This window comes from Larkinella harenae (genome assembly GCF_054780515.1).
On the sequence record NZ_BAAGWE010000002.1, the window covers coordinates 173,014 to 230,684 of the forward strand.

A 57,671-nucleotide genomic window follows, 5' to 3' on the forward strand; every position below is an offset into this window, starting at 1 on the left:
ATAGTCATACTTTTTTGCCCGTGTCGTTAACGACTCCCCCATCCCGTCCTGTCAAACTACCGACACTGCTGCTGTGTCTGCTCGCGGCTGCCGTTATCTGGTTGCTGAACGCCCTCAACAAAAATAGTTATACGGTCAGCGTTCAATACCCAATTGAGTTTGTGTATAACCAGGACTTGTTCGTTCCTACCTCACCCCTGCCCAAAACCATTTCGGTTAATATTACCGGCAATGGCTGGAAACTATTCCGACAATCGTGGCTGCCGTTCCGGTCATCCCCCATCCGTTATCCGGTCAACAAGCCTTTACAAACCAAATTTATCAATACGGCTTCCCTGGCCGAATCGCTAACCGATCATGCCAAAGACGTGCGGATAAACTTTGTAGCAGGCGATACACTGGCTCTGAATTTTGACCGGTTGGCTGCTCAGGAGGTTCCGGTAGTAGTTGATAGTGCCAATATTGATCTGGCCGATCGCATGGTAGTTTCCAGTCTGATCAATGTTTCGCCCCGAACGATCCGTTTCGAGGGACCAGCGCGTCTGCTGCGGGCCGTTCCTGATACCATCAAAGTAAAAATTCCCGCCCGTCGACTGGCGCTTAGCTACGATGAGGAACTGAAATTGCCCATTCCCCGGCATCCGCTCATTCGGGCCAGTGCTGATCAGGTTGCGGTTAGTTTTGAAGTAGCCGAACTCTTGCAACCGTTGCCCCCTCCGCCCGCTCCCGAGCCAGCCAAACCGATTAAAACCGCCAAGCCCAAAAACCGATCAAGTCGTAAAAAATGAGCCTCAACGCAAAAAAACCGTTGCTGATTGGTGTTACGGGTGGAATCGGAGCCGGAAAAAGCACGGTTTGTCGCATTTTTGAAGCCTTTGGCATTCCCATTTACTCGGCAGACGATCGGGCCAAATGGCTCGTCGACCACGACGCGATTCTGAAGGCGGATGTAACCCGTTTGTTAGGCTCCGAGGCTTACAACGAAGCCGGACACTATAACCGACCGTGGGTAGCGGCCCAGGTATTTGGCAAGCCCGATCTGTTGCAGGAACTCAACGCTCTCATTCACCCCCGGGTTTTCGCGGATACGCAGCGTTGGACCCACGAACACGCGGGACGGCCCTACGTTATCAAAGAAGCCGCTTTGCTGCGGGCGGCTGGCGAAGACGGCAACAATCTCGATAAGCTCATCGTAGTGCAGTCTCCACTGGAACTCCGCATTCAGCGCATTCACAAACGGGATCCGCACCGTACGGAGCAGGAAATCAAAAACATCATCAGCCGCCAGATGAGCGACGAAGAGCGGCTGCAGTTTGCCGATTACGTCATCTACAATAACGATACCCAGCTGCTTATTCCGCAGGTCGTCTCACTGCACGAGCACTTCCTGCGAATGGCATTGTAATTCCCCACTTTTTGCGTATTTATGATGTATTTTCAAACCTGACAGGCTTTCAAAAACCTGTTAGGGCTACTCTTTTCTTCATCAAACCGTATGAAAAAACGTTTAGTGCTGGGGTGTTGTGCCCTTAGCTTTCTGACCGGCGCTTTTGTTTCCAGTGACGATCCGGCCCAACCGTTAACCACCGATATCGTGGAGGCTGCTTCCAAAGTTTTTGGTCTCGAGTTTGCAGTCAGTGAACGGGATTCTATGCTGGGAAACCTAACCAATTACCGCGCGAATTACGAAGCCCTGCGAAAAATTGAACTGACCAACGATGTGGCCCCCGCGTTGTATTTTAACCCACTGCCCCAGGGTTTTAGGCTGCCACAGGGACCTGCCTCGTTCAAAGCCAGCCCAGTGGGTAAGGTGTCGTTACCCGCCAATCGCCAAGATCTGGCTTATTATTCGGTAGCCCAGTTGGGCGAGCTTTTGCGGACCAAACAAACCACCTCCGTCGAGCTAACCCGTTTTTTTCTGGAGCGACTGAAAACCTACAACGAAAAACTTCTGTGCGTCGTCACCCTGACGGATGAATTGGCCATGAAACAGGCTCGCCAGGCCGACGTAGAAATCAAGGCGGGCAAATACCGGGGGGCGCTGCACGGTATTCCGTACGGTGCCAAAGATTTGTTTGCCCGCAAAGGCTACAAAACCACCTGGGGATCTGTTCCTTACAAAGATCAGGTACTGGATTACGATGCCACCATCATCCAGCGACTGGAAAAAGCCGGTGCGGTTTTGTGCGCCAAACTTACCCTGGGCGAGCTGGCGATGGGCGACGTCTGGTTTGGCGGCAAAACCCGTAATCCCTGGGAACCATCCACCGGCTCCAGCGGCTCTTCGGCCGGCTCGGGAGCGAGTGTTTCGGCGGGTCTACTCCCTTTTGCCATCGGTACCGAAACGCTGGGGTCCATTGTCTCACCCGCCACCATCAACGGCGTAACGGGGTTGCGCCCTACCTACGGTCGTGTTAGTCGCTACGGCGCGATGGCCCTGAGCTGGTCGATGGACAAAATTGGTCCGATGTGCCGCTCGGCAGAAGATTGCGCGCTCGTTTTCAACGCCATTTACGGCCCGGATGGTCACGACCCCACGGTTTTTGCCGCGCCATTCCGCTATGCGCCGTTAGCTTCTCTGAAAGGGGTAAGAATCGGGTATTTGAAAAAAGCATTCGACGAAGACCGACCGACTAAAGCCAACGACGAGGCTACGCTCGCAACGCTCCGGAAACTGGGAGCGACGCTGATTCCGTTCGATTTGCCGGATATTCCGGTGGGTAAAATGAACATGATCCTGAGCGCCGAAGCGGCTGCCGCTTTTGACGAACTGACGCGCTCGGGAAAAGATGACCAATTAGTGCGGCAGGTAAAAGCAGCCTGGCCCAATGCGTTCCGTTCGGCACGGTTCATTCCGGCGGTCGAATACATTCAGGCCAACCGCATCCGAACGAAACTGATCAACGAAATGGCAAAAACCATGACCAGTTTCGACGTATACATTACACCAACTTTTGGTAACGCCAACCTAATGCTCACCAACCTCACCGGCCACCCGTGTGTTGCTCTTCCGAACGGTTTTTCTCCGAAAGGACTGCCCACCAGCATCACGCTTATGGGACACCTGTTTGACGAGGGTCGCTTGCTGGCCGTTGCCAAAGCCTATCAGGATGCTACGGATTTTCATCACAAACGCCCAACGCTTTAACCGGTAGCGGTTTATCACAAACCCAGTATGGCACGGCTACGTTTCTTTTTTCGTTACCTTTAAAAGCACTTCACCAAATTAGTACGTTGATTGTATGTCTTGCAAACGCTTTTATTTCGGCTTACTTCTCCTCTTTTTTACATCATTTTCAGCTTTTCCGCAGCAAAAACAGCGGTTTCAAAGTTTACAGCAGGCCCTGACGGCTACCGGCCAATTAGCGGGTTCGCAGGGGCCCGCCAGCGTTAACTGGATCGACGGCGGCTCCCGGTTTTCGTTCACCGAGCGGGGCGTTATCAAATCCTATTCTCCCAAAGATGGACGGGAAGATGTGGTTTTTAACGGCAGTGCGTTGACGTTTCCGGGAACCGATAAACCGTTTGCCTACGAGTCATTCCAATGGTCGAAGGATTCGAAAAACCTGTTGTTTCAAACCAATTTCCGGCCCGTCTGGCGTCGGTCGGGCATTTCGGATTATTACGTGTACTCGGTGGCTGCGAAAAATCTGAAGCTGGTGGCAAAAGATGCCCAAACCGCCGAATTGTCGCCCGACGGTTCGAAAATTGGGTATGAGCGCGACGGAAATCTGTTCGTGTTTGATTTTGCTACCCAGAAAGAAACCCAGCTGACTAAGGATGCAGCCCCTTATTTTTACAACGGACGGTTTGGCTGGGCTTACGAAGAAGAGTTTGGCCTGGCCCAGGCTTGGGAATGGTCACCCGACAGTAAATTTCTGGCTTACTGGCAAATCGACGAACGCCAGGTTCCGCTGTATGCCATGACCGACTACAAGGGGTTTGATGAAGATTTCACGAAACTGCCCTACCCGCGCGTTGGTGACAAAAACCCGACCGCCCGCATCGGGGTCGTTGAAATTGCGAACAACAACCAGCAATGGATGAACGTCGAACTGGGCGACGGCTATATTCCCCGAATTTACTGGACGTCGCAGGAAGGGCAGCTGGCACTGGTCCACCTGAACCGCAAGCAAAACGAAATGAAGTTGTTTCTGGCCAATGTCCGCACCGGAGCCGCAAAACAGATCATGGAGGAAAAGTCGAAGTCGTGGATCGATGTGTTCGACTTCTTCGCCGGAATCATGCACTACTTTTATTTCCCCGAGAATTCGCAGGAGTTTTTCTGGGTCTCCGAACGCGACGGCTGGGCGCATCTCTACCGCTACGACTACACCGGCAAATTGCTGAATCAGGTGACAACCGGACCCTGGGAAGTGGTTTTTGTGCACAACATTGACGCGAAAAACAAGAAAATCTACTACACCTCCACGGAGCAATCGCCCCTGGATCGGCAATTGTACGCCATTGGCTTTGACGGGAAAAACAAACAAAAACTAACGCAGGCAGCCGGTCGCCACAAAATTGACTTTTCGCCCAACAGCCAGTTTTACATCGATCGGTTTTCGAACGTCACCACTCCGCTGCGCGTGGATCTGTGTGATACAAAAGGCAAAACGCTCAAAACACTCGAAGCCAACACCAACACGACCCAGTTTCTGGCCAATTACGCGTATGTCCCGAAAGAGCTGAGCCGCTTTACGACGTCCGACGGACAGAAGATTGACATTTCAATCATCAAGCCCTTCCCATTCGACGCCAATAAAAAATATCCGGTTGTACTCGACATTTACGGCGGTCCGGGTGCCCAATCGGTTTACAACGAATTCAGTTTCTCCGGCTGGCATCAGTACCTGGCCCAGCAAGGTTACGTGGTAGTCAGCGCCAACAACCGGGGCAGCGGTGGCTATGGGTCGGGTTTCGAAAAAATAGTTTACGAAAAATTAGGGCTGTACGAAAGCCGTGATTTTGTTGAGACGGCCAAGTACCTGGCTACCTTGCCCTGGGTTGACGCGGGCCGTATTGCCATCAAAGGGCACAGCTACGGCGGTTACATGAGCAGTTACACCATGCTGGCCCATCCCGGTGTTTTCAAGGTTTCGCTGGTGGGCGCCCCCGTCACCGACTGGCGGTTGTATGATAGCATTTACACGGAGCGTTACATGGGCTTGTTACCCGAAAATGAAGCTAAGTATCAGAAAAGTGCGGTTTCGCCCAACGCCAAAAATTTGCAGGGAAAAATGTTCATTGCCCACTCGACGATGGACGAAAACGTCCACGTTCGAAATACCATGCAACTGATCAATGCGCTGGCCGACGCCGGTAAAGACGCCGACCTGCGCATTTATCCGCCAGGTGCCCACGGTGTGGCCTACAACAGTACAACCTCGCTCCTGCTGCATCAACAGTATACCGACTACCTGGAAAAGTACCTGAAGAATACGGCCGTGAACTGATTAGTCATCAATTCGCAGGAAGTTGCCATTCTGATCAAAATCCAGATCCAGCCCGTTTGACAATTCAATGCTGTAACGCTCGCGGCTGTGCTGATCTTTCTCCCAACTGACTACGGTTTGTTGGGAGAAATTATCCCGAACATACGTCCGGATTTTTTCCGGATTGATCACCTCGTCCGGGATGGCTGTGCTGTTGCCGTCAACTTGTGTGCATTCGCCCGATTTGGTAAAATCCAGGTCAAAACCATTGCTCAGAATCACATCGAAGCTGGTGTTCAGTCCGTCGCGATCCCGCACCACCCGTACAATGGTTTCCTGCGGGAAATGCGTTTGGATAAAGGTTTGAGCGTTTTGCGGCAGTGCTTCTTCAGCGACCACTTTTTCCTGATCACAGGCCGAGGTACCCCAAATCAAGAGGCAGGCCATCGCGACGACTCGTTTTTTCATGCGGATAGGGAGTTAATTTCTGCGTGTATTTGATGTAATAACACATAACTTCCCCCTTTCCCCTACGCGGCCCCCAATTATTTTCAAAAGTGTTTGTTTCGGATCAAACTGATGCTCCGTCGGTTTTCAGCACGCGGCCCACATCCTTCTGATGAAGTCGGCCGATCGGCAGATCCTGCCCGGCAATTTCAACATGGCTGGGCGACCAGGCTGAGATTTTGTTGATGGCAACGATGAACGAGCGGTGAATGCGGAGGAAATCCCGGCCCGGCAACATGGCCCCCACCGAGCTGATGGCCTGCTTGACCACCAGCGGTTTTGCCGTTTGGGTGATGATTTTAACGTAATCTTTCAGGCTTTCGATGTACAGAATATCTTTCGTGTATACTTTCACCATCTTCCGGTCGGCCCGGAAATAAAGAAAAGCATCGCGTTCAGACGGAACCAGCTCTTTTTCAACCAGCTGTGGCTCCGGTTCAGGCAACACCGGGGCAATTGATGTTTCGAGTCGCATGACTTTGGAAACCGCCCGCAAAAACCGTTCGAAGGGAATGGGTTTCAGTAAATAATCCACTACGTCAAGCTCAAAACCGTCCAGCGCGTATTCGCGGTAAGCGGTTGTAAAAATCACTTTCGGTGGATTTCGCAAACTGCGCAGAAAATCGGTCCCGGTCAGCTTCGGCATTTTAATATCCAGAAACAGCAAATCGACCGGCGTTGCCTGAAGCATGCTAAAGGCTTGAACAGCATTATGGCATTTACCGACGATCTCCAGGCCGTCAACCATTTCGATGTATGATTCGACGATTTCCACCGCGTGGGGTTCATCATCGACCAGCAGACAACGTAATTTCATAGTTCGTATTTGTTGTTGGTATGTAAACTTAAGCAGTCACCTCAGCCACCGGCGCCTGGCGCAACTGCTGGATCGTAGCCTCATTGGGAAGCCACAAGGATAAATTCACCAGGTACGTTTCCTCTTCCGGCTGAATCTGCAATTCGTACCGATTGGGATAGAGTAATTCCAGCCGTTTCCGGACATTCTGCAAACCGATTCCACCCACGTTTTTTTGCGTTACGGTTTCTGTCTCAGCATCGCGGCTGTTGACAAGTTTGAACGTCAGCACGTTCTTGTCCACCGACAAATCCAGAAAAATCCAGGCCTGTTCGAGTTGCTGGCTCGTTCCGTGTTTGAATGCGTTTTCCAGAAACGGAATCAGCAGCAGCGGTGCAATCTGTTTTTGCTGTAGATCGCCGTGAAAATTTATGGAAATGTCCAGCCGTGAGCCGTAGCGCAACTGTTCCAGACCCATATAATTTTTCATGAATGCAATCTCTTTCTCGAGCGGCACTTCCGACGCATTGCAATCGTACAGCATGTAACTGAGCAACTGCGAGAGCTTCAAAACAACCGCCGGTGATTGTTCCGACCTGCGCAAGGTCAGGGCGTAGAGGTTATTCAATGTATTGAACAGAAAGTGCGGGTGAATCTGCGATTTCAACAGCTGTAACTCCGCCTGAAATTTCTCTTTTTCGATCTGCCGAAAAGCCTGCTCTTTCAGGTACCAGATTTTCACCAGCTTGATGGCAGCCACAAAACCGGCTACGGTGATGCCACCGCGCAAACCCGCCATCAGCAGGTAATTAAGGCCCCCTCCCCGCACCCGTCCAGTGCCCAGCCAGGAATGAATGGGCGTAACAATACCCACCGAAATAGCCGCTGAAGTACAGGCGCTCAGGAAGGAAAGCAAAATCACCCCGATCACCATTTTCCAGTACGCGCCTTTGTCCAGGTAACGCGGAAACAGGATGTAAATAATTCCGTAAGCCAGCACCATGTGTGCGGGCATAAAAAGGATCGAACTAGTGCCCGATGTCAGAAAACCCAGCAAAACCGCCAGCACTTTTCCGTAACCACGGTGCAGAAAATCCTGAATCGGAAAAACCCCGTACAAAACCGTAAAGTACAGCCACACCACGCCCCAGAAGAGACCATGACGCGCCAGCCGATGCCGGGGCTTGTTGGAAAAGATGAAGTTACTGTCAGCCAGTTGCATACAAATACCGGTTTGCCGGTCTAATATAGATAAATGACACCGCTACAGCCACGAAACCGTCGATTTGTAGACGAACGGTCAGGAATCGTCGCCAAATGGCTCATTTTGGTTTACCGGCTCCGTTTGTCGTTTATTCAACGCTGTATCGGCCAAAACTCGTCGCGTTAGGCGAAAAGATGCGTACGTTTTTTTGACCAATGTTTACTTTTAGCCCGTCAATAACGACACGAACAACAACTACTCATGAACCGCTCCGGCGGTATATTACGATGAAGCTCTATTCACACATCCGACTGGCAATTGTTGCCACCAGCCTTTTTCTCACGTTGCCTGCAATGACTTTCGGGCAGGCCTATGACCACCAATCAGCGCCACGTACCGGTTTCTGGGTGGTCGAATCGCAGCCGAAGCAAAAATGCGTTGTCCACTTTTACAATGACAACAATCAACTCATTTACCGGGAAGAGATGGCTAGAAAACGGCTCAATATCAAACGAGTTGCTATCCGAAAAAGTCTAAATACCGTACTGGACCAGGCACTGCGACAATGGGCCCAGAACCCGCAGTCCGACACGCCACTGCCAGCTAACCAGCAGTGGCTGGCAGCCGAGTTCAAAAAATGAGAATAAACAAGTGAGAATCGATTAAAGATGAAGCAACACCGTTGAAACTTCGCCCAGTTTGACATGTTCCTTTATCCTGATTCTCTGGTCTGAGCATTAATTTGGTTAAATTGGTTTGAGTCCCCAGGACTGGGCTGTTTTGCACCGGACCTGGGGCTTTTGTCTAATTATTAGTCTTCGGCTGGTTGAATTGGTGCGGTAATCAGTATTTTCGGTCTTCATCCATTCATCCGGCTCCGCATGACAACTGCGCCTTCTGCCGCCATCCGCACAGAAATTCTGGCAGGCGTTTCTACCTTTCTGGCAACGATGTACATCATCGTGGTTAATCCGGCGATTCTGAGCCAGGCCGGGCTACCGTTCAGTGGTGTATTGACCGCAACGGTTCTGCTGTCGTTTGGGTGCAGCCTGCTGATGGGACTTTACGCCCGCAATCCGATGGTGGTGGCACCAGGGATGGGCCTCAACGCTTTCTTTACGTTTACAGCCGTCAAGGGGCTAGGCATCCGGCCTGAAGTAGCCTTGGGTGCTGTTTTTTGGGCGGGAGTTCTGTTCCTATTGCTGTCAGTTTTCAACATTCGCTCGGCCATCGTCAAGATTATACCAAAACCGCTGCGGTACGCGGTTTCGGCGGGTATTGGTTTGTTTATTACGCTGATCGGTTTTGAAAACGCCCGTTTTATCGTAGCCGATCCGGCAACATTAGTTAGTGTTGCCAGCCTGAAAGATCCGATCATCCTGACTTTTGTTCTGGGGTTGTTTTTAACCGCCGTGCTCGTCATCCGAAATGTACCGGGAGCCATTATCATTGGCATTGTGCTGACGACCCTGGCCGCTGTCCCCATCGGCCGCTGGTGGGGCGATGCTTCGGTAATTCAGCTCGGGCACAAAACCCTGGTCAACTTCCAGGGTATTTTTGCCCCGCCGGACTTCAGCTTAATCGGCAAACTGGATCTGATCAATTCGCTGCAATGGTCGCTTTGGCCCATCATTTTCGCTTTTGTTTTTACCGACCTCTTCGATAGCCTATCCACGTTTGTGGGCGTAGCCGAAGCTGCCAACCTGTACGACGAAGACGGCAACCCTCGCCATCTGAAGCAGTCGCTCACCGTCGATGCCGTTGCCACTACCCTGGCCGGACTCCTGGGTACCAGCCCCGGAACCGCCTACGTTGAATCGGCGGTTGGCATTGCCCAGGGCGGACGCACCGGCCTGACGGCGATTGTTGCCGGGTCGTTGTTTCTGCCCTTTTTGTTTTTATCACCCTTGCTTTCGGTGATTCCCGCCATTGCAACTGCCCCTGCGCTGGTGCTGGTGGGGGCTTTTATGATGCAACCCATTACCAAAATCAACTGGGGACAACTGGACGATGCCGTACCAGCTTTTCTGGCCCTGGTACTTATTCCGTTCAGCTATTCCATTACGCAAGGAATCATCTGGGGATTTTTGATGTGGACCGTTGTGAAACTGGCCGTCGGCAAAGCAAACGAAGTTCCTGCAGGCTTACTTTTGGTCGATTTGTTCTGCGTTCTGGCCCTTTTTTCGGGTCATTAAAACGGGTTCAGTGCCGTTCTCCCTTTGTAATCGAAGGTGCGATCGCTCTGTTTCCAGGCTAATAAAATGCGATTTAAGGGTTTTCTAAGGGACTTTTTTTTGATAGTAAAACCGCATAACTAATTTGGTAACTTTAAAAGCTTTCCCATCGAAGCAACCATTCCGCTTTAACCCCTTCGTCCGTGCGTAAATTCTTTATTGGCTTTCTGTTGCTTATTGGTGCCGTACTTTTGCTCGGGGCCGGCTACGGTTACTACAATAGCCGCGACCGCCATCCCGGTTATTCCCTTCGCCTGAACGTTCCACCGTCAGATCCGCAACCGCTCACGGTTGGCTTTGCGGCTTTGAAAATTACACCTTACCTCCCCGATCGATGGACCGATCAAAACGGAGATGCCGCGTACAATCCGGGCGATGGAGATACGTATTCCGATGACAATCATAACGGGAAGTTTGACGCCTACTGGATGGCTGGCTTTAGCCAGAAGCGGGCAGCCAGCGGGGTTCATGATGATTTATGGGCGCGCGCAATGGTGATCGACGATGGGCAAACGCGTTTGGCTTTTGTGGCCGTCGACCTGCTCGGTTTTACGCATAAAAATGTCATCAATGTGCGTAAAGCATTGCCCGTCAGCGCCGGCATTACCTATTCCATTGTGTGCAGCACGCACACGCATGAAGCACCTGATTTTCTGGGTATGTGGGGAAACAGCGTCCTGAAAAGCGGGGTCAATAAAACGTACGAGCATTTTGTCGAGCAACAGGTGACACGAGCTATGCTGGAGGCTATAAAGAATTTACGTCCCGCCCGGCTCCGTTTTGCTCAGGACCTGACCGGCGCCGATTCGCTGTTAATGGATACGCGCAAACCTATTGTGAAAGATACCGGTTTATACACCATGCAGGTGCTTGACAGCGAGAAAGATAGCACGCTTGGCACCCTGGTTGTATGGGGTAATCATCCCGAAACGCTATGGAGCAAAAATACGCTTCTGACTTCCGACTTTCCGCATTATGTCCGGCAATACCTCGAAAAGGGAATTATGAATGGTGATTCAGTAATCCAAAAAGGGTTAGGTGGTACGGTGGTTTATGCCTCCGGTTGCGTGGGCGGCCTGATGACAACTTCCCCCAAAGTGACGATTCAGGACCCATTGACGGGGGAACGGTTTCAGGAACCGACTTTTGAAAAAGCCGATGCACAGGGCAAACATCTGGCCATGCTGATTCATCAGTCACTGCAGCAGGACACAAGCACGGTTCGGACCGCCAACCTCCGGATCAAGGCGCAAACTGTCGAAATTCCATTGTCAAACAAATTGTTTCAGTTGGCCATTGGGCTGGGAATTTTAGATGCCGGTTATAGTACTTGGGGAAATTTCCGGAGCGAAATTGCAGCTTTTCGGTTGGGCGATGCTTCCTTTCTGTGCGTACCGGGCGAGCTTTATCCCGAAATTGCCAACGGCGGGGTCGAAAATCCACCGGGTGCTGACTTCAGAATTAAACCAGTTGAAACACCCCCGTTGCGTAGTTTGATGCCGGGAAACTATAAATTTGTGATTGGTTTAGCCAACGATGAATTAGGATATATTATTCCGAAAAGTGAATGGGATACCGAAGCTCCGTACAACTACAATTCAAAGGATCGTCCTTACGGAGAAATTAATTCGACTGGTCCCGAAACAGCGCCGATCTTATACCGCGCTATGGCAGAATTGCTGCGAGATTTATAATTATCTTAACCGTTTGTTATGCAAATATTAATTGTTGAAGATGAGCACGAAGTTGCTTCATTTATAAAAAGTGGATTGGAAGATTACGGCTTTGAAGCCGATGTCGCAAATGATGCGTTACAGGCTCAAATGTTGCTGGCCTCACATGAATATACTACCGTCATTCTCGATGTTAATCTGCCCGTTATTAACGGTTTTGAACTTAGCAAACTGATCCGTAGCCGATATGAAGACATCTCCATTTTGATGCTGACGGCTTTGGGAAGCACGGAAAGTAAACTAAGTGGTTTTGAAGCGGGTGCTGACGACTATCTGATAAAACCGTTCGAATTTCGCGAATTAGTGGCTCGTTTACGGGCGCTAAACCGTAGGCGGTCGGCCAATCCGTCGGATTCGATGATATTAAAAATTGCGGATCTGGAATTAAATCTGCAAAGTAAAACCGTTAAACGGGGATCACAGCGAATTACGTTGACCGCCCGTGAATTGGCATTGCTGGAATTTTTTATGAAAAATCAGAATAAGGCACTGTCTCGCAACGAAATTACCGAAAAAGTATGGGATGTTAACTTCGATACAGGCACCAATGTAGTCGATGTGTATGTCAATTATTTGCGTAAAAAGATTGACAAAGATTTTTCACCGAAATTAATTCATACCATAACCGGCATTGGGTACATCATGCAGGAATCTGAGGATTGATGAATGAAAATAAGAGCCCGTATTTCCATCACGTTTCTGATCATTGTTGCCGCGAATTTGATCCTTTTCTCGCTGGCTATTTATTTTATTTCGGAATATTTCAGGCAACGGGATTTTTATTACCGGCTGTCGGACAAAGCCCGGACAACGGCTCGTTTGCTCATTGAAGAAGAAGAAATTGACCCCGCTATTCTTCGGCTAATCGAACGCAATAACCTTACCTCCTTGCCGGAAGAACACATCGTGATTTACGACCCAGCCGGCAAACAGATTTATGCCAGTGCTGACACGACTCTCGAAATTGTGGGACGCCAGGATTTGCTGGAGCGGGTTCGGAAGCAAAAACAACTGTACCTGCGTCGCAATGCCAAAGAAATAGTCGGATTTACGTACAAACGCAGAAACCAGGAATACGTGATCATTGCCTCTGCTTATGATGAATCCGGCTTAACAGAATTGCACCATTTGCGGAATATTCTCGGTTTTGGGCTCGTTTTTAGCCTATCGCTGGTCGGTATTTCGGGCTGGATGTTTGCGGGTCGTTTCCTTCAGCCCATTTCCAACGTGGTACGGCAGGTCGACCAGATTACCGCGTCAAATCTGAATCTGCGGGTCGACGCCAGCGAAAACAGCGATGAAATCGCGCAACTGGCCCATACCTTTAACTCCATGCTTGACCGGGTTCAGGAAGCTTTTGAGGTGCAGCGCAACTTTGTAGCCAATGCCTCCCACGAACTTCGTACACCCCTTACCATCATTACCGGACAGATCGAAGTTACGCTGATCAAAAAACGTACGGTTGAAGAGCACGAAGCGAAATGGAAAGCGGTTCTGGATGTAATCAAACGCCTGAACCTGCTGGCCAACAACCTTCTGGAACTGGCTCAGGTGAGCCTCGACGATGCTCCCATCAAATTTCAGGAAGTTGCCCTGGACGAAGCCATTTATCAGGCAACGAAAATTCTGACAACCCGCCGACCCGATTACCATGTCGTTTTTTCGTTTGAAAGCGAAACAGCGTCCATGCAGTCGTCATTGACAGTTCAGGGCAGTATGGCGCTGCTGATTTCGGCCTTTCAGAATCTAATGGAGAACGGCTGTAAATTCTCCCCTAAAAACCAGGTCGATGTCATCCTGGGTGCTAACGAGCGCTGGGCTACCATCCAGTTTAAAGATGAAGGAATCGGCATTGACCCCAACGATATCAAACACATTTACGAGCCTTTTTTCCGGGCCGAAAACGCCAAACGCATTCACGGATACGGCATTGGCCTTCCGCTGACATACCGCATCATCCAGCTTCACCGGGCCCAGATATCGGTTTCATCGGAAATTAACAAAGGCACCACCTTCACTTTGAAATTCCCCAAAACGCTCTAATCGTTTTCTAATCACTTTATAACCACATTCTCATCATTTTATAACCAGACTCTCATTGACTTCTAATTGACACTTAATTAATAGGCGTCCATCTTGATGTAACTTTGTAGTATCCATACTATCACACATTAAACGTTACATCAAGATGTTCAATCACAGCAAGTTAGGCCGAAAAACCAGTGACTTTGTCAATTGGGGGACAGTTTGGGGGCTCATTTTTGCCGCCATCGCGCTTGATATCTACATCAATTACCGAGAGCATACACAAGATAAGGAAAAATACCGCACCCAATATGAGGCCAAAGCATCGGAAGCGGACTCGTTGCGGGCTGTAAAAAATGAATTGGAACGGCAGCTACTGAAGGTAACTCAATCTCCATCAACGAGCTCCATAGAAAAGCTCCCGGCCGGATCACCAGCGGTTGCCGCGGCTGATAATGCCAATCAATAGGACTTCTACCGGTTTATTCAGGTCTAGTTGAAATCACGCATCCTATCCAATCCATTCAAAAATTAAAATGAATACAACACAGCAAAACTTTCGGTTCGTTGATTTCAGCAACGCGGAGGGAGACATCAAAGGAGGTGTTGTTTCATTTCTGGTAGCCGTCCCGTTATGTCTGGGCATTGCGCTGGCTTCCGGAGCACCTCTCTTTTCAGGGATTATTGCTGGTATTGTTGGCGGCTTGGTTATTGGTCTGTTCAGCCGTTCGGCCGTCAGTATTTCGGGTCCCGAAGCAGGCCTGATCGTTGTAACCTTAGCCGCGATTGAATCGCTTGGCACTTTTCCGGCTTTTTTGTTGGCCACCTTCATGGCCGGAATTCTCCAGATCGGTTTAGGCTTTTTACGAGCGGGTATCATCAGTAACTTTTTCCCTTCGTCCGTCATCAAAGGCATGCTGGCCGGGATTGGTGTCATCCTCATTATCAAACAATTGCCCCATCTCGTTGGCTACGATACCGATTCGGCGGAAGAAATATCGCTTTTTCAGCCTGATGGTTTTGACATTATTAACCAATTCCAGGCTGCCATTGGGCAGCTGAATGCCGTGGCGTTTCTGATTGCGGCTGTTTCGCTAACGCTTCTACTTCTCTGGGAACGTCCTTATTTCAAGCAGCACAAGGTGCTGAAGAATATTCCGGCAGCTTTGATTGTCGTTCTTACGGGTATCACTATCAACGAGGTAATGGCGTTGATTCACCCCGCCTGGGCTTTAAAAGGAAATCATTTGGTTCAGTTGCCCATTGCTGGCAGCGCAGCTGAGTTCTTTGGCTTGTTTACAATGCCGGACTTCGGTCAATGGACCAATCCTCAGGTGTATGCAGCCGCCATTTCCATCGCCTTGGTGGCCAGTCTGGAAGCCTTGCTAGCCATCGAAGCCTCGGACCAGCTGGACCCACTCAAACGCAAAACCCCATCCAATAGAGAGCTAAAAGCGCAGGGAATTGGTAACATGGTAAGCGGGCTGGTTGGTGGAATTCCTGTCACATCTGTCATTGTTCGTAGTTCGGTCAGTATCAATGCGGGTGCCCGGACAAAACTGGCTGCGTTGGTTCACGGTACGCTGCTGCTGGTCTGTGTCATTGCCCTGCCAGCGGTTCTTAATCGGATTCCCTGGGCAGCCCTCGCTTCAATTTTATTGATTACGGGGTATAAATTGTCGCGGATTCAGATTTTCAAGGAGCTACTGGGCGAAGGCATTTCCAAGTTTCTCCCTTTTGTAGCTACGGTGGTTGCCATCCTGCTGACGGATTTGTTGACCGGGATCGCCGTTGGTATGATTGTGGCCCTGTTTTTCGTGCTGCGGGAAAATTACCTCAATGCCCATAAAACGGAAACATTTCATGTCGACGGACAAAAGCGAATCCGCATTAGTCTCGGCGATTATGTGTCATTTCTGAGTAAGGCCAGCATCGTTAAGTCACTAACAAATGTGCCGGATAATGCCATCGTGGAAATCGATTGCAGCCATTCGTCCTACATCGACAGTGATGTGATGAACACTATTCAGAATTTTAAAGAAACAGCCCACCAGCGCAACATTCAATTCGTGTTTTTGCGTGAACCGGCTGATTATAAGTCGATGCCCGAATCGGTAATTGCCATGCGCAACCGCCATTTACGGGAAATCGAACAACGGAAATAGCATTCTTTGTGTGATAAATGTCGATAGAGCCGGACTGGAATCTGCGGTCCGGCTCATTTGTTTCCTACCAGCAACCCGCTGAAACGGTAATTTTGCCCAGAAAGACACCGTACGCAAAAGACAATTGTCTTTAACGACTATTTCCACAAGGCCTGCCCCGCCCGGCGGCATTTCGCTACTCTCTCCAGACTCCAATCGTTACTTGCGGCTCAACCGTTGCCAAATTTCCGTCACCCTCGCTGCTTTTTAGCCATCACCAGGAACAAAACGATACCATAAAGAAAGCTGCCAAAAAACATTTCTTCATTAATCGCTGAATTGTACGCCTATCAAACCGTAAATCCGTTTCGTTTCTTTGTGGGTTTTCTAATTTTCCGGTCACCAGCTTAACTATTTACGATCACAACCGGTTTATGCTGTGATTTTACCCCTATTCCATGAATCTAGCAACGCTGGCCCAGGACCGCGCGAAAACCGCCCGGGCTGTTCAATTGACATACATTAATGACTCAGCCCCCGGCATCAGCCGCCAGCGTTCGGGCGACCATTTTACGTACCGCGATTCGAAAGGAAAGCTGGTTGATGACGACGATACGCTTGATCGGATCAAAAAGCTGGCCTTGCCACCAGCCTGGGAAAACGTCTGGATTTGTGCTCGACCGAATGGGCACCTGCAGGCAACCGGCATCGATACCCGTGGGCGCAAACAATATCGGTATCATGCCAACTGGAATGCTATCCGTAGTGAAACCAAGTTTTCGCGCATGATCGCTTTTGGCGAGCAGTTGCCAGCCCTGCGTATGAACATTGGAAAGGATCTGAAACGCCGGGAACTCACAAAAGAAAAAGTGATCGCCATTGCGCTCAGCGTTATGGAGCAGACTCTGATTCGGATTGGTAACGCATCCTACGAAAAAGAATACGGCCATTACGGTCTGACAACGTTGAAAGACCGCCATGTCAACATTGCCAGCTCCGAAATTCAGTTTCGGTTTAAGGGCAAGAAAGGCATTTACCACGATATTACCGTTCGCGACCGGCGGCTTGCGCGTCTGGTAAAGGCCTGCCGCGACATTCCGGGCAAAGAGTTATTTCAATATTACGATGACGATGGCGTACACCGCAGCATCGACTCCGGGATGGTAAACGATTACCTGCGTGAATACACGGGCGAAGAATTTTCGGCTAAAGACTTCCGGACCTGGGCCGGTACCGTCAACGCCCTTCGGCTCCTGGCCGAACTAGAACCTTGCACAACGGAAAAAGAAGCGAAGAAGAACGTTAATACCATTCTGGAGCAAGTGGCGCACCGCCTGGGCAACACCCGCACGGTTAGCCGCAAGTACTATGTCCATCCGCAAATTCTGGAAGCCTACGAATGCCAAGATTTGAACCCCTATCTGCAACGCAAGAACCAGTTTCGCCAGACTTCCAAGTACGGATTGGACCCGATCGAGAAGCTACTGTTGCGGTTTTTGAAGGACAAAGTAAAGAAACCCAAATAAAGCCCTACGGTTTTTGAGTCGGCGGAGCATCAATCCTGCGCTTTGACCCATCTGTGGTGCTCACAACGCTGGCAGGTTTCAATCGGGTCTTTTCCGTATTCGACCACCTGCCCACACTTGCAACAGGCATAGCGTCCGGGTTCGGAAATAAAATCAACAGGATCTTTAAGCAAATGAGGAAAAATGGGTAAACCGGGCCTGATGGCGTCTCCTTTGTATTGAAAAATACTAACCTCGCCGTTATGTTCCAGAATCGCCGTTCGTACTTGTCCAAGATGCTCAACGCCCGCCAGCCGGAGTTCGGCAAACAACTCGTCCAGCCCTAAATCCTCATCGTCAAAATTCTGAACCAGGATGCAGCCGTTTTCTATTACATAGACCGGTTTTCCTTCCAGAAATTCCCGAACTGGCTTGTTTTTGTCGGCCAGCCGGGTGAAAAATTTGTAGCTGCTCATCATGACCACGAACACCACCGCTGCCGCCAGCAGCGGGACATCGTGGTAAAACATGGGATCACCAGCCGCCGACCCCAGGCCGATCACCAGCACGAGTTCAAAAACCGAAAGTTGTTTGACTTCGCGCTTCCCCGACACTTTCAAAGCCAGTAGCAGAATCAAAAACATCACGAAGGTCCGCAAGGCTACCTCTCCGAGGTAACCCACTGGGAAATCGTGCATAAACATGCGTTGCCAGTCAAAGGGTTGAACCGGCTCCTCTTTTTCCATGCAGGCGTTGCGGTTGCTTAGGTTGGTTTGTTCTTACGGATTTTCAGGTTACGATTTTTCGCCCACTCCTCCGCCCGGGAGGTGGCAATCGGAATTGCCCGATCTTCCGCCATTCCCTCGTTCAACAACGCATTGGCAATATCAATCGCTTTATTTCGCACTGGTGCCATAAAATTTTTCAGCGACACCGGATAATTCTGCTTTGTCCAGGGCATATCGAATCAAATGTTAAGAGTGATGAGTTGACGGACGCACTGTGCCTGAGGAGACATTCTACCACCAACGGCCCCTTCTTAACTCTTAACTTATTTCGTTTGTTGCAGAATTTGGCTGCTCAGTCGAAGCAGTTCAATTTCAGCAACTTTCGTGTTGTATTCCGCGTTGATCAGACGCGTTTCGGCAGCCACTGAATTGCGCTGGACATCCCGAAATTCAACGGCGGTAGAATTTCCGACTCGGTAGCGCTCAAACGCAATATCAACGTTCTGATTGGCGATTTTATAACTTTCGACTTCGAGATTGACCAGAATCAGGCTGTTACGGTATTGCGAGTAAGTTTGTTCCAGCGCTTGTTGCAACAGCAAACGCTGATCGGACTCCTGGTATTCTGAAATAAGGGCACCTGCCTGGGCGTTGGCAATCAACCGACGCTGGTTGAATCCGGTAAAAATGGGCACACTCGCCTGAATACCGTACACCAATGCATCGTTGCGGGCACTCCGAACCCCAAAACCGCCCTGGTTATCGATGGCGGTAAAGTTATAACCACCCACCAGATTGACCGTTGGCAATTGCTGCGAGCGGGCCAGTCTGACGTTCAAGTTGGCAACCCGGCGATTCAACGCAGCCGCAATCAATTGCGGGTTGTTACTGGCCAGCGATTGCCGGAGCTGGTCGAGCGAAATATCCGTTCGCACAATAATCGTATCCCGCACAGCAAACTCCGTAGCGGGGTCCCGGACGATAAGTGTATTCAGGAAAATTTTGGCATTGCGAACATTCTGCTGCTGCGCAACCAGTGCCGAACTGTCGGCGTTATAATCAACTTGTGCGCTCAGAAAATCGACCCGGGAACGGGTTCCTACTTCAAAGTTAGCCCGGGCCAATTCCAGTCGGTCCCGGGAAATATCGAGGGCCTGCCGCAGGGAGGTCAGCTGTTGCAGCTGTCGAATCACATCGTAATAAGCCGTGGCTACGGTAGCCACCGTCGATTCAATAGTAGCCCGGCTATTGGCTTCGCTGATCTTAACCACCTCGCCCAACCGATCGTACGCTATAAAGTTTCCAAAACCGTTGAAAACCGTCCAGTTTAAGGCTACCCCAACCTGCGTGTTCCGGTTGGTCACACCGTAGAGATTTTGCTCAGGACGGAGGTTATCCAGAAACTCCTGACGCAAATTTTGCAGGTTGTTATTGTTGGTCAGGTTACCAACCAAGTTGGGGAAAAAGCTGTATTTAGCAATTCGGAAATCCGTACGGGCAATCTCTTCCTGCGACTTGAAGATGCGAATCTGGTAGCTTTTTTCAAGAGTTGCAGAAATAGCCTCCTGTAGGGTCAAGGTAGGCCCTTCCTGCGTAATCGTTGACGTTCGGCGAATACGAGGGGCAAGCGGTTGGGTGGTTTGGGCCCAGGCAGTTAAAAATGAAACACAAAGGATTAGGCTTAGGATGAAGCGCATTCTGGTATTATTTTTAGGTAACTGACCTTCAAAATTAAAAGATATTCTGTCATTGTGGGTATCCCGGAATTAGATTTGGCGGGAATTCTTCCAGACCGAATGAATTTGGCTATTATTGTCTCAATAAATGATCAAAGTGGATTTATGCAACGATATTTACTGATTTTCCTGTTTTTCTTTTTGACGTGTATGGCTTGTTCCTCCAAAAAGCAAGCTGATTTGATTGTGCATAACGCAACTGTTTATACGGCCGATTCGGCTTTTACCACTGCCCAGGCTTTCGCGGTCAAAGATGGAAAATTTCTGGCCGTCGGCTCTTCGGGTCAACTTTTAAACGACTATACGGCTGATACTACCGTTGATTTACAGGGCAAACCGGTTTATCCCGGCTTCTACGATGCACATGCCCACTTCCTGGGGCTGGGCCAAATGCTGGATCAGGCCGATCTGGTGGGTACGGAATCGTTTGACGAAGTTATTCAGCGGCTTCAGGCTTTTTACAAGAAGCATCCCACAACGCTTTGGCTCATTGGTCGGGGCTGGGACCAAAACGACTGGCCTGACAAACAGTTTCCGACCAGGGAAAAACTCGACGCGGCTTTTCCCACTATTCCGGTTTGCCTGACCCGCATCGACGGTCATGCCGTACTGATCAATTCCAAAGCGCTCCGTTTGGCTAAAATTACTAAGGGAACCAAAATTCCGGGAGGTGAGGTAGTTTTAGCCAACAATGAACCAACGGGCGTACTGATCGACAATGCGATGAGCTTGATCCGGCGGCTGATTCCACAACCCGATGAAAAAGACAAAGAGCGCATGTTATTAGCGGCTCAGAAAGTCTGTTTGTCATTGGGCCTGACCACGGTTTCGGATGCCGGACTGAATCGGAAAGATATTGAGCTGATTGAACGTCTACAGCAGGAAAACAAATTAAAAATTCGGGATTATGTGATGGTTAGTCTGGGCGAACCCAACCTGGAGTATTACCTTAAACGAGGTCCTTCCCAGACGGATCGGCTCACGGTTCGCTCGTTTAAGCTGTTCGCCGATGGAGCGCTGGGGTCACGCGGGGCCTGCCTGCGAAAACCGTACACCGACCAACCTCAAACTGCTGGTTTTCTGCTTCTCAGCCCGAACGAACTGGAACGAGCGTTAACATTGCTGGCAAACAGTAACTTTCAGGCCAATACCCACTGCATCGGAGATTCGGCCAATCACCTGATTCTGGATTTGTACGGTAAGCTGCTGAAAAAGCAAAACAACCGGCGCTGGCGAATTGAGCACGTGCAGGTCGTTTCACCGGATGATTTGGGGAAATTTAAGCGCTACTCGGTCGTTCCGTCGGTACAACCTACGCATGCAACTTCAGATATGTACTGGGCCACCGACCGGCTGGGGGCCACGCGGGTAAAAGGTGCCTATGCCTTTAAGGATCTGATGCAGCAAAACGGTTATCTCGCATTCGGAAGCGATTTTCCGGTCGAAGCCCCCAATCCGCTGTACGGTTTTCATGCTGCTGTGGCCCGGGTCGATGCCAAAGGGTTTCCGGCGGGTGGCTTTCAAATCGAAAATGCCGTTGATCGTGCTTCGGCGCTGAAAGCCATGACAAGCTGGGCCGCTCACGCCAATTTTGAAGATCATCTGCGCGGTAGTATTGCCCCCGGCAAACAAGCGGACTTCGTTGTTCTGCAACAGGATATTATGAAGGTTCCGGCCCCCAGCCTGCGCGGCACAACGGTTTTGCAGACCTGGATCGGTGGCGAAAAGCTCTATCAAAAATAAGGGCTGTCTGTTACTGTCCCTTGTATTTGGCAATGGCCTCCTTAATCCGCTCAATCCGATTATCCGGATCGGGGTGGCTGCTCATGAATTCGGAGGGACGATTTGGGCCACCGGCGGCTTTCAGTATTTCCATCACATCAATCATCGCTTCGGGTTTGTAACCGCTTTCGGCCATCCAGCGAACCCCTAACTGGTCGGATTCGATCTCATCGTCGCGCCCGTACTTTAGGCCAATCAAATTGGCTACATAAGCCGCGATGGCCGCATTCCGGCCCGGCGAGTTAGGGTCTTCCGTGGCGATGGCGGCTGCTCCCGCCAGCCCCTGCGTGAGTTGCTGCTTGGCCATTTGTTCGGCGGAATGTCGGCCGATGACATGCGTAATTTCGTGGCCCAGCACTCCCGCCAGCTGGTCTTCATTTTTCAGTTTGTCGAGCAATGCAGCCGTTATAAAAATCTGTCCACCCGGCACCGCAAAGGCGTTCACCGTCCGGTTGTCGGCCAGCACGTGAAAGTCAAATTGGTACGGACTGTTTTTGATATCGGTTGCGTTGACCAGCTTCTGACCGACACGCTTGACCGACTGCTGCACTTTTTCGTCCGGGTATAATCCACCAAATTCGCGGGCCATCTGTGGAGCACTTTCGAGCCCTAGCTGCACTTCCTGCTCGGGCGTCATGCTGACGTGCTGTTTCTCACCCGTCACGGGGTTTTCCTGGGTGTTCGTGAAATAGGTAAAAACGGCCACTAGGGCCATTACCAACCCAATGATGATTCGAGTTGCTCGGGAGCGCATAGTATCAGGTGTAAATGGTTTTTAGTTTAGTCGTATACTAAACTAAAAAGTAACGAAAAGTTCTTACGTCAGGTCCCACATGATGCAATTTTCAGATAACCACACCAAATCCAACCCCGCCCCAGAGGCCAAACTTATTCAGAATAAAAGGCGTCAACTGTGCTTTCAGAAAAGCGATTGTTCGCTCCTGATTGATCGTAAAATAGTGCCGCACACCCACCATCGGCGATGAGCGGTAACCGTCTTCTTTGACCAAAGGGCGTACGAATGCGGTTCCTCCCCAGCCCACTTCCAGAAACCAGCGTTTACGGAACCCAACGGGCGGTGGGCAGCTTCGGGGGTTCGGATTGAGTAAGAAATTGAACGAAACCGAATGCGGAATAGTCAGCATACTGTACTGGGTAAACATCGTACCCACTCCGCCCCGAATTACCCAGAAGTGGGCTTGAGGCCGCAGTGGTACGTACTCCAGATTAAGGGAAACGATAGGACTCAGGCCACCCAGCTCGACCGTGGTGGACCACCGACGCGGTGATTCATACGGTTTAACAAATTGAGCCTGCACTTGAACACCAATCAGCACCAAAAGGAACAAAAACCGGGTTGGCATATGTCCATAACGGCAATTTTCGGATTAGATTGCAGCAACCTTTTTGAAGTAACGAAAGAAACCGTTACCACTATTTACTGATTTCGATCCGCCAGTCGGGACCGCTGGAGATCTCGTATTTTTTGGCGAAATCACCCATATTGACTGCCACGGAGAAATTCAGCAGGCTGTTAAAATAAGCCACCTCCTCTCCTTCTTTTGACTCTCCGAAGGTATTGACTATCAACACCCTCCGATTATATTTTCGGCGATTTTTGTAGAAGATCCGCACCTGTACTGTTTCCCCGGTTTTGGCACCCAGCTGCGTAAAAAGGTTTTTGCCAATATTAGTCCAAACATTACCGTACTGTACATCCAGTACCGGAATGGTTCCTTTCAGGACGTTTCCGTCGAAAACCGCAGGCTGGTACGGAATTTTTTGCACCTCGGCGGGTAATCGTTTTCCGACCTGAGCGAACGTAATCTCCCTGGCCGCCAGCCGGGCTCCCGTGTACGCATACACGTCGCGACCGTGAAACGTGTACGATTCGTTGGAGTTCTGCAATCGGTTTACAGCTTCATCAATTTCGCGTACTTCCCGAATTCCCAGCTTTTCGGCGATGAGCGTCAGGGTTCCGTTGTCGGGCGTGACAACATAATGACCGGACTGGGTGAGCAACACCACCGATTTTCGCTCCGTACCCACGCCCGGATCACAGACTGAAACGAAAACCGTTCCCTGCGGATAATACGGTGCCGTTTGCAACAGCCGATAGGCCGCTTCCCAAATATTATACGGCGGTATTTCGTGCGTCAGATCAACAATTTTCAGGTTAGTCGACACACCGAGAGCAACGCCTTTCATGGCCGAAACCGCCCCATCCTTGAGCCCAAAATCAGACTGAAAAACCAATACGCCATTTTGCGCCCACAGCCCACCGGCCAGCAACCAGCCATAGAGCATCAGCAGAGCGGTTTTATGTTTCATGATACTATAGCAATCCGTTTACGGCATTCATTTTGCGGTGCTACACCTGCTAATAGAAATGCGTCAGCACCGTAAACTGAATGCCGTAACCTGTTATTTACTCGTTCCTTTCAACTGCTGCACCAGCCAGGTCGTCATCAGTTCGGTTTGTTCAGGGTAGGTCCAGTGGCCCGTATCTTCGTACAATTTTAGTTGTTTGGGAGCCGTAATGACATTGTATGAAGCGTACATCGATGTGGGTGGACAGGTTTCATCATTGAATCCCCACGAATAATAGCCGGGTACTTTGACGAGTCGGGCAAAATTGACCACGTCATAATACGCCACTGTTTTGATTTTGGCGGGTGTATTGGTAAACGCCAGTGCCTTGCTCGTAAACAAATGCGGCCAGCCACCCGCCCGTCCTTTCAGATAGCCCGTCATGTCAGACAGCGCCGGGTAGTAAGCGCCCAGCCATTTCACCCGGTTGTCTAGCCCCGCCGTAATAATCGACAGCGCTCCGCCCTGACTACCACCCGTAACCGCCAGGCTACTGCCATCGTACTGCGGCAAACTTACCAGAAAATCGTTGGCTCGCACGCAACCGAGATACACCCGTTTGTAGTAATACCGATCCCGGTCGTCCAGGTTAAACATCATGTAACCACTCAGCGACCCGGCCCCCAGGTTCAGATAAACGGCAGGATCCAAATTGACCGGAATGCCATGAATGCCTATTTCCAGCGTAATCATTCCTTTCTCGGCATCAGCGATATTACCACCATACGGCCGAATACCCGCTCCCGGCACCCGTAGCAACGCCGGATATTTGCCTTCCTGCTTCGGTACACACAGGATACCGTACAAGCGAGAGTTGGCGTAATTCTGAATATTGACGTGGTAGACGTTAACTTTCTCGGTGCAACGTTCGGGCAGCAATGTCAGGCGGGCATCGAGCGGTATACGACTCAACTCCGCTTTCGCGCTGTCCCAAAACACCTGAAAGTCAGCTGGATTATCAACCGTTGGCGCTACCTGCAACGGATTAAAGCCGGCTGTAGCCAGCCCTCGGTAGGTTTTGCCGTTGATTTCTGCCGTTGCTACACAACGCAAAAAACCCGGCGTTTTCAGAGAGCCGCCATCGATGGTAGTACTGCCATTGGCCAGCGTAACGGTTTGCTGTTTGGTGGGCTCCATCTTTTCCGGGCCAATTTCGTACCGGATTTTAGTTCCTTTGATGGGGTTGCCGTTTTGCAGCACCGATATGGTAAATTTCACCGACTCACCGGGTCGGTATAACCAGTCGGTATGATCGGGGGCAACAACAATTTTAATGGGTCGTTCGGCGGGTTGGGCTACGGCACCTACCACAATAAGCAGATACAAATAGACCAGCAGGAGATTTCTTTTCATCAGGAAATAGGCTTGAAAGGTTATTCATTTTTTTTCTGGTAAGTCGAAAAATGCCTTTCTCTACCTGTCTGACGGCATTAACTTTCATTTTCGTTCGTACCCATAAAAACACCCCATTCCAGCTACAATACCGGAATGGGGTGTTTTGAAAAAGTATGCAGCACTTTCGTTGTGCTGGCTTGACGTACCGATTGGCTTACGGAATTTCTTCGTATTCGAGTAAACACTGCACCACATACGCCTGCGTACCGCACAATTTGGCCATTTCGCCCAGTTGTGAAACCGCAATCACCAGCTTATTCCGAAAATCAGCCAGGCAATATTTGTCGATGGCCTGCTCAATGGGCCGGGTAATGAGTCGGTCTGCTTTGGCCACCACTCCATTGACAATGATCAGTTCGGGATTGAACAGATGCACGGCGATGGACAAGCCCTTTCCCAGTTCGCTCCCCACTTCATTGAGCAAATCGATGGCCAGCTCATCACCGGCTTTGGCTTTATCAATTACCATCTGGACGTCGATTTCCTCAAAATTTTCTTCAGCCAGTTTAGAAACCCGTCCTTCTTTCAAACCCGCTTTCACCCGACGAACCAGGGAGGACGCCGAAGTCAGGGTATCCAGACAACCCACTTTTCCGCACGAACACAACTCGCCGTCGGCCTGCAACTGAATGTGCCCCAGCTCGCCCGCAAATCCGGCCAGTCCCTGCAAAATCTCCCCATTGACGATAACACCCAACCCAACGCCCCAATCAATGTTGATGGACAAAACGTGGTTTTTGCCTTTTGCCAGTCCAAATCGGTGCTCGCCCAGAATGGTTGCCTTCGTATCGTTGACCAGGTAAACGGGCGCATTGAAACTAAAGGTTAGGAGTTGCTGCAGGGATTCATCCCGGTGATTCAGGTTTTTATACGTGTAGTTGATTCCAGTTTTAGGATCAACTAGCCCCGGCAACGCACAGCCGACACCGATGATTTGCAGGTCTTTTTCCCGGATGCGTTCGGCAATTTCCGCCAGTGGTTCGCGCAAGGCGTCCAGAAAAGCAACGGAGTCTTCTAAACGCAGGTTGACATCCAGCCGATCCAGGACCCGGTTTGTGAGATCGAAAACAACCAATTTGATATCGTGAACGCTGATATCGATGACAACAATGGCCTGATTGCCAGCCCGCAGACCGAACAAAGCGGGCTTTCGACCGTATTGAGCAGTTCCGATTCCGATTTCCTGGACCCAGTTTTCCGTCACAAGCTCATCGATAAGCATTGTAATAGAAGGAACACTGGCGTGTAACGCCTTCGCTAGCTGAGACAGCGTCTGGGAGCCAAGTCGATACATTTCTTTCAATATACCGCGTTTAAGACGGCTTTTCTTTCTATCAACGATAGAAACCGTATCGTTTACCTCCATAAAAGTATAGCATTCATTAAACCTATGTGATGAAAAGGAGTGAATTCTGGCAGGATATTATTAAAATAATTTATTAATAGTGCGATTTTATTAAATTATTTACAAAACAGCAAATTTTGTCCTGCGACCTTCACAAAAACCGTTTCGGATAGGAAGTGAATGTAGGTAAAAGAGGTAGAAAGCGCGGTATTTACTTATGCCTTATTGGAATCGATTTTGTGTTATAGCGAATCTGTATTTAGTACTGTTTTTCGCTCATCCATCCAGTTTCGGATGATCTGGGTAAGCGGTTTGGTTTCAATCAGGAAACCGTCGTGCCCATACAAGGAGTCGATCTCTTCGTAGCGAGCGTCCGGAATATGCCGCGCCAGGGTTTTCTGCTCAACCGGCGGAAACAAAATATCCGACTTGATACCAACCGACAGCGTCCGCGAGGTAACCTGCTCGAGTGCCCGACTGATGCTACCACGGTTGCGCCCTACGTTGTGCGAATCCATCACTTTCGATAAGATCCAGTACGTATACGCGTTGAAACGGTTGGTGAGTTTTTCGCCCTGGTACTGTTGATAGCTGGAAGCCTTGTAATGGTCCAGTTGTTCGTTGTTATCCAGAGCCTGAGTAAACCCGTACGTATCGTAATTGCGGTACGACAATAACGCTACGGCCCGAGCAGCCTTCATTCCGTTCCGGCCCGCATCGTCGCGGTTTTCCAGCCAGGTCGGGTCAGCACAGATGGCCATCCGTTGGGATTCGTTGAAGGCAATTCCCCAAGGCGACATCACGGCATTGCTCGCAATCAGAATCAGGTTCTGGATAAGACCGGGTTGCTGAATGGCCCATTCCAGCGCCTGCTGCCCGCCCAATGATCCGCCAATGCAGGTCTGGATTTGTTCAATACCCAGCTCCTGCCGCAGTAAATCCAGTGCCTTGACAATATCGTGAATGGTTACCTGCGGAAAGTCGTGGTAAAAAGGCTTCCCCGTAACCGGGCTGATAGACAAAGGCCCGGTTGAACCGTAACAGGAACCCAGCACATTGGCACAGATAATAAAATAGTTTGCCGGATCATAAAATTTCCCCGGTCCGACCATACCCGCCCACCAGTCACCCGGGTCGGCATTACCCGTTAATGCGTGGCAAATCCATACAACATTGGAACGATTACGATTCAGCGTTCCACGGGTCGTATACACCAACCGCAAGCCCGGCAAAGCCGCGCCCGACTCAACGGGGAAGGTATATTTATAGTCAAAAACCTTGGTTTCCAATCGAAAAAAGAATTGTCGGTTTCCGGTTTATCGTTTTTGGCATCACTCCCAAAGCAAGCTGACCCGCCGAAAACCATAAACCGGAAACCGTAAGCTACATATTATGCGTTAATGGCGGCAAAAGCCTGCTCCAGATCCGCTTTGATGTCGTCGAGGTGTTCGGTACCCACTGACAAACGCAATTGACCCGGCACGACCCCGGCACTGGCCTGTTCCACATCACTCAACTGCTGGTGCGTAGTGGCTGCTGGGTGAATAATCAGCGTCTTCGAATCGCCCACATTGGCCAGGTGGCTGATCATCTTCAGGCTATCGATAAACCGATCGGCGGCTTCCTTGCCCGCTTTCAACTTAAACGTCAACACGCCACCGAAGCCTCGTTTGAGGTATTTCTTGGCCAACTCATGGTACGGACTGCTCTCCAGACCCGGATAGTAAACCTTTTCGACCTGCTCATGCTGCTCCAGCCACTGCGCAAGAGCCAGGGCATTCTGAACCGTGCGGTCGACCCGCAGCGACAAGGTTTCGATTCCCTGCAAAAACAGGAACGAGTTAAAGGGACTCAAGGCCGGACCCCAGTCGCGCAGCCCTTCAACCCGGGCCCGGATGATAAACTGAATGTTGCCAAACGGTCCGCCGATGCCAAATACATCGTTAAAAACCAGACCGTGATACCCTTCCGCCGGTTCAGTAAACTGCGGGAATTTTCCATTTCCCCAGTTGTAATTACCGCTGTCGACAATGACTCCCCCAATGCTGGTGCCGTGGCCGCCAATCCATTTTGTAGCCGACTCCACTACCACGGCTGCGCCGTGTTCGATGGGCCGAAACAGGTAGCCACCGGCCCCAAACGTATTGTCAACGATCAACGGTAGGTCGTACTTCTGCGCCAGAGCCGCAAACGCTTCGAAGTCCGGCACGTTAAACTCCGGATTCCCGATGGTCTCCAGATAAATGGCCTTCGTTTTATCGTCGATCCGTTTTTCAAAGCTTTCTATTTTATCCCCATCGGCAAAACGAGCTTCGATCCCCAGCCGCTTAAAGGAAACTTTAAACTGGTTATAAGTTCCCCCGTAGAGGTAAGAGGTGGTTACAAAATTGTCTCCAGCGCTCAGGATATTGTTCAAAGCCACAAACTGGGCTGCCTGTCCGGAAGCTACCGCCAAAGCCGCTACCCCGCCTTCCAGTGCCGCCACCCGCTTTTCCAACACATCGGTGGTGGGGTTCATGATCCGGGTGTAAATATTACCAAACTGCTGTAGAGCAAACAGTTTGGCCCCATGATCGGCGTTATCAAACACGTAGGAAGACGTTTGATAAATGGGAACAGCTCTCGATTTGGTGGTGGGATCAGGCTCTTGTCCTGCGTGCAATTGCAGCGTCTCAAAATGCAATGATGCTGACATGATGAATTAATTTAGTTATGGATTTTTGGAACGAAAGGAAGGCTAAAAGGAAAAAATCGCGCCGACACGCTGACTCACCGGCAACCTGGTTGCTGCGCATGAGTGACCTAAACGGTGCGCTCGGAAAGAATTGATCATTCAGCCCGTAGCCGGCATCCTCTCCCGGTTGTCGGTTTGCGTAGAGTGTGTAAAATAAGTTGCCCGCCCCGGGGCATACAACAACGAAAGTTAATCATGTGTCTGTTCGATTTATATTTCCTATCGAAGCCGCCGGAGCGATTTCGTAGGCGGGATGTAGCACCTTGCCGCGCGGCAGGTTGCCAGAGGTTCACCGAGCCCGGTCTCTTGCCTCTTCTTTATAAATCAAGCGCAACGGGAATGTTGCAGCAAAGATTCGCGTGTTCCGAATCTGAGTGGAAACTTGATTTGAGCCGCAAGTATAGCGAACGAAGGCCGTTGCTGCAAATTTTTTAGCCGATACTGCAAACAATAGCATTGCCTTTAAATGCCGAAAACCTTCTATTTCAGCGCTAAAAGGCACTGAAATAGAAGGTTTTCGGTCAATAAGCCACCTCAAAAAATACGCAACGGTGGCTACTTAGCCTTAGATCGAGAGCTTCCAGCCATCCCGGTACTGCCGCGACACAAACTGGTTAGCCTCGTCAAAGTTGGTAATCTTCATGTTCTTACCATCCCACATCAGGCGCTGACGACCGGGATAAGTAAAGCCTTTCCCGTCGGCTTTCGGTGTACGGAGCATATAACTGCGAATAGCCAGGTTGCCCATCAGAACCGACTCGGTCAGCGGTCCGGCAAAGTCGAACGACGACGTCAATGCTTTGTGTTCTTTGCTATTGAAGCCGGCTTTGCAGGCTTCAGTCCACAGGATCTGGTGACCATTTTCCGGCCAGGGTTTTCCGTCGGCAGGTTTCGGCTTTGCGGGCGCTTCTACTTTCTTGCCGTCTTTGGTATACAGCTTCGGATCATCCCCGTACATACCGCAGGCAATCAGCCCCTTATCACCGATCATGAACATACCGTTTTCACCGCCTTCGGGGTAGGCCTCACCGGCGGGCAGAAAATCCGGCCGGAACGGACGAATACCACCGTCGGACCAAACCATTTTCACGTCTGATTTATTCTTCGCTGAAGCCGGGAATTTCAATTCGACGTGGGAAGCTGGCGGACAACCTTCGGGGTTGTATTCCGGCGTCCAGTCTTTCAGGAACACCGCGCTGATGCTGGTTTCCACTTCGGTGGGGTAGCCCAGCCCCAGAACCCGGAACGGAATATCCATGATGTGACAGCCAATGTCACCGAGCGCTCCTGCGCCAAAGTTCCACCAGCCGCGCCATTTGAACGGGTGATAGGCGGGCGTATAGCCTACTTTTTGGGCGGGTCCTAACCACAGGTCCCAATCCAGGTCGGCAGATGGTTCGCCGGCGGGTTGTGGCACCGGAATCCCCTGCGGCCATACGGGGCGGTTGGTCCAAATCTGGATTTCGTGCACTTTTCCGATCAATCCTTTATCAAACCACTCCACCATCGTTTTCTGCTGCGGGTTCGATGAGCCCTGGTTTCCCATCTGGGTCACCACTTTGTATTTCCGGGCGGCTTCGGTCAGCAGCCGTGCTTCGTGGATGTTGTGGGTCAACGGTTTTTGTACATAAACGTGCTTGCCCCGTTGCATGGCGGCCAGCGCCACCACGGCGTGCGTGTGATCGGCGGTTGAAACCGTCACGGCATCGATGGTGTTGCCTTCTTTTTCGAGCATCTCACGAAAATCCTTGTATCGTTTGGCTTTTTCGTGCTTTGCAAAATTCTCTTTTACGCGAGGAAGCCCCCAGTCTACGTCACACAGCGCAACAACGTTGTTAGCTCCGTTGTTGAAGGAATTATTAATATCGCTGGATCCTTTACCACCAAAGCCTACTGCGGCCAGGTTCAGTTTATCGCTCGGTGCAATGAAACCTTTCCCGCCCAGAACGTGGCGCGGCACGATAAAGAAGCTACCAGCGGCCAGGGCTCCGGCCTGAATAAATTTGCGACGCGATGTCTGCGACGGTTTTTCTGGAGATTGCATAAATCAGATAAGGACTATGGGTAAATCAATACAAATAAAGTTCAAAATAGGGAAGTTCTACCGGAAAAAACGAATGCTTGGCCCAGCATTTCACGTTTTTTAATTTCCATCCGGGCTGGCAGCGTTTTTTTGCCGGCCCAGGATGCCTCTGTGACGCAAAAATCAACCTGAGCTTCAGTCGATTTACTTAGAAAGCATCCTATATATACCGTTTACTAAACGGTTTTCGCATTCTGAATCGCGCAAGATTGGATCGAAATTTTTTCCGGGAACGGTTTGTCTTTCCGTCAGGTCGTTCGTTACCTTTGTGTCAAGACACCTTCGTATATGGCCCAGTATTATCGCTTTGACAAAGAAAACGCTTCCCGTCGTGCCGGAGCCGTTGCGCTGAAGGATGCCATCGGCCATATGCTGAAGTCGTATCAACTCCAGACCCGGTTTAACGAAACCTACCTCGAAGCGTTCTGGGAAAAAATGATGGGCAAAGCAATTGCCTCCCGTACCAACCGGCTTTACGTCCGGGACCGCGTCCTGCACATCGAAATCAATTCGGCTCCGCTCCGTAGCGAGCTGGTCATTGCCAAACAGAAGATGATTCAGCTTATCAACCGCGAAATGGGCACCGATGTAGTTGAAGACGTTATTTTCATCTGATTTTCTACCGGTTGCCACCACAGTTGCCATTGCAAACGTAGCCAGATCAAGACACAGCCAACGGCCTTAACGCGGTACGGAACAACAAAATCACTCTCGGATCGCGGGCGGAAATAAATTGGAGGGCGACAGCGACGCAAACACAATCATAGCGCAATCCAGCGTTTGCGGTTGGCGTTTTCTTCACCTTCCAGATAATACCAGACGCCCACCGCCAGCATAACGGCATTGATCAAATTCCAGAAAAATACACCAACTCCAATCGGCAGCGACTAAAAATGCCCCATCAGCCAGGCAAACATCGGGCTGTAAACCGTAGATACTCTTGTTTAACAGCAGGTTATGGATCGACTTTGAGAACATCAGGTAGTTATTGATGGAGCCCAGCCAGTACGGCCCCGTTACAGTAACGATAGACAACGTCACCAAACGCGGTATCGTAAGCCTCTGTAAAATCTCATGAAGAAACCGTTAAATAGGCGTCGGCGAATTGATTCATGGTCCCGTACTCGCCGTGTTCCGCCAGAAAATGCAGCAATTTATCGAGACGGTCGAGCAGACGCTGGTGAGAATAACGCCGGATGTAAACCGGAATCCGGTGGTAAGCCGACAAATCGGTAAACTCCCAGGGATGAACGTAGAGATTCAGAAAGCCATCGGTGCGCAGGGTGCGCAGGCACAACCGCTGGTAAATGTCCAATGGAAAATTTTTCATGCTCAGCCAGAACAGGGGCAGCCGTAGCCGGGGTGTTACCGAGGCAGGAATGTGCAGAATACCTCCGCTGACAAACGGTTTTCGCGGTTTTCGCAAGTGGTTGTACCGCCCGGGCAGAAACGTGGGGTGCAACGATGAATTATACCGATAGCCAGCCTGAAAAAGATCATTTTCGTCCACCTCACCCATCCGGGCCCGGCGAAAACCGACGATGGGTTGGCCGGTGATCGACTCCAGCGTTCGGCGCGATTTTAGCAAATCGGCGGGCTCAAAAGTCGCATGGTAATAACCGTGCGAAGCGATTTCGTGGGTCTGCGCCAGTTTGCGGACCAAAGCGGCTTCGTGAAAGGCATAATTGGCGGTGGTAAACAAGGTAGCCCGGATGTTATGAACCGCCAGCAATTCTGCCAATAGCTGCGTACCCCGCGTCGAAACGATAAGTTGTTCGTTCAGCGACAGGTTATGGCCATAGTCGAGGGCCGTATCGAACTCTTCAACATCGACTGTAAACAGAATCTGACGATTGATCAGCTCCATGTCTTAACGCTATTAATTTTATCGGCCAAATTTGACTCCTGAATCAAATACGTTGGCCGGTGTTTTACTTCCTGAAACGCCTTCCCGAGGTACATGCCATTGATTCCCACCATAATAAATCGAATACCGCCAACCGGGGCAATCATGAGCACACTGGTGGTCCAGCCCGAAACCGTATTGATGGTGAAATATTTTTCGCAGAGCACCTCGAACCCAAACAGTACGGCAAACAAAAACACGCTAAATTCAAGCAGCACCGACAGGTACAACGGTTTGGTCGTAAACGACGTAATGCCCATCATGGCCAGGTTGATTATTTTCCGGAACGAATACTTGCTTTTTCCGGCATAACGCTGAGCTGGCTGGTAGTCGACTCGCCCCTGTCGTAACCCCATCCAGCGGATCATACCGCGCCAGAACAAACCGGTTTCCGTGTATTGTTCCAGGCTTTCTACGACTTTCCGATCAAGCAATCGAAAATCGGTGGCCCCGTCTTCCAGCTTCACGGCGGCCACCCGGCGGATAAACTGATTAAACCAGCGGGATATTGTCCGGTTTAACAGGGGCAATGCTGGGTCGGTTTCTCGAATAGCGCCCCCCCCATCGCAGCCTTCCTGCCATTGCTCAACCAGCGCCGGAATCAGTTCGGGCGGATGTTGCGAATCAGCATCGAGGCAAATTACGCAGCTGCCGGTTGCATGATCAAGCCCCGCCCACAAAGCTGCCTGATGGTCAAAATTCCGGGAAAGCGACAGGTCACGAAGGGTGGAATAGAACGTGCTCAACTGCGGCAAAACGTAGCACGTATTCTCGCTGCTGCCGTCGTCAACAATCAGGATTTCGCAGTCCTCATACGGACTCAATGCGCTTTCCAGACGATTCACTAAAACCGGTAAATTCTCTTCTTTATTGTAAGCCGGAACGACAATACTGATTTTGCCAGTATGGGGGTTCATTAATACAGTCGGCATCTTATCTTTGTGTTCCTAGAGATGGTAGCGCACTCAAAAAACTAACGGAAACAATAATAAGTATTTTCGCAGCCAGCTCAAGTAGGTAAATTCCGCCACCAACCGGAATGCAGCGCAAATCCGACAGTATCAATCAGTTAGCACAGATTAAAAAATGATTAGAAAAAAATTAGGGCTTAACTAATTGATTCTCTTATGTATACCGGAGGTGACAAAATTTTGATCATTGATTTCAATAGCAGCATTTCTTCAAAAATAGAAGGGATTCAGAACTGCTAAAACTGTATACAAACTTGATACGTCCTTCTTCTTTACAACCGGGCCAGCGGGTAGCCGTGCTGGCAATGGCCAGCCGACTGGATTACGAAACCCTCGAACCCGCTTTCCGGATTCTGCGCGATGACTGGCAGCTGGAGGTTGTTGAAGGAAAATCGCTGACAAGTAGCTACTTTCAATTTGCAGGAGATGATTTCGTGCGCGGCAATGACCTGCAACAGATGCTGAACGACCCGGATATCCACGCCATTTTTTCCGCCCGCGGGGGATACGGCAGTTACCGCCTTCTCGACAAACTGGACTTTACGCACTTTCGGCAAAAACCGAAGTGGATTATCGGTTTTAGTGACATTACAGTCGTTCATTGCCATCTGCACCGCATGGGGGTTCAAAGCCTACACGCCATTATGCCCAAGCTCTTCGGGCAGGAGGGCGTGCAGGAGTCCGTCGAAACGTTGCGACGGTTTCTTTTTGGCGAAACGGTTGAGCCTTATACCAGCCCAGCCCAGCCGTTAAACCGCGCTGGTAGGGCTCATGGCCAGTTGGTGGGGGGCAATCTGGCGCTGCTGATTCATACGCTCTGCACCCCATCTGACGTGGACCTGACAGGCAAAATTCTGTTTATTGAAGATATTGATGAAACGCTGTATTCCGTTGACCGTATGATGATTCAGCTTCGTCGGTCCGGACGACTGGCTCATTTAGCGGGCCTGATCGTGGGGCAGTTTACCGAAATGCGCATCAACGAATCGGCACCGTTTGGCAAAACCGTCAACGAAATCATTGCCGAGCATGTTGCCGGTTTTGACTTTCCCGTCTGCTTCGATTTTCCGGTTGGTCACGTTCCGCGCAACCTTGCGATGCCCATTGGGCAGGAAGCCGAGCTAACGGTTCACAGCGACGGGGCCAGTCTACGGTTTTAGCTGTACCGGTCATTGCGCCAGGGATAGGCAGTGTTGGAGTACCCCCGCTCCTCCCAGAAACCCAGTCGATTACCGGCCAGAAACTCGATTCGTTTAATCCACTTGGAGCCTTTCCAGGCATAGAGCTGGGGCGTAATCATCCGCAACGGCCCGCCGTGTTCCAGCGGAAGCGGTTTCCCCTCCGCCGTATGCACGAGTAAAACGTCCGGCTTGAGTGCTTCTTCCAGTGACAGGTTGGTAGAATACCCGTCAAAACCGTAGCACATGATGTGCGTAGCCGTTTCCTTGGGCATCACCAGAGCTGCCAGATCGGCCAGCCGCACGCCCACCCAGGGCACATCCAGCTTCGACCAGGTGGTAACGCAGTGGAAGTCACTGACATCCTCCGTCTGGGGAAGCGCCATAAAATCGGCCCATTTCAGCCGGATCGGGTGCTCAACCTCCCCGTCGATAGCCAGCTGCCATTTACTTAATGGGATGTTCGGGTGATGCCCTAAATCCAGCACCGGCCATTTTTTCGTAACCGTCTGACTTTTGGGAATCTTTGGCATACCGTGGCGGTTGGGCGGCCCGGAACCCAACGGTTTGTTGGGCCCATCGAGCCGGTCGGCCATTGAGGGCGTGTTCTGCATGGCTTCTTCAAATCGTCGTTTCAGCTTCATGCGGGCTTCCACGATGCGGTCGAGTTTGTCGGACTCTGGTGCGGTTTCTTCTGGTTCCATGGTTTCTAGTTTGGAGTGTAACAACAAGTAAATCATTCTGGTTTTATGGACCAAATAAGCAATTGAAAAGCATACGGAGCGGATAGAATAACGGATTCGCTCTGCCAAAAAAGAAAAACCGGGAAGAGTGAAGCTCCCCGGTTCTGGCTTAACTTGATGGCCTTGATTTATACGGTTTTCTTCCGGTTTTCGATAAAAATCGCGGTACCGATAAAGGCAATAATTAACAACGAGCAAATCAGATCAACCACTTTTCCAACCCGAATCGATACCGGATCAAATTTGAACACAATGGTGTGCTTTCCGGCCGGAACACGCATAGCCCGCAGTACGTAATTCGCCCGCAGGTGCGGCACTTCCTTGCCGTCGATGGTCGCTTTCCACTCGTCGCGGACGTTGTAGTAAATCTCCGAGAAAACCGCCAGCTGCTCACTGGTGGCGTTGCTTTCGTACGTCAGTTCGTTGGGTTTATAGCTGGTCAGGCGGATGGAATTGGCCGCCGAATCCGACTGAATTTTCAGACCACTGAGTTGCTCGGCAAACCGCTGATCGACCACCGCCGACCGGCGCGTATCCAGGCTATCCAGCGCCCGCATTTCGGCATTGGCGTCCGGAACCAGTTTATAATCCACCACAAACCAGGCATTACCAAGCGCGCCCGGATTGGGTACAGCCATTGGTGGCCCCGGTGCCTGTTGTTGCTCAGGACTTGCGCCCTGTGCCTGCGTGATGAAATACCTCGTATTCAACATATTAATGACGTTGAAACTGTTCGGCGACGTCTGAGGTTCCTGCAAGTTGCGGTAAATCTGGAAATCGGCCAATTCCTGGTACCGGCGCATTTTGGCAGCATGATAACCGCCCAACGACTTATGAAAGTAGGACGCTTTGGCATCGCTCATGAAGCTCGTCGTCAGATCCAGCACCCGGTAGTTGAGCGCTTTGTCGGCCAGAATCTGCTCATCGGCGGATGTCGGCGAAACCGTTTCCTGAATGGCCTGTTTGTTTACAAAATCGTCGTTGTTGAAGTACCGTTTGTCCACGCCGAACAGATCAAAGATAACCAGCGCCAGTAGAACCGGGTAGAAGACGACCGGCTTGATGCGGTTCCGCACGAACAGCCAGATCAATCCACCCACCAGCAAAATCAGAATAGCCGACCGGAACGCATCCGAACGAAGCATGCTGATGCGGTCGTCAACAATAGCCGCCATGACTTGCTCAGCAAGGTTTTTATTTTGCAGCCCTCGTTCTAAATCACTAGCCAACATCTCGTCCCTGCCACCTTGAAAGCTTTGGAAAACCGTGGGAGCCAACGCCATGAGCAGCGCCAAACCAGCCGTAGCGCCCAGACTAATCAGCAAGGGACGGTTCAACTGCTCGGACGTCAGATTTTTGTTGCTGATACGGACGAGGGCCAGAATCCCCAGCATCACCAGGGTCATCTGAGCCAGGTTGAGCGTCATCGTGACAGCCCGAAACTTATTGAAGCCTGGAAAATAGTCGAAGAATGTGTAGTTGAGTGCCGGAAAGTTTTTGCCCCACGCCCAGGCAATATACAGGAAGGTAATGCCTAATGCCCACCATTTCAGACGACCGGGAACAATGAGCAAACCGAGCACAAACAGAAACACAACAATGGCCCCCGCATAGGCCGGGCCGGATTGACTATACAAGTTTCCGTGATACAGGTAAAGGGCCTGTACAAACTGCTGCGCCATCGATGGATCGACGCCAATACCAACCATTTTTTTGTAAGTCTCGGAATTGGTAGTCAATGATCCCACCGAAGGACCACCCGCATAGTTTGGAATCAGCAGCGTAAACGTTTCGCCAATCCCGTAGCTGTACTGAAAGGCGTAGTCTTTGCCCAGGCCGTCTTCGGGGGTAGTGGTTGCGGGGGCCTGCTGCGCGCCGGGTCCCGCTTTCGGCGTAATGGTCAGCTCTGATTTGCCGCGGGTCGATACCGTTACGTAGTCGGCAGCATTCCAGAGCCGCGTTGTGTGTGTACCAACGGCCAGAATAGCCGCCACCGCCAGCGACGACAGTGCCAGCACCAACTGCCGCACACGGCCTTCCCTAATCGCAGCAATGCTTTCGATCAAGACATAAATCATGATACCAAACGCCAGATAGTAGGTAATCTGAACGTGATTGGCGTAGAGTTCCAGCCCGAGAAACAAGGCCGTCAGCGCTGCCCCAGCGAGGTAGCGGCCCCGTAAAGCGATGATCACACCAGCCAGGATACCAGGGGCATAGGCCAGCGCCAGAATTTTGGAGACGTGACCGGCTTCCAGGCTCAACAGGTCGTAGGACATAAACGCGTAGGCAACCGCTCCTACCGCCGAAAGCCAGACGTTGGCCCCCAGTGCCAGCATCAGCACAAAACCGCCCACCATCATGAGCCAGATGTAATTGGCCGGATCGGGCAACAGCAGGTTGATGTATTGACCGAGTTTATGCGTCAGGCTGGTGGGGTAATCGCCGGAAATCATGTAAGCGGGCATTCCGCCAAACATGCTGTTGGTCCACCAGGCCCATTCACCGGTTTCTTTGTGGTAATCCACCACTTCGCGCCCGGCGGCAATAGACTGAATAATGTCATGCTGGTTCAATCGTTTGCCTTTCAGTACGGGCGAACAATACACAATAGCTAATACCGCAAACCCGATGACGGCAACTAAATGGGGAAGGACGCGTTTGAAATTCATACTTTCGGTTTGAATGCGAAGCGCAGAGCAGCTTTTAAAATAACGGGTAAAGAAACGGTTTTTTCCAACACGGCGAAAACTCCACCCGCCACTTTTTCAGTTACTGGCGTTCTGAGCCGCCCGGCGGTTTACGACAGTTTCACCACCGTTACCCCCGCCCCGCCCCGGTCGGCGTGTTCATCCTGCATGGAAACGACCTGAGGGAACGTGCGCAGGTGATTCCGCACAAGCGTTCGCAAAATACCGTCGCCTTTACCGTGTACAATCCGAAGTTCGGCGTAGCCAAGCATTAATCCGTTGTTGATGAAATTATCCAGATCCACCATCGCTTCCTCGCCCCGTTTCCCCCGGATGTCCAGGTTGAAGCTGAAATTCATCATCTTCTCGTTCAAATCGATACCGTGTATTTTGGGGCGGCTCGATTCGCCCACGGCTTCGCGATAAACCTTGCGGCTCACCTTCTCCAGACGGTTCAGTTTAATGGTGGATTTCAAATCGCCAATGCGGATTTCGGCGTCTTTGCCCCGCAACGTCAGTACTTCCCCAATCGTGGCCTGGCCTTTTATCCGCACAAAACTGCCCACGGCTATGGCAGTATTATCGGGCAAATACTCCTCGCTATCGGTTTTGGGCTGATTTACATCTTCCACCAACACTTCCTGCCGAAGTTCTTTTTTCTCGAATTGCTCCAAATCCTGCCGCACCAGCCGCGTCATATCACGTTCGGCTTTGTTTTCCTTAATCTCCCGAATGGTATTCTCGATCCGTTGGTTTGCCTCGGCCACCAGGGCTTTTGCTTTTTGCTTGGCTTCGTTCAAAAGCCGTTTCTGGTCGTTATCGAGCCGGGTTTTGAGCGCGTTGGTTTCGGCCAGTTGCTGAGCCAGTTTGCGCTGATTGATACCGACTTCCATATTTTTTTCGGCAAAAACCCGCTTCTCGATGTCCAGTTCTTTCAGCAGTTTTTCGAGGTTCACCTGCTGCGATCCCAGTTTCTCCTTCGCCCGCTCAATCACCGCTTTGGGTAATCCAATTTTTGAAGCGATCTCGAACGCAAACGAACTACCCGGACGGCCAATTTCGAGCTCATACAAGGGCTCCAAATGTTCGCCATCAAAACGCATCGCGCCATTGACTAGCCCCGTGGTTTTGTCCGCGAATAGTTTCAGGTTGGTATAGTGCGTATTGATCACTCCATACGCCCCGGATTGGGTTAGTTCTTCCAGAATAGCTTCAGCAATGGCCCCGCCCAAACCAGGTTCGGTTCCGGTTCCGAATTCATCGATCAGAAACAGCGTTTTTCGGTTGGCAAACGTCACAAACGCTTTCATGCTGGTCAGGTGCGAGCTGTAGGTACTCAGGTCATTTTCCAACGATTGCTCATCACCAATATCAATAAAGAGATTCTGAAATACGCCCGCCGTCGAGCCTTCTACCACCGGAATCAGTAACCCGCACTGTACCATATATTGCAACAAACCAATGGTTTTCAGCGCCACGGATTTCCCCCCGGCGTTCGGTCCCGATATAATCAGAATGCGCTGCTTCTGATCCAGCAACAGGTTCAATGGCACCACTTTTTTGCCTTGTTTCTGAAACGATAACTGCAACAGCGGATGCCGGGCCTGGAGCCAGTCAACCAAGGGCTGATTCACGAGCTTCGGCATTTCAGCATTGATTTCCAGGGCCAGTTTAGCTTTGGCCCGGATGAAATCAATCAGGCCCAGAAACGTGGTTGCACGCTGAAGATCCGGCAGAAAAGGCCGAACTGTGTCGGTCAGCTCACGCAGGATACGCGCCACTTCGCGCCGTTCTTCATATTCCAGCTCGCGGATTTCGTTGTTGGTATCGAAGACCTCCGCCGGTTCGATAAAAACCGTCTGCCCCGTCGCCGATTCATCGTGGATGAAGCCTTTCAGCCGCCGTTTATGCTCCGCAGCAATCGGAATTACCACCCGGCCATTCCGAATGGTGAGCGAAATATCATCGGGCATCCAGCCCTGTTGCCGGGCGCTCCGCATGATAGTATCCATCTTTTTGCGCAAACCAGCCTGCTCACTGATGATCCGTCGGCGAATGTTGGCCAAATCCGGTGAAGCCGAATCACGCACGTGCCCCCGGTCGTCGATGACGCGCTCAATGGCATCGGTCAGCTTTTTGTCAACCGTCACGGCATCAGCCAGTTCGGCCAGGTACGGAAAACTTTCTTTTTCTTTCGATGCCAGAAACCGAAGGCATTGCTGAATGGTGCGGAGCGTAAGTTTCAAATCAAAAAACTCCGGCTCGGTCAGCATGATGCCCTCAATCCGGATTTTAGCCAGTTGCGGACGGATATCCAGGTAATTGGCCGCCGGAAATTCCGATTCATACTGCACGATGGTTTTAAACTCGGCAACCTGCCGCAGCATTTTATCAATCAGCTGAAAATGATTGGAAAACCGTATTTTATCGACATACGATTGCCCCAGCGGACTTAAACAAGCCTCCCGGAGCAAGTCGCGGATTTTATCGAAACCTAATTTTTGTTCGAATGAATCAGGGTAAAGCATTTACTAAATGTTCTTGTTGTTACGACGGACCTTTAGCCCGTACCTAAAATAACACCAACGGCGCGTCGGCAGTTCTATGCGCTTGAAATCTGTTTTTCAGAAAAACCGCAAAATTACGTACGAAAGTCAATTTCGGTTCAATCAGCCGAGACGAATCCCCAAAAACGTTGTTATACCGTTAACTGATTCCTTTCTCCTGTCACATGAGCCCGTTTAAACTGGTTGAATGCCCGCGCGATGCCATGCAGGGATTGCACGACTTTATCCCAACTCCGGACAAAATCCGGTACCTGAATGCCCTGTTGCGGGTTGGGTTCGATACGCTCGATTTCGGGAGCTTCGTTTCTCCCAAAGCCATCCCGCAGATGCGCGATACGGCGGAGGTACTGGCCGCGCTGGATTTGACCCATACGACCACCCAATTGCTGGCCATCATTGCCAACCAGCGCGGAGCCGAACAGGCGGTTTCGTACCCCGAAATCCAGTACCTGGGGTTTCCGCTATCGGTTTCGGAAACGTTTCAACGGCGCAACACCAACAAGACCATCGAACAGGCGTTTGCAGAAGTAGAGACCATTCAAACTTTATGCATCAACCGGCAAAAACAACTGGTCGTTTACCTGTCAATGGGCTTTGGAAACCCCTACGGCGATCCTTACAGCCCCGAAGTGGTGGGGCAGTTTACGGAGCGATTGCAGGGGCTCGGCGTTCAAATCATTGCCCCCTCCGATACCGTCGGTTCATCTACCCCCGCAGCGATTGAGCACCTGTTTCGGTATTTGCTCGACACTTTTCCAACCATTGAGTTTGGGGCTCACCTGCACTCCCGACCTGAGCAGGTGGCTGAAAAAGTCCGGGCGGCTGCGCGCGCGGGCGTCCGACGAATGGATGGCGCTTTGCGCGGTTTTGGCGGCTGTCCTATGGCGTCCGACGCTCTGACGGGCAATCTGCCCACGGAGCAGATCGTTGACGTTCTCCATCAAGAAGGCTTCTCGCTCCACCTGGATTCTGTTCAGCTAGCCAGCGCCCTGGCGCTATCGTCCGATATTCTCGGTCCGCGGGCTTCGGGGCTTTAGCGGTCAGAGAAAAACCGTTTGCACTTCGTCCTTGACAGCTTTCAGACCCGCTGCCGTTGGCTGGGTATTTTTCTGGATCATTTTGTCAAAAATCTTTTTCGACAAGTCCAGCGCGGGCGCATCGGGAGCAATTTCACCGGCAGCTTCATTGATGAGTGTGACCATCTCGTTCATCGAATTCTGAACTTCTTCCCAGACGGCCTGGCTCATGTAAATCTGCTGGGACACGTTATGATTGTATTCTTCCCGAATTTCGCGCAGCAACAGTTGCTGAAACTCCAGCGCCAGCGTGGTCTCCCCGCTTAACCGCAGCAGCAGATTGCTGGGGGAAATTCGTTCCAGAAACAACGCCATGCGTTCATACGCCTGCAACCGCAGGGGCGTAACGTCACTGGCATACCGGTTTTTAAGCTCAACGCGATTTTTTTCGGCTTCGCGCTCCAGCATCAGCTTGACAGTCAGGTACATTCCGTACAAAACCAGCCCCGCCGGAATCAATAATTTCAGTAAATCCGCAAAAAGGTCCATATGTGATTTTCAAAACCGCTGCTCATATTCCAGGTATTCGTTGTTGGTTTACTGCCCTTGCTGCCGTTCATCACCGGCAAACGAATCATCATATCCTGAAAACTGCCAGCGGTTGGCTATATTGTGAGGCAAAGTTTGTAAATTTCAGTCAGCTAACGGAATTTTTACCTAGTATGTTTCTTGATACGATTGAAAACCCTGTTCGATTAACCCCAGAAGCCCGGGCGCAGATTCAGGACACATTCCGGGCCAACAAAATTCCAAACACTTATGGATTACGGGTCGGCATTCGCGGGGGCGGATGCGGGTCATCATGGCTACTGGGCTTTGACCTGCCTAGTCAGGCGGATGAAATCTTCGACGTGGATTCCATCCGGGTGATTATTGACAAAAAACACCTTCTTTACGTATTGGGCGTTGAGGTTGGCTACGAGAATACGGATAATGAACGCGGTTTCACAGTTCAGAAACCGGGTCAGACGGACTCACACGACGTAAAATAAATCATGTCTTCTGGCCAAAAATTTGGCATGATTTTGGGGCCATTTCATTCAGTGAAAGTTTCGTTTCATCCGATTTTGTTGTGAGTATACTCAACAAACATATTTTTCTCATCCTGTCCCTGCTCTCGTTGGGATTAGCGGTATTTTTCAATTCCGTTCTGGAAAAAGGCGCCATTAGTGCTACCGATGAGCAGTACCTGCAGACGACCCAGCAACACATCAAACGGGCGCTTTCCACCAGTTCCGAAGAGTTGCAGGCGGTTACGGAGCGCCTAACGGAAGAAAAACCGCCTTACACGTTTACCAAGCTATACCAGAAAACTAAGTATCCCTTTTACATTTTCCGCAACAAAAAGCTACTCTTCTGGTCGGATTTCCGCTTCATTCCCGATTTTAAACAATTAAGCAGCCTCATTTATCCCAAATTTGTTAGCCTGCCTCAGGGCAAGTATGTTGTTAATCATCAATTGGTAAAAAGGGGGCGCGATTCGCTGGATGTTTTTTCTCTGGTCAACGTATACCGGCAGTATCAAAACGAAAATAGCTACCTGCGCTCGGGTTACAATCCAGAGTTATTTTCGGTTGATCCCGCCCATCTGACTACGGATAAGGGCAGTATTTACCATAACATGTATGACCCGACGCCCGTATTTCTGTTTTCGGTTACCCCGCCCCAAATGGAAGGTTACCAGAACCAAACCTCGCCGGTCAATACGGTTATTCTGGCTCTGCTGGCGGTTTTCTTCATGGGTATTTACCTGATTCGAAGCACTTTATCCCTAAGGCGAAACCGGCATTATATCGCCGGATTTATCATTCTGGCTCTGTACCTGATTGTCTTGCGGGCAGTAATGCTCTACTTTGGTGTTCCTTTTTTATTCCTGGAAACCGATCTATTCAACCCTAAGTTTTTCTCTCCTTCGGCGGTGGCACCTTCGCTGGGCGATCAATTGCTGAATTGCCTGGTAGTGGTCATACTGGCCCTTTACCTCACCAGCACCTTCTACCGAACCCGTTCTTACCACTGGCTGAGAGGCCAGACCGATTTGGTAAAAGCCATTGCTTCTTTTTTGGCAGTGATAGTCAGTTACGGCGTTTTTTACGCCTGTTATCAGGAACTGAATACGATTTATGAAAAATCAGGGATTACACTTGATATAACTCTTAGTCTCTCCATTTCCAGCCTGAAACTGGCCTGCCTGCTGGTTTTTGTCTGCATTGCAACGATCTTCTTTTTGCTGCAACACGTTATTGTCAGTTTCTTTATCCGGTTAAACCTAATTTCCTGGCGCGGTCTGATCTGGTTTACACTGGGCTCAGTAGCCTCACTCCTTCTCTTTTGGCAAAGCCCATCTCCCCTGCCCTGGCTACTGATTATTCAAGCGGTCTTTTTTCTCGTCCTTTACCTGAGTCGATTTCCGCGCTCGCTGTACTCTTTTCGTTACAAAACGACTTTGTACCTGTTTTTTACGGCACTTATTTTTGCTTCTACAGCTACTTACGTCGTTTATAATCAGGGATTAAAAAAAGAGCTTATCAACAAACGGGAATTTGGAAAACAGTTGCTGGTTGAGAATGATGCCTATGGTGAATTTCTGCTTAACAAATCGCAGAACACCATCATTCAGGATACGGATATTCGACGGGCTTTGGCCACCGATACCTTGTTGGTACGCGAACGTGTCCAGCAACGGGTGAAGAGCCTTCACCTGGACAACTATTTCGAACGGTACGCCGTCGATGTAATTGTGTTCAATACTGCGCCCCGGGCCGCCAATCGCCAGCAGACCGAACTAAATTACCAGAAGTATGCCAACCGTTTCCGGCAGGAACGGTATCGTACCCAGTACCCTGGCATTTATTTTATCAAAGAAGCCACCGGAAATCTCTTCAAATATGTTCAGTTTATCGACATTCAGGAGGGTGAGAAACCAATAGGCCATGTTGTACTCGACCTGAAACTAACCAGCAGCAATCCGACTAGTCTCTACCCTGAATTGTTGACCAATAAAAAAATCATTCAGGCCCCCGAAACACAGGCTTACAGTTATGCGGTTTTTGGCCCCGACAAAAAACTAAAATACAGCAACGGCGGAGATTATAACTATTACAATAAACTGCCGACTGAATGGCTGGACGAACCGGCCCTGTACGAAGACGGCATCAGTCTTCATCATTACAAGCACATTGGAATACAGGATGATAGCAACCGGACGGTTATTATTTCTTCAAAGGAATATTCCATGCGCAGCATTTTTGCCAATTTCTCCTTCCTGTACTTGGTTCTGATCCTTTATGTACTGGTACTGCTTCTAATCTACTCCATCCGTTTTGGGTTTTCCCGGTTCTATATTAATTACTCGACCAAAACCCAGCTGTATTTAAATGCGGCCTTTTTTCTGCCTCTGGTCCTGGTGGTTGCTATTACATTCGGCGTGATTAGCGCCAATTATGATGCCTATCAAAAAGATACGTACCTGAACAATGCCAAAAACATCAGTGCCAATTTCCTGAATAACTGGAGCAACTACTTACAGAACGGTGCCAGTGAATCGTATATCGAGGAAGAGCTGAAGAAAATCACCCATGACGACGAGATTGAGATCAGCGTTTTCGACATTTCGGGCTATCTGCGTTCTTCGACTCAGCCGCTGGTCTACGAAAGTGGTCATCTCTCCAAACGGATTAATCCAGAAGCTTATATTCACCTGGTTGAAGACCGGGAAAACCTGGTACTATTGGCCGAGTCGCTGGGTGCGCGGCACTATCGAACGGCTTATGCCAGTATCAAAACCTACGATGGCAGGTTGCTCGGCATGCTGGGAATCTCCCACTTCAGTTCGGAGACCGAACTGGAACACCAGATGATCGACGTCGTTTCAACGGCATTGTGTGTGTTTACCGGCCTATTTATCATTTTCCTGTTTGTTTCCTATTGGGCATCCAACTCCCTGACCAAACCGCTGAAAATCGTTACCCAGAAAATTCGCAAAACCAACCTGGACCGGTTTAACGAACCGCTGGATTGGAAATCCGACGATGAAATTGGGGTACTCATTGGGGAATACAACCGTATGCTGGTGAAGCTGGAAGAAAAAAAGCAAGCCTTGTCGCAAAGTGAAAAGCAATCGGCCTGGCGGGAGATGGCTAAACAGGTCGCGCACGAAATTAAGAACCCGCTCACTCCCATGAAGCTAACGTTGCAGCACCTGCAACGCACCCTTCAGTCCGACAATCCGGCGGCCCGGCGGGTGTTGCAGCGAACCCTGGACACTTTGCTTGATCAGATCGACAACCTAAGTGACATTGCCACGTCATTTTCTGATTTTGCAAAAATGCCACTGCCCAAAAACGAGCTGTTTGAAATTACTTCGGTGATTAATAAAGCCGCCGATCTCTACGCCGACGACGGAAAAATTACGCTGGTTCGCGATATTTCACCGTACCCGGTTATGGTTATGGGAGATCGGCAGCTGATCGGACGAATCTTAACCAATCTGATTATTAACAGCGTTCAATCCGTCTCAGCCGACCGCAAACCGGTTATTCAGCTTCGGTTGAATGTCAGCGACGAACACATCAATATTGCCATCAATGATAATGGAGCGGGCGTTCCGGAGGCCATTCGCAGCAAAATATTTCTCCCCAACTTCAGTACAAAAGAAGGTGGGTCGGGCCTGGGCCTAGCCATTGCCAAACGGGGTATCGAACACGCTGGTGGCAGCATCTGGTTTGAAACCGCAACTGGCGAAGGAACTACGTTTTATATTTCGCTCCCTCACATTCCGCCCATCGGTATGACAAGCGGTTTAAAAGGCGAAAGCATCATTCAAAATTAGTAGAGATGATAAGTGGACATTGTCGTGAATCGATCAGCCTTTCTCGTTGGGGCTTTCGTCATCAATTGTAACATGCTTCCAATTTTCGCCCGAACGAATCCGGTTGAGCTGGGTATGAGTGATACCAAATTGCTTGGCAATCATTTTCAGCCGGTTTTTCTCGTTGCGCAATAGCTTCTTGATCATTTTCACCTTCGATTCCGTCAACTTATAATTGCGCGTCCGGCGGGGAATCTCCCGATTCAGGATGTTCGGACTAGACCGGTTGTGTTCAATCATTTCCTCTTTGGTTACCCACTTCAGGTTCTGAAAATGATTGTTTTTCTTATCGTGATCGAGGTGGATTACATAAATCTGATCCGGCTTCTCACGCGTCAGAAATGCCTCAGCAATCAGTTTGTGAAAGTAGCGATTAATCGTTTTTCCACTCGTCCGAATGTTTAGTGAGCGATACCCCTGAATGGTTGAGCCGTTAATCAGCGTACCTTCTTTTGAATCGTTCTGGAAGCTTTTCAGTCGACCAAAATTTGAAACTTCGTAGCGTGGCGGATTTTCAACGCCGTCGAATTGAATTGGAACCCATTTTTCATTCCAATAATTACTGGTACGTTTATCTGTCATGTTTAGGCAAAAAATCAGTTAAGTACGATGGTAGGTTTGTTTAACAAAACATTAACAAAAAAATTAAAAAACTGTTTGGCAAAATACCAGGAAAAGCATTTTACGGTTTTGAATAATCATCCTTTTTTTGCATAGACACAGCTTAATATCATCATAAATACGCGTGTCTGTTCAAAAGACTGTCTCCTTTTGTTAAACAAAAGTGGAGCAAAGCACAAATTCAAACCAACCAGAATAAGAAGCAGACAGAGATGAATAGGCAGAGGACCTATATATACGCAAATGAAATGAAATGGGATTTATTGAGGAACTAAAAAGTTACAAGATAGTTTTTAGCAAGAAAAAGTATTTTAAAAAATGGTAAAAAAAACATTAGTAATTGGCGCATCCGAGAATCCGGAACGGTATTCCAATCGGGCTACCAAGCGTCTGCTTCAGCAAGGGCACAACGTTGAATTAGTGGGCTCCCGCGCCGGAGCGATCCAAGATATTCCGATCCATACCGGGCAACCCGACCTGGATGAAATTGATACCGTGACGCTGTATGTCTCAGCCAGGAATCAAACAAACTTATACGATTACATCAAACAATTGGCCCCCCGGCGTGTCATTTTTAATCCGGGAACGGAAAATCCGGCCTTTGAGCAGGAGTTACAGCAGAGCGGTATTGAGCCCATTCAAGCCTGTACACTGGTGATGCTGGCAACCGGTCAGTATTAGTACGGTGTGCGATGGCTTCTTAGGCAAAGATTACCATTTGATCAAAGCCGACGCCCAGGTAAAACCGCTACCAAAAGCGGCCAGGCAAATCAGATCACCAGCCTGAACCCGGCCCAGCTCCCAGGCTTCCGTGAGCGCAATGGGTATGGACGCGGCCGTGGTATTTCCATACCGCTGGATATTGTTGAAAACCTTATCCGTGGGTAATTTGAGCTGCTGTCGCACATAATCTGAAATCCGGATATTGGCCTGATGGGGCACGAGTAAATCGATATCGTCCGGCCCATATCCATTGGCCTGTAAGGCTTCATGGATTACCTCTCCGAACCGCTGCGTAGCGTGCTTAAAAACGGCATTACCGTTCATGACAACATCAAAGCCGCCTTCGTCAACCATCTCTTTGGTGGCCGAACGGGAAGGGCGGCTGCTGCCCGGATCGCGAACATATAAATCCTCCGCATAACGGCCATCCGCGTGTAAATGAGTCGACAGAATACGGTGGTCGGGGTCGTTGGTAGCCTGCAAGACCGCAGCACCGGCACCATCCCCAAAAATGACAGCCACACCACGTCCTTCCGTACTTTTATTGATCCAGGTTGATTGAATCTCCGAACCAACCACCAGAACGGTTTTATACATTCCGGTTTTGATAAACTGGTCGGCAATAGACAATCCGTAGACAAATCCCGAACACTGGTTGCGCACGTCGATAACGCCGATACCTTCCAGCCCCAACTCACGCTGCATGAGAAACCCCGAGCCTGGGAAAAAATAATCTGGCGTGATGGTGGCAAAGACAATCAGATCAATATCACTTGTTTGCAAACCAGCCCGATCAATTGCTATCCGCGAAGCCGCAGCGGCCATGCTGGCGTTCGTATCTTTCCCGTAGGTAAAATACCGTCGCTGCTCGATGCCGGTTCGTTCCCGAATCCATTCATCTGACGTACTCATAAATTGCGTCAAATCCTGGTTTGTAACGACATTGTCGGGAACGTAAAAACCCAATCCGGTGATGGTGGAATAAGACATGGACAAAGAAGTATGATGTAACAGAAAAAAAGAACCGATGAATCCTGGCTATCGCTCCTAATTTTCCTAGGTTTAGGCGTTGTAAATCGATTCTCCCCTTTTCGGCGTCTTCACGCCTTTTTGTTGGCGAAAAATGAAACTAAAATGTATAAAAGTATAACGAGCGGTACCGCTGCGAATTGCAAAAAAAGCAATAGCAGCGCCGACAGAATCAGAAAGCTGTATTTAGTCTGGTTCTCACGCCAGCCAAATGACTTAAATTTAAAGGCCAGCAAAGGCAGCTCCGCCACCAGCATAAAAGAAAAACCGATCAGGGCAAAGAGCGTAATCGGGCTTTCCCACAGAAACGCAAACTGCGGCTGAAACACGCTCATGAGGGGAAATGCCGCAATCAGCACCGAGTTTGCCGGAACCGGAACACCGATAAATTGATCCGACTGGCGGGTGTCAATGTTAAAATTGGCCAGCCGTAAGGCCGACAAAACAGCGATCAAGTACGCCAGATACGACCAGTTGCCCATTCCCTGCGACCACAGCGCCTGATAAACCATCGTAGCGGGTAAAACCCCAAACGTAACCACATCGGCCAGCGAGTCCAGTTCTTTGCCAAACGGACCCGACACATTGACCAACCGGGCCACAAAACCATCCCCGAAGTCAAGAACGCCCGCCAGCAGAATAAGCCAGGCAGCCTGATCGGAATGACCGCGCAGAGTCATAACCAGCCCGATGCAACCACAAAGCAGGTTGCCGCAGGTCATGGCATTGGGCAGATGTCGAAGTAGCGGATTGATGGATTTCACAAATGATCACGCAAATCTACGGGAGAGAGTTGGCAACTCAAATTTTAGGCGGAAGAAAACCACAGAACATCCCCGGTGCACCAGACGCAGCCGGCATTTTTATACTGGCGATCCACCCTTCATCCCGAAAGAAACCGTTAACTTGACCTTTTGAAAAACCGTTGTTGCGTTCCGTGGATCAGTCTGCTACCCGAAAAATCATTCACATCGACATGGATGCCTTTTACGCGTCGGTCGAGCAACGGGACCATGCCGACCTGCGCAACAAACCCGTAGCGGTGGGTGGCTCGCGTCAGCGCGGGGTGGTGGCCGCAGCCAGCTACGAAGCCCGGCAGTACGGTGTTCGTTCAGCGATGGCTTCCTCAACCGCCATCCGCAAATGCCCCGACCTCATTTTTGTTAAGCCCCGCTTTGATGTTTACCGGGCCATTTCCCGAGAAATACGAGCCATTTTTGCCGAGTACACCCCCCTGATCGAGCCCTTATCGCTGGATGAGGCCTACCTGGACGTAACCACGAATTTAAAAGACATCGCTTCCGCAACGCAGATTGCGGAACAAATCCGGGCCAAAATTAAGGAGGAGACTCACCTGACCGCTTCGGCGGGTGTATCCTACAACAAATTTCTGGCAAAACTGGCTTCCGATATTCACAAACCAGACGGTTTATACGTCATCAAACCATCGCAGGGCCTGGCCTTTGTGGAAACCCTGACCGTCGATCGGTTTCACGGAATTGGCCGGGTTACGGCGGCCAAATTGAATCAACTCGGTATTTTTACCGGCTGGGATTTGCGGCAACAATCGGAAGCCTTTCTGAAAAAGCATTTTGGCAAAGCAGGCAGTTACTTTTATACGATCGCCCGTGCCATTGACAACCGGCCCGTTACGCCCGACCGACTCCGAAAATCGATCGGTTCCGAAAATACGTTTGATCATGATTTGAGTACGGAATCGGAATTGCTTGCTGGTTTGCAGCCCCTGCTGGATTCAGTCTGGCGGGCGTGTGAGCGTGCGGAGGTGGTTGGACGAACGGTTACGCTGAAAGTAAAATTCGCTGATTTTGAACAAATAACGCGCAGTCGAACAGTTTTGGGTGCGGTTTCCCAGAAGGAGATTTTAGGCCGAATTAGCACCGATTTGCTGACCGCGCAGCTCCCGTTTCCGAAAGGTGTCCGGTTGCTGGGTATCTCTTTATCCAATCTGGAAGCGTCGGATTGTCCTCCCGGCCAGCAACTGATGTTGCCGTTTTGACGACTGATAATTACCGCTCTATCAACTACGAAAAGAATTCGGGATGACACTTTTTGCCGTATCATCCCGATTCATCAGTCTATTCAAACGGGGTTTTCCATGAATGCGTAGCACAACATGTGGCAGATGGTCATGTGCGCATCTTCCACCCGACCGTAGTGTTCCGAATCGATGACCACCACTTCGTTGGCCAGTTCGGCGAGTTTGCCCCGCTTGCCACCAACCAGGGCAACTGTGGTCAACTGATGATCATTTGCCCACTGAACCGCTTTGACCAAGTTGGGCGAACTCCCGCTCACACTCATGGTCAGGACCAGATCGCCCGGCTGGGCATAATTCTGCAACTGCCCAACGAACACATCATCGTAGGAGTAATCGTTGCCCAGAGCCGTTAGCCAGGCGGTATTGTCGTTCAGCGAAAGACAGCGAAATCGTTTACCCAGCTTATCGGAGGCACCTTTGCCTAAATCCGTAATAAAGTGAGACGCATTGGCCGCACTACCACCGTTCCCGAAAACAAACAACTGCCGGTCTTCTTGCCAACAGGTTTTCATCAACTGGACAATTCGCTCAACCTGCTCAACCGGAATGGAACTAATAGCGGCCTGATGGTGAGCAAGATACTCTTCAAAATACGTTTGCATATACGTTAACGAAATAAAAAAGGGTTAGGATCACAGAATGGCTATCCAGCACGCTTCTGATTAATGTTTTACAAACTCAATGCACCAATGGGGACGGTATTTTCACCCAATTCAGCCAGTCGGACGGCCGGTCCGGGTTGAAAGGCCCCCATTATATACGCTGGTAACTTTTGTTCGACAGCCGCCCGCAACGGTTCGCCGGTCAATGATAAGCCTCCTCCCAGCACGATAACATCCGGATGAAGCAAATGGACGACGTGCGACAGGCCAAACGCGAGATCGTCGGCAATCCGCTCAAAAATCTGTCGGGCCGTCGCATCGTTCCGGTCAAATGCCTCCCGTAAGAACCGGGCTTCGCCTGCGGTTGTGTTTCCTACCAATTGTTTCAAAACGGATTCTGCGGGCAGTGTGGAAATCGCCTGACGAATTTCCCGATCAACGGCCCAGCCCGAGCAAACGGCTTCAAGGGTGGTGCCGGATTTATCCAGACGAATGTGCCCAATTTCGGTTTCTCCGGGCGGTCTACCGTGGTAAATCTGTCCATCGGTAATCATTCCTCCGCCCACTCCGCTGCCCAGGGTGACGTAGAAAACCCGCCGAAAATCACGACCGGCGCCGTACAGCGCTTCGCCCAGAGCTGCCACGTTGGCGTCGTTTTCTACCCGAATTCGTTCGGCGTCTGTTCGCTGACGAAGCCAGTCTGCTAAGCCAAATCCAGACCAGCCTTCAATTTGATGGGATGTGGCAATTTTGCCCGTCTGCGTATCGACGGGGCCTCCAAATCCTACGCCAACGGTTTTGACCGTTTCGGTAAGCTGGCGAATAGCCTCTTCGATGTGTTCCAGAATTCCGTCGGCCCCTTTGGCTTTATCGACGGTATAGCGGAAATGCCGCTTGATGGTGGGGGCTTCACCCGCTACAACTTGCAGCTTGGTCCCTCCTATTTCAATACCAAGATTCATCAGTAAGCCGGAGACAACAATCCGGCGCACCAAAATAAAGAAGAAAAAGTTTACCACAGGCTATGTTTTTAAAGATGCCTGCCATTTTGGGCATCTGCTGCGGTAACATGTTGTCGAAGCTACCGGCAACGTTAGTTTAAGTGGAAGGGTTGCCGGTCCTGATTAATAATTTTTGAATTGTGAATCAGACCCAGCACCAACAGCCCAATAATGACGGCGACGGCAATCTGCAGGGAAGATAGCATGTTGAACTGGGAAGAATCATTTTTAGACGCCCGAACCAGACTCTGCCCTTCCGTGTATTGGATATCAATTAGTTCGTTAAGGCGTTTGATGGACTTTGAAAAAACCGTTAATCCATCTCCGTTAAAAAGGACGGCTCCCGCTTCCCGGTTACCCGCACTGCTCAACCGTAAAATATTCCGTTCGAGGGCAGCATATTCTTCAACCCGGCTTTTAAAAGCCTGGAGGCTTTTCGCTTCGTCAACGGTTAACTTGGTTTTTTCGAAATTTCGGATCAGTGAATCAATCGCCAGGTTCTGCGCTTTCAGCTGCAACACGACCTGGTCGGGCGTCAGATCCGTAGTAGAATACAGGTATTTTTCGACCAGGAGCCTCTTGGTATACAGGTTCTCACTTAAATAGACCATATCGACGGCAGGAATCAGCCGATCCTGGTAGATCGCCGAAAATGATTTGTCAATATCTTTTATATGTCCTCTGGAAAGAAACGTAAATACGACAATAAGCAACATGATGCCGGTTAATAGTACGGCTGCTTTTAACTTTTGCTGAATAACAAATGACCATTTCATAGTGGGTAGTACAAAAACCGCCGGAAAACCTTTCCTCTTCTTTGTATAATTGTAACGAAAATACAAATATTTCTATACAATCCGGCAATCGTAAGCAGGCTGCGCAAAACTCCCTTGGTATCTTGCTGTATGCTTCTTACTCTGTGTTCACAGGGGGCAATCGGTTTTGTTCCTGTATTCCAATACAAATGCTGACATTTACTTACCTTTAGATTTTGCAATCAACGAATCCTGTTCAGCATCTCCCAGCAAGCACTCATGGAAAATGTCCAGTTTAAACTCCTGAAAAAAGGAACCGGTGGCTTCTTTATTCAGGAAGGAGAAGAAAACATCGCCGAGATGATTGTCGGCTTATCCGATCAGCATCTGACGGTTTACCACACCGAAGTGATCCCGCAAGCCGAAGGTAAAGGACTGGCGGGCCAATTGCTAGCCTCTATGGTCGATTACGCGCGCGAACACCAGTTGAAGGTGATTCCGCTGTGTCCGTACGTACATGCCCAGTTCAAGCGGCATCCGGAGCGCTACGAAGATGTTTGGGAAAAAGAGAGCTCGCAGCCTTCCTAGCCATCACGACAGGTTTTGACGCATTACTAGTCCTCCCCTAAACGAACAAACCGAAAACGGCCCGTTTTCGGTTTGTTACAACACTGTATGTTTTCGTGGGCCCACTTGGAATCGAACCAAGCACCTACTGATTATGAGTCAGTTGCTCTAACCGAATGAGCTATAGGCCCGAACCGGCAAACCGGTAACTTTTCCAGACCGGATAAAGTGTCTGCAAATATACAAAAATCACGATTCGCTTCAAAGGCTCTTGCAAAAGTACTCGAGCTCTCCCTGCAACAGTCTCGTTCATTTTGCCGTATATTTGCTTGTGAACCTGCACCATTCCCCGTTGGCTTCCCAGAACAAAAAAAAGATCCTGAATGACCCGGTTTACGGGTTTATTACCCTTCCGAACGAATTGGTATTCGATTTGGTCGAACACCCGTATTTTCAGCGGCTCCGGCGGATCAAGCAACTCGGCCTTTCGGAACTGGTTTATCCCGGTGCCCTCCATACCCGATTCCATCACGCCCTGGGCGCCATGCACTTGATGGGGCAGGCCATTCAGACCCTGCGCGGGAAGGGACACCGAATTTCAGAGGCAGAATGCGATGCCGCCCAAATCGCCATCTTATTGCACGATATTGGCCACGGCCCGTTCTCGCATGTGCTTGAATACAGCATTCTGGACGGTATCCCGCACGAGCAGTTGTCGCTTTTGCTGATGCGCGAGTTAAACCAGCAATTCCGGGGAGGACTAACGCTGGCGATTCAAATGTTTGAAGGGACGTATTCCAGGCCGTTTTTCCACCAATTGGTTTCGAGCCAGCTGGATATGGATCGCATGGATTACCTCAACCGCGACAGCTTCTACACGGGCGTTGCTGAAGGAACCATCGGAGCGGACCGGATCATCAAAATGCTGGATCTGGTTGACGATCAACTGGTGGTGGAAGCAAAAGGTATTCTGAGCATCGAAAATTTCCTGAGTTCCCGACGGCTCATGTACTGGCAGGTTTACCTGCACAAAACATCGCGCTGCGCCGAATCCATGCTCATGCAGATCCTGCGTCGGGCCCGGTTTTTGCTGACCCAATCCGAAACAGAGCTCCCCAGTGATGCAACGGTTTTTACCACACCGGCTTTGCACACATTTTTGTCCCGGAATGTTACCATGGACGATATTCAGCATCACCCTGAGTACCTCAGCGCTTTTTCGCGGCTGGATGATTATGATATCTGGACTTGCATCAAACTATGGAGCCAGCACCCCGACCGGATTTTATCAACCCTCTGCCAAATGATGCTCGACCGACGGCTTTTTAAAATCATCATGTCGGACCATCCTTTTTCTGGCGAACTGGTGCTGGAGATAGAACAGCAACTGCTGAACGCCGGGGTGCAGCAAGACGAATTATCCTATTTTTTGGTCGAGGGCGTGGCCACTAATTCAGCCTATTTGCCGTCTATCGACAATATAAATATTAAAATGAAAGACGGCCGAATCATTGACATCGCCGATGCTTCCGATCTACCCGGCATTAAAGCGCTCACAAACATGGTGAAACGCTATTACCTGTGCTGGGCGAAAAACCTGACCCAACGGCCGGTTTGGTTGGTATAGTTCTATTTGTTGTCTACCTTAGCGCCACGAATATCCGACTCATACATAGCTCCAACGACGATTACGTCCACTCTATGGAATTTACAGTGAAGCAGATTGCTGCCCTCCTTGGAGGTACGATTGATGGTAACGAATCTTTGAAAATCCATCGATTGTCCAAAATTGAAGAGGGTCAGGAAGGTAGCATCTCTTTTTTATCCAATCTCAAATACGAACAGTATCTGTATACAACTGCCGCATCAGCGGTTATTGTCAGCAAAGGTTTTCAGCCTCGGCAACCGGTAAAAGCCACCCTCATATTCGTAGATAACTCCTATTCTGCGTTTACCAAATTACTGGAACAGGTCAATCAGCTCCGGCTGGCGGCCAAAGTGGGGGTAGAACAACCCTCTTTTATGGCCGAAAGTACCCAGATGGGCGAGAATGCCTATCGGGGTGCGTTTTCATACATTGGTGAAAATTGCCAGATTGGCAAAAACGTCAAAATATACCCCCAAACCTATATCGGTAGCCATGTAACCATCGGCGACAACACCATCATTCACCCTGGGGTTCGGATCATGGACAATACCGTTATTGGTACCAATTGCGTCATCAAAGCCAACGCGGTGATTGGGAGCGACGGTTTTGGGTTTGCACCCGAACCAGATGGAAGTTACCGCGCGATTCCGCAATTGGGGAATGTTATTCTTGAAGATAACGTCAGCGTGGGTGCTAATACCACCATCGACTGCGCAACGGTGGGCTCTACCATCATCCGGCAGGGTGTCAAATTAGACAACCTGATTCAGGTGGCCCATAATGTAGAGGTCGGCAGAAACACGGTTATTGCGGCCCAATGCGGCATTGCCGGTTCATCCAAAATTGGGGAAAGCTGTGTCATCGGCGGGCAGGTTGGTATCGTCGGGCATATTCACGTTGCGAACAAGA

Annotated in this window: 49 protein-coding genes, 1 tRNA gene and 1 riboswitch (1 of these 51 running past the window's edge); of the genes, 23 read left to right on the forward strand and 27 right to left on the reverse strand. The window is 50.2% G+C overall.

What is annotated here, in order from left to right:
• Positions 1–20: 20 nt before the first annotated feature.
• The 4 genes from ACYVH9_RS12090 (at position 21) to ACYVH9_RS12105 (ending at position 5,456) form a co-directional block, all read left to right on the forward strand.
• Positions 21–788 carry a YbbR-like domain-containing protein gene (locus ACYVH9_RS12090; protein ID WP_460637583.1) on the forward strand — a complete coding sequence of 256 codons (768 nt, stop codon included), beginning with the start codon at positions 21–23 and terminating at the stop codon, positions 786–788.
• Positions 785–1,405 carry a dephospho-CoA kinase gene (gene coaE, locus ACYVH9_RS12095; protein ID WP_460636612.1) on the forward strand — a complete coding sequence of 207 codons (621 nt, stop codon included), beginning with the start codon at positions 785–787 and terminating at the stop codon, positions 1,403–1,405. The genes ACYVH9_RS12090 and coaE overlap by 4 nt, the downstream gene beginning before the upstream one ends.
• Positions 1,406–1,495: 90 nt before the next feature.
• The gene (locus ACYVH9_RS12100) at positions 1,496–3,148 is read left to right on the forward strand and encodes an amidase (protein WP_460636613.1); all 1,653 of its coding nucleotides are present in this window, start codon (positions 1,496–1,498) and stop codon (positions 3,146–3,148) included.
• Between the two features lie 94 nt (positions 3,149–3,242).
• The gene (locus ACYVH9_RS12105; RefSeq protein WP_460636614.1) at positions 3,243–5,456 is read left to right on the forward strand and encodes a S9 family peptidase; all 2,214 of its coding nucleotides are present in this window, start codon (positions 3,243–3,245) and stop codon (positions 5,454–5,456) included.
• Here the strand turns inward: ACYVH9_RS12105 and ACYVH9_RS12110 are convergent, their stop codons facing one another.
• The 3 genes from ACYVH9_RS12110 to ACYVH9_RS12120 all read right to left on the reverse strand — a co-directional run bounded on the left by ACYVH9_RS12110 (position 5,457) and on the right by ACYVH9_RS12120 (position 7,960).
• Positions 5,457–5,903, reverse strand: coding sequence for a PepSY-like domain-containing protein (locus ACYVH9_RS12110; protein WP_460636615.1), 447 nt, complete (start codon positions 5,901–5,903; stop codon positions 5,457–5,459).
• 103 nt (positions 5,904–6,006) lie between these two features.
• Positions 6,007–6,759, reverse strand: a complete 753-nt coding sequence (locus ACYVH9_RS12115) for a LytR/AlgR family response regulator transcription factor (protein WP_460636616.1) — start codon at positions 6,757–6,759, stop codon at positions 6,007–6,009.
• Positions 6,760–6,787: 28 nt separating this feature from the next.
• A complete protein-coding gene (locus ACYVH9_RS12120) occupies positions 6,788–7,960 on the reverse strand; it encodes a sensor histidine kinase (protein ID WP_460636617.1) in 1,173 nt (390 codons plus the stop codon).
• A 269-nt stretch (positions 7,961–8,229) separates the two neighbouring features.
• On the opposite strand from ACYVH9_RS12120, the gene ACYVH9_RS12125 reads away from it, so the two are divergent.
• The 8 genes from ACYVH9_RS12125 to ACYVH9_RS12160 all read left to right on the forward strand — a co-directional run bounded on the left by ACYVH9_RS12125 (position 8,230) and on the right by ACYVH9_RS12160 (position 17,604).
• A complete protein-coding gene (locus ACYVH9_RS12125; protein WP_460636618.1) occupies positions 8,230–8,583 on the forward strand; it encodes a hypothetical protein in 354 nt (117 codons plus the stop codon).
• A gap of 240 nt (positions 8,584–8,823) precedes the next feature.
• On the forward strand, positions 8,824–10,137 hold the full coding sequence (locus tag ACYVH9_RS12130) for an NCS2 family permease (RefSeq protein ID WP_460636619.1): 1,314 nt from the start codon (positions 8,824–8,826) through the stop codon (positions 10,135–10,137).
• A gap of 182 nt (positions 10,138–10,319) precedes the next feature.
• Positions 10,320–11,870 (forward strand): neutral/alkaline non-lysosomal ceramidase N-terminal domain-containing protein, encoded by a 1,551-nt coding sequence (locus ACYVH9_RS12135; RefSeq protein WP_460636620.1) that lies wholly within the window; start codon positions 10,320–10,322, stop codon positions 11,868–11,870.
• Positions 11,871–11,888: 18 nt separating this feature from the next.
• Positions 11,889–12,572 (forward strand): response regulator, encoded by a 684-nt coding sequence (locus tag ACYVH9_RS12140; RefSeq protein ID WP_460636621.1) that lies wholly within the window; start codon positions 11,889–11,891, stop codon positions 12,570–12,572.
• Between the two features lie 3 nt (positions 12,573–12,575).
• Positions 12,576–13,952 carry a sensor histidine kinase gene (locus ACYVH9_RS12145; protein ID WP_460636622.1) on the forward strand — a complete coding sequence of 459 codons (1,377 nt, stop codon included), beginning with the start codon at positions 12,576–12,578 and terminating at the stop codon, positions 13,950–13,952.
• Positions 13,953–14,097: 145 nt separating this feature from the next.
• Positions 14,098–14,403 carry a hypothetical protein gene (locus tag ACYVH9_RS12150; protein ID WP_460636623.1) on the forward strand — a complete coding sequence of 102 codons (306 nt, stop codon included), beginning with the start codon at positions 14,098–14,100 and terminating at the stop codon, positions 14,401–14,403.
• A 67-nt stretch (positions 14,404–14,470) separates the two neighbouring features.
• Positions 14,471–16,099, forward strand: a complete 1,629-nt coding sequence (locus ACYVH9_RS12155) for a SulP family inorganic anion transporter (protein ID WP_460636624.1) — start codon at positions 14,471–14,473, stop codon at positions 16,097–16,099.
• A gap of 437 nt (positions 16,100–16,536) precedes the next feature.
• Positions 16,537–17,604, forward strand: coding sequence for a DNA topoisomerase IB (locus tag ACYVH9_RS12160; protein WP_460636625.1), 1,068 nt, complete (start codon positions 16,537–16,539; stop codon positions 17,602–17,604).
• Positions 17,605–17,633: 29 nt separating this feature from the next.
• Here the strand turns inward: ACYVH9_RS12160 and ACYVH9_RS12165 are convergent, their stop codons facing one another.
• The 3 genes from ACYVH9_RS12165 to ACYVH9_RS12175 form a co-directional block, all read right to left on the reverse strand.
• The gene (locus ACYVH9_RS12165; protein ID WP_460636626.1) at positions 17,634–18,329 is read right to left on the reverse strand and encodes a DUF421 domain-containing protein; all 696 of its coding nucleotides are present in this window, start codon (positions 18,327–18,329) and stop codon (positions 17,634–17,636) included.
• Between the two features lie 17 nt (positions 18,330–18,346).
• Positions 18,347–18,544, reverse strand: coding sequence for a DUF2188 domain-containing protein (locus ACYVH9_RS12170; protein ID WP_460636627.1), 198 nt, complete (start codon positions 18,542–18,544; stop codon positions 18,347–18,349).
• A gap of 90 nt (positions 18,545–18,634) precedes the next feature.
• Positions 18,635–20,008: a TolC family protein gene (locus ACYVH9_RS12175; protein ID WP_460636628.1), complete on the reverse strand. Its 1,374-nt coding sequence runs from the start codon at positions 20,006–20,008 to the stop codon at positions 18,635–18,637.
• A gap of 144 nt (positions 20,009–20,152) precedes the next feature.
• On the opposite strand from ACYVH9_RS12175, the gene ACYVH9_RS12180 reads away from it, so the two are divergent.
• On the forward strand, positions 20,153–21,790 hold the full coding sequence (locus tag ACYVH9_RS12180; RefSeq protein WP_460636629.1) for an amidohydrolase: 1,638 nt from the start codon (positions 20,153–20,155) through the stop codon (positions 21,788–21,790).
• Positions 21,791–21,800: 10 nt separating this feature from the next.
• On the opposite strand, the gene ACYVH9_RS12185 is transcribed toward ACYVH9_RS12180, so the two are convergent.
• From ACYVH9_RS12185 to ACYVH9_RS12220, 8 genes are all read right to left on the reverse strand, one after another.
• Complete coding sequence (locus tag ACYVH9_RS12185; RefSeq protein ID WP_460636630.1) at positions 21,801–22,583, reverse strand: M48 family metalloprotease; 783 nt, start codon at positions 22,581–22,583, stop codon at positions 21,801–21,803.
• Positions 22,584–22,674: 91 nt separating this feature from the next.
• Positions 22,675–23,193: a hypothetical protein gene (locus tag ACYVH9_RS12190; RefSeq protein ID WP_460636631.1), complete on the reverse strand. Its 519-nt coding sequence runs from the start codon at positions 23,191–23,193 to the stop codon at positions 22,675–22,677.
• A 70-nt stretch (positions 23,194–23,263) separates the two neighbouring features.
• On the reverse strand, positions 23,264–24,160 hold the full coding sequence (locus ACYVH9_RS12195; RefSeq protein WP_460636632.1) for an SAM hydrolase/SAM-dependent halogenase family protein: 897 nt from the start codon (positions 24,158–24,160) through the stop codon (positions 23,264–23,266).
• A 93-nt stretch (positions 24,161–24,253) separates the two neighbouring features.
• Positions 24,254–25,552: an acetylxylan esterase gene (locus ACYVH9_RS12200; RefSeq protein WP_460636633.1), complete on the reverse strand. Its 1,299-nt coding sequence runs from the start codon at positions 25,550–25,552 to the stop codon at positions 24,254–24,256.
• Positions 25,553–25,748: 196 nt separating this feature from the next.
• A complete protein-coding gene (locus tag ACYVH9_RS12205) occupies positions 25,749–26,888 on the reverse strand; it encodes an ROK family transcriptional regulator (protein WP_460636634.1) in 1,140 nt (379 codons plus the stop codon).
• A gap of 293 nt (positions 26,889–27,181) precedes the next feature.
• Positions 27,182–28,228: a homoserine O-acetyltransferase family protein gene (locus tag ACYVH9_RS12210; RefSeq protein ID WP_460636635.1), complete on the reverse strand. Its 1,047-nt coding sequence runs from the start codon at positions 28,226–28,228 to the stop codon at positions 27,182–27,184.
• A gap of 101 nt (positions 28,229–28,329) precedes the next feature.
• On the reverse strand, positions 28,330–29,634 hold the full coding sequence (locus ACYVH9_RS12215; protein WP_460636636.1) for an O-acetylhomoserine aminocarboxypropyltransferase/cysteine synthase family protein: 1,305 nt from the start codon (positions 29,632–29,634) through the stop codon (positions 28,330–28,332).
• A gap of 246 nt (positions 29,635–29,880) precedes the next feature.
• Positions 29,881–29,999: riboswitch (SAM riboswitch) on the reverse strand.
• Positions 30,000–30,238: 239 nt separating this feature from the next.
• Positions 30,239–31,717, reverse strand: coding sequence for a Gfo/Idh/MocA family protein (locus ACYVH9_RS12220; RefSeq protein ID WP_460636637.1), 1,479 nt, complete (start codon positions 31,715–31,717; stop codon positions 30,239–30,241).
• Positions 31,718–32,044: 327 nt separating this feature from the next.
• On the opposite strand from ACYVH9_RS12220, the gene ACYVH9_RS12225 reads away from it, so the two are divergent.
• Positions 32,045–32,371, forward strand: coding sequence for a DciA family protein (locus ACYVH9_RS12225; RefSeq protein ID WP_460636638.1), 327 nt, complete (start codon positions 32,045–32,047; stop codon positions 32,369–32,371).
• A gap of 457 nt (positions 32,372–32,828) precedes the next feature.
• On the opposite strand, the gene ACYVH9_RS12230 is transcribed toward ACYVH9_RS12225, so the two are convergent.
• Positions 32,829–33,623, reverse strand: a complete 795-nt coding sequence (locus tag ACYVH9_RS12230) for a polysaccharide deacetylase family protein (protein ID WP_460636639.1) — start codon at positions 33,621–33,623, stop codon at positions 32,829–32,831.
• Positions 33,614–34,594 (reverse strand): glycosyltransferase family 2 protein, encoded by a 981-nt coding sequence (locus ACYVH9_RS12235; protein WP_460636640.1) that lies wholly within the window; start codon positions 34,592–34,594, stop codon positions 33,614–33,616. The genes ACYVH9_RS12230 and ACYVH9_RS12235 overlap by 10 nt, the downstream gene beginning before the upstream one ends.
• A 293-nt stretch (positions 34,595–34,887) precedes the next feature.
• Here ACYVH9_RS12235 and ACYVH9_RS12240 point away from each other — a divergent pair, with 293 nt between their 5' ends.
• Positions 34,888–35,793 (forward strand): S66 peptidase family protein, encoded by a 906-nt coding sequence (locus ACYVH9_RS12240; RefSeq protein WP_460636641.1) that lies wholly within the window; start codon positions 34,888–34,890, stop codon positions 35,791–35,793.
• Here the strand turns inward: ACYVH9_RS12240 and ACYVH9_RS12245 are convergent.
• The 3 genes from ACYVH9_RS12245 to ACYVH9_RS12255 form a co-directional block, all read right to left on the reverse strand.
• The gene (locus tag ACYVH9_RS12245) at positions 35,790–36,515 is read right to left on the reverse strand and encodes a molybdopterin-dependent oxidoreductase (RefSeq protein ID WP_460636642.1); all 726 of its coding nucleotides are present in this window, start codon (positions 36,513–36,515) and stop codon (positions 35,790–35,792) included. The genes ACYVH9_RS12240 and ACYVH9_RS12245 overlap by 4 nt on opposite strands.
• Before the next feature lie 167 nt (positions 36,516–36,682).
• The gene (locus ACYVH9_RS12250) at positions 36,683–39,226 is read right to left on the reverse strand and encodes a YfhO family protein (RefSeq protein WP_460636643.1); all 2,544 of its coding nucleotides are present in this window, start codon (positions 39,224–39,226) and stop codon (positions 36,683–36,685) included.
• 128 nt (positions 39,227–39,354) lie between these two features.
• Positions 39,355–41,772 (reverse strand): endonuclease MutS2, encoded by a 2,418-nt coding sequence (locus ACYVH9_RS12255; RefSeq protein WP_460636644.1) that lies wholly within the window; start codon positions 41,770–41,772, stop codon positions 39,355–39,357.
• Positions 41,773–41,975: 203 nt separating this feature from the next.
• On the opposite strand from ACYVH9_RS12255, the gene ACYVH9_RS12260 reads away from it, so the two are divergent.
• Positions 41,976–42,848 (forward strand): beta/alpha barrel domain-containing protein, encoded by an 873-nt coding sequence (locus ACYVH9_RS12260; protein WP_460636645.1) that lies wholly within the window; start codon positions 41,976–41,978, stop codon positions 42,846–42,848.
• A 3-nt stretch (positions 42,849–42,851) separates the two neighbouring features.
• Here ACYVH9_RS12260 and ACYVH9_RS12265 read toward each other — a convergent pair whose 3' ends face one another.
• Complete coding sequence (locus tag ACYVH9_RS12265) at positions 42,852–43,376, reverse strand: DUF7935 family protein (RefSeq protein WP_460636646.1); 525 nt, start codon at positions 43,374–43,376, stop codon at positions 42,852–42,854.
• Positions 43,377–43,549: 173 nt separating this feature from the next.
• Between ACYVH9_RS12265 and ACYVH9_RS12270 the strand changes: the two genes are divergently transcribed.
• Entirely contained in the window at positions 43,550–43,879 is a 330-nt protein-coding gene (locus tag ACYVH9_RS12270; protein WP_460636647.1) for a HesB/IscA family protein, read from the forward strand.
• An 80-nt stretch (positions 43,880–43,959) separates the two neighbouring features.
• Positions 43,960–47,718 (forward strand): sensor histidine kinase, encoded by a 3,759-nt coding sequence (locus ACYVH9_RS12275; RefSeq protein WP_460636648.1) that lies wholly within the window; start codon positions 43,960–43,962, stop codon positions 47,716–47,718.
• A gap of 33 nt (positions 47,719–47,751) precedes the next feature.
• Here ACYVH9_RS12275 and ACYVH9_RS12280 read toward each other — a convergent pair whose 3' ends face one another.
• Positions 47,752–48,339 (reverse strand): HNH endonuclease, encoded by a 588-nt coding sequence (locus ACYVH9_RS12280; protein WP_460636649.1) that lies wholly within the window; start codon positions 48,337–48,339, stop codon positions 47,752–47,754.
• Positions 48,340–48,696: 357 nt separating this feature from the next.
• Here ACYVH9_RS12280 and ACYVH9_RS12285 point away from each other — a divergent pair, with 357 nt between their 5' ends.
• Positions 48,697–49,059 carry a CoA-binding protein gene (locus tag ACYVH9_RS12285; protein ID WP_460636650.1) on the forward strand — a complete coding sequence of 121 codons (363 nt, stop codon included), beginning with the start codon at positions 48,697–48,699 and terminating at the stop codon, positions 49,057–49,059.
• A gap of 30 nt (positions 49,060–49,089) precedes the next feature.
• Here the strand turns inward: ACYVH9_RS12285 and ACYVH9_RS12290 are convergent, their stop codons facing one another.
• Both ACYVH9_RS12290 and pssA read right to left on the reverse strand, forming a co-directional pair.
• Complete coding sequence (locus ACYVH9_RS12290; RefSeq protein ID WP_460636651.1) at positions 49,090–50,091, reverse strand: 3-oxoacyl-ACP synthase III family protein; 1,002 nt, start codon at positions 50,089–50,091, stop codon at positions 49,090–49,092.
• A gap of 110 nt (positions 50,092–50,201) precedes the next feature.
• Complete coding sequence (gene pssA, locus ACYVH9_RS12295; RefSeq protein ID WP_460637584.1) at positions 50,202–50,885, reverse strand: CDP-diacylglycerol--serine O-phosphatidyltransferase; 684 nt, start codon at positions 50,883–50,885, stop codon at positions 50,202–50,204.
• 182 nt (positions 50,886–51,067) lie between these two features.
• Here pssA and dinB point away from each other — a divergent pair, with 182 nt between their 5' ends.
• Positions 51,068–52,147 carry a DNA polymerase IV gene (gene dinB, locus ACYVH9_RS12300; protein ID WP_460636652.1) on the forward strand — a complete coding sequence of 360 codons (1,080 nt, stop codon included), beginning with the start codon at positions 51,068–51,070 and terminating at the stop codon, positions 52,145–52,147.
• 83 nt (positions 52,148–52,230) lie between these two features.
• On the opposite strand, the gene ACYVH9_RS12305 is transcribed toward dinB, so the two are convergent.
• From ACYVH9_RS12305 to ACYVH9_RS12315, 3 genes are all read right to left on the reverse strand, one after another.
• Positions 52,231–52,791, reverse strand: coding sequence for a D-sedoheptulose-7-phosphate isomerase (locus ACYVH9_RS12305; RefSeq protein ID WP_460636653.1), 561 nt, complete (start codon positions 52,789–52,791; stop codon positions 52,231–52,233).
• 68 nt (positions 52,792–52,859) lie between these two features.
• On the reverse strand, positions 52,860–53,810 hold the full coding sequence (locus tag ACYVH9_RS12310; RefSeq protein WP_460636654.1) for an ROK family protein: 951 nt from the start codon (positions 53,808–53,810) through the stop codon (positions 52,860–52,862).
• Positions 53,811–53,884: 74 nt separating this feature from the next.
• The gene (locus tag ACYVH9_RS12315; RefSeq protein WP_460636655.1) at positions 53,885–54,568 is read right to left on the reverse strand and encodes an MCP four helix bundle domain-containing protein; all 684 of its coding nucleotides are present in this window, start codon (positions 54,566–54,568) and stop codon (positions 53,885–53,887) included.
• Between the two features lie 258 nt (positions 54,569–54,826).
• Between ACYVH9_RS12315 and ACYVH9_RS12320 the strand changes: the two genes are divergently transcribed.
• The gene (locus ACYVH9_RS12320; RefSeq protein ID WP_460636656.1) at positions 54,827–55,135 is read left to right on the forward strand and encodes a GNAT family N-acetyltransferase; all 309 of its coding nucleotides are present in this window, start codon (positions 54,827–54,829) and stop codon (positions 55,133–55,135) included.
• A gap of 96 nt (positions 55,136–55,231) precedes the next feature.
• Here ACYVH9_RS12320 and ACYVH9_RS12325 read toward each other — a convergent pair.
• Positions 55,232–55,305, reverse strand: a tRNA-Ile gene (locus ACYVH9_RS12325).
• 161 nt (positions 55,306–55,466) lie between these two features.
• On the opposite strand from ACYVH9_RS12325, the gene ACYVH9_RS12330 reads away from it, so the two are divergent.
• Entirely contained in the window at positions 55,467–56,741 is a 1,275-nt protein-coding gene (locus ACYVH9_RS12330) for an HD domain-containing protein (protein ID WP_460637585.1), read from the forward strand.
• A gap of 74 nt (positions 56,742–56,815) precedes the next feature.
• A protein-coding gene (gene lpxD, locus ACYVH9_RS12335; protein WP_460636657.1) for a UDP-3-O-(3-hydroxymyristoyl)glucosamine N-acyltransferase crosses the window boundary here: on the forward strand, positions 56,816–57,671 show its 5' portion. The gene runs 176 nt beyond the window's last position; only the first 856 of its 1,032 coding nucleotides appear in the window; its start codon is at positions 56,816–56,818; its stop codon lies beyond the right edge, outside the window.

Bases quoted from the DNA above. Each gene is read 5' to 3' on its own strand.
- coaE (WP_460636612.1), top strand. From the start codon at position 785: ATGAGCCTCAACGCAAAAAAACCGTTGCTGATTGGTGTTACGGGTGGA.
- ACYVH9_RS12100 (WP_460636613.1), top strand. From the start codon at position 1,496: ATGAAAAAACGTTTAGTGCTGGGGTGTTGTGCCCTTAGCTTTCTGACC.
- ACYVH9_RS12105 (WP_460636614.1), top strand. From the start codon at position 3,243: ATGTCTTGCAAACGCTTTTATTTCGGCTTACTTCTCCTCTTTTTTACA.
- ACYVH9_RS12110 (WP_460636615.1), bottom strand. From the start codon at position 5,903: ATGAAAAAACGAGTCGTCGCGATGGCCTGCCTCTTGATTTGGGGTACC.
- ACYVH9_RS12115 (WP_460636616.1), bottom strand. From the start codon at position 6,759: ATGAAATTACGTTGTCTGCTGGTCGATGATGAACCCCACGCGGTGGAA.
- ACYVH9_RS12120 (WP_460636617.1), bottom strand. From the start codon at position 7,960: ATGCAACTGGCTGACAGTAACTTCATCTTTTCCAACAAGCCCCGGCAT.
- ACYVH9_RS12125 (WP_460636618.1), top strand. From the start codon at position 8,230: ATGAAGCTCTATTCACACATCCGACTGGCAATTGTTGCCACCAGCCTT.
- ACYVH9_RS12130 (WP_460636619.1), top strand. From the start codon at position 8,824: ATGACAACTGCGCCTTCTGCCGCCATCCGCACAGAAATTCTGGCAGGC.
- ACYVH9_RS12140 (WP_460636621.1), top strand. From the start codon at position 11,889: ATGCAAATATTAATTGTTGAAGATGAGCACGAAGTTGCTTCATTTATA.
- ACYVH9_RS12145 (WP_460636622.1), top strand. From the start codon at position 12,576: ATGAAAATAAGAGCCCGTATTTCCATCACGTTTCTGATCATTGTTGCC.
- ACYVH9_RS12150 (WP_460636623.1), top strand. From the start codon at position 14,098: ATGTTCAATCACAGCAAGTTAGGCCGAAAAACCAGTGACTTTGTCAAT.
- ACYVH9_RS12155 (WP_460636624.1), top strand. From the start codon at position 14,471: ATGAATACAACACAGCAAAACTTTCGGTTCGTTGATTTCAGCAACGCG.
- ACYVH9_RS12160 (WP_460636625.1), top strand. From the start codon at position 16,537: ATGAATCTAGCAACGCTGGCCCAGGACCGCGCGAAAACCGCCCGGGCT.
- ACYVH9_RS12165 (WP_460636626.1), bottom strand. From the start codon at position 18,329: ATGGAAAAAGAGGAGCCGGTTCAACCCTTTGACTGGCAACGCATGTTT.
- ACYVH9_RS12170 (WP_460636627.1), bottom strand. From the start codon at position 18,544: ATGCCCTGGACAAAGCAGAATTATCCGGTGTCGCTGAAAAATTTTATG.
- ACYVH9_RS12175 (WP_460636628.1), bottom strand. From the start codon at position 20,008: ATGCGCTTCATCCTAAGCCTAATCCTTTGTGTTTCATTTTTAACTGCC.
- ACYVH9_RS12180 (WP_460636629.1), top strand. From the start codon at position 20,153: ATGCAACGATATTTACTGATTTTCCTGTTTTTCTTTTTGACGTGTATG.
- ACYVH9_RS12185 (WP_460636630.1), bottom strand. From the start codon at position 22,583: ATGCGCTCCCGAGCAACTCGAATCATCATTGGGTTGGTAATGGCCCTA.
- ACYVH9_RS12190 (WP_460636631.1), bottom strand. From the start codon at position 23,193: ATGCCAACCCGGTTTTTGTTCCTTTTGGTGCTGATTGGTGTTCAAGTG.
- ACYVH9_RS12195 (WP_460636632.1), bottom strand. From the start codon at position 24,160: ATGAAACATAAAACCGCTCTGCTGATGCTCTATGGCTGGTTGCTGGCC.
- ACYVH9_RS12200 (WP_460636633.1), bottom strand. From the start codon at position 25,552: ATGAAAAGAAATCTCCTGCTGGTCTATTTGTATCTGCTTATTGTGGTA.
- ACYVH9_RS12205 (WP_460636634.1), bottom strand. From the start codon at position 26,888: ATGTATCGACTTGGCTCCCAGACGCTGTCTCAGCTAGCGAAGGCGTTA.
- ACYVH9_RS12215 (WP_460636636.1), bottom strand. From the start codon at position 29,634: ATGTCAGCATCATTGCATTTTGAGACGCTGCAATTGCACGCAGGACAA.
- ACYVH9_RS12220 (WP_460636637.1), bottom strand. From the start codon at position 31,717: ATGCAATCTCCAGAAAAACCGTCGCAGACATCGCGTCGCAAATTTATT.
- ACYVH9_RS12225 (WP_460636638.1), top strand. From the start codon at position 32,045: ATGGCCCAGTATTATCGCTTTGACAAAGAAAACGCTTCCCGTCGTGCC.
- ACYVH9_RS12230 (WP_460636639.1), bottom strand. From the start codon at position 33,623: ATGGAGCTGATCAATCGTCAGATTCTGTTTACAGTCGATGTTGAAGAG.
- ACYVH9_RS12235 (WP_460636640.1), bottom strand. From the start codon at position 34,594: ATGCCGACTGTATTAATGAACCCCCATACTGGCAAAATCAGTATTGTC.
- ACYVH9_RS12245 (WP_460636642.1), bottom strand. From the start codon at position 36,515: ATGGAACCAGAAGAAACCGCACCAGAGTCCGACAAACTCGACCGCATC.
- ACYVH9_RS12250 (WP_460636643.1), bottom strand. From the start codon at position 39,226: ATGAATTTCAAACGCGTCCTTCCCCATTTAGTTGCCGTCATCGGGTTT.
- ACYVH9_RS12255 (WP_460636644.1), bottom strand. From the start codon at position 41,772: ATGCTTTACCCTGATTCATTCGAACAAAAATTAGGTTTCGATAAAATC.
- ACYVH9_RS12260 (WP_460636645.1), top strand. From the start codon at position 41,976: ATGAGCCCGTTTAAACTGGTTGAATGCCCGCGCGATGCCATGCAGGGA.
- ACYVH9_RS12265 (WP_460636646.1), bottom strand. From the start codon at position 43,376: ATGGACCTTTTTGCGGATTTACTGAAATTATTGATTCCGGCGGGGCTG.
- ACYVH9_RS12270 (WP_460636647.1), top strand. From the start codon at position 43,550: ATGTTTCTTGATACGATTGAAAACCCTGTTCGATTAACCCCAGAAGCC.
- ACYVH9_RS12280 (WP_460636649.1), bottom strand. From the start codon at position 48,339: ATGACAGATAAACGTACCAGTAATTATTGGAATGAAAAATGGGTTCCA.
- ACYVH9_RS12285 (WP_460636650.1), top strand. From the start codon at position 48,697: ATGGTAAAAAAAACATTAGTAATTGGCGCATCCGAGAATCCGGAACGG.
- ACYVH9_RS12290 (WP_460636651.1), bottom strand. From the start codon at position 50,091: ATGTCTTATTCCACCATCACCGGATTGGGTTTTTACGTTCCCGACAAT.
- ACYVH9_RS12305 (WP_460636653.1), bottom strand. From the start codon at position 52,791: ATGCAAACGTATTTTGAAGAGTATCTTGCTCACCATCAGGCCGCTATT.
- ACYVH9_RS12315 (WP_460636655.1), bottom strand. From the start codon at position 54,568: ATGAAATGGTCATTTGTTATTCAGCAAAAGTTAAAAGCAGCCGTACTA.
- ACYVH9_RS12320 (WP_460636656.1), top strand. From the start codon at position 54,827: ATGGAAAATGTCCAGTTTAAACTCCTGAAAAAAGGAACCGGTGGCTTC.